Origin of the sequence: Variovorax sp. KBS0712, assembly GCF_006323185.2 — a bacterium.
GTDB classification, from domain to species: Bacteria; Pseudomonadota; Gammaproteobacteria; order Burkholderiales; family Burkholderiaceae_C; genus Variovorax; species Variovorax boronicumulans.
On sequence record NZ_VCCD02000002.1, the window covers coordinates 1,128,785 to 1,184,243 of the forward strand.

The 55,459-nt window shown below is 64.2% G+C and carries 53 protein-coding genes and 3 pseudogenes (1 of these 56 only partly in view); 29 read left to right on the forward strand and 27 right to left on the reverse strand.

Going from position 1 to position 55,459, the window contains the following annotated elements; all coding sequences use genetic code 11:
* Positions 1–830: the 3' portion of a tyrosine-type recombinase/integrase gene (locus FFI97_RS22155; RefSeq protein WP_139701302.1), read on the forward strand. The gene continues 376 nt to the left of window position 1, outside the view; only the last 830 of its 1,206 coding nucleotides appear in the window; its start codon lies beyond the left edge, outside the window; its stop codon occupies positions 828–830.
* Between the two features lie 629 nt (positions 831–1,459).
* Here the strand turns inward: FFI97_RS22155 and FFI97_RS22160 are convergent.
* From FFI97_RS22160 to FFI97_RS22185, 6 genes are all read right to left on the reverse strand, one after another.
* Positions 1,460–2,122 carry a hypothetical protein gene (locus FFI97_RS22160; RefSeq protein ID WP_139701301.1) on the reverse strand — a complete coding sequence of 221 codons (663 nt, stop codon included), beginning with the start codon at positions 2,120–2,122 and terminating at the stop codon, positions 1,460–1,462.
* A gap of 229 nt (positions 2,123–2,351) precedes the next feature.
* Positions 2,352–4,310, reverse strand: coding sequence for an FAD-dependent oxidoreductase (locus tag FFI97_RS22165; protein WP_139701300.1), 1,959 nt, complete (start codon positions 4,308–4,310; stop codon positions 2,352–2,354).
* A 109-nt stretch (positions 4,311–4,419) separates the two neighbouring features.
* A complete protein-coding gene (locus FFI97_RS22170) occupies positions 4,420–5,469 on the reverse strand; it encodes an ABC transporter substrate-binding protein (protein WP_139701299.1) in 1,050 nt (349 codons plus the stop codon).
* 14 nt (positions 5,470–5,483) lie between these two features.
* Positions 5,484–6,554, reverse strand: coding sequence for an ABC transporter ATP-binding protein (locus tag FFI97_RS22175; RefSeq protein ID WP_139701298.1), 1,071 nt, complete (start codon positions 6,552–6,554; stop codon positions 5,484–5,486).
* Positions 6,544–7,347 carry an ABC transporter permease gene (locus tag FFI97_RS22180; RefSeq protein ID WP_139701297.1) on the reverse strand — a complete coding sequence of 268 codons (804 nt, stop codon included), beginning with the start codon at positions 7,345–7,347 and terminating at the stop codon, positions 6,544–6,546. The genes FFI97_RS22175 and FFI97_RS22180 overlap by 11 nt, the downstream gene beginning before the upstream one ends.
* Positions 7,344–8,225, reverse strand: a complete 882-nt coding sequence (locus tag FFI97_RS22185; protein ID WP_139701296.1) for an ABC transporter permease — start codon at positions 8,223–8,225, stop codon at positions 7,344–7,346. Before FFI97_RS22185 ends, FFI97_RS22180 begins: the two co-directional genes overlap by 4 nt.
* Positions 8,226–8,426: 201 nt before the next feature.
* Between FFI97_RS22185 and FFI97_RS22190 the strand changes: the two genes are divergently transcribed.
* Positions 8,427–8,993 carry a helix-turn-helix domain-containing protein gene (locus FFI97_RS22190; protein WP_139701295.1) on the forward strand — a complete coding sequence of 189 codons (567 nt, stop codon included), beginning with the start codon at positions 8,427–8,429 and terminating at the stop codon, positions 8,991–8,993.
* Positions 8,994–9,026: 33 nt separating this feature from the next.
* Here FFI97_RS22190 and purU read toward each other — a convergent pair whose 3' ends face one another.
* Both purU and FFI97_RS22200 read right to left on the reverse strand, forming a co-directional pair.
* The gene (gene purU, locus FFI97_RS22195) at positions 9,027–9,902 is read right to left on the reverse strand and encodes a formyltetrahydrofolate deformylase (protein ID WP_139701294.1); all 876 of its coding nucleotides are present in this window, start codon (positions 9,900–9,902) and stop codon (positions 9,027–9,029) included.
* 33 nt (positions 9,903–9,935) lie between these two features.
* Positions 9,936–12,389, reverse strand: a complete 2,454-nt coding sequence (locus tag FFI97_RS22200; protein WP_139701293.1) for an FAD-dependent oxidoreductase — start codon at positions 12,387–12,389, stop codon at positions 9,936–9,938.
* Positions 12,390–12,499: 110 nt separating this feature from the next.
* On the opposite strand from FFI97_RS22200, the gene FFI97_RS22205 reads away from it, so the two are divergent.
* The 5 genes and pseudogenes from FFI97_RS22205 to FFI97_RS22225 all read left to right on the forward strand — a co-directional run.
* Positions 12,500–13,249 carry an electron transfer flavoprotein subunit beta/FixA family protein gene (locus FFI97_RS22205; protein WP_139701292.1) on the forward strand — a complete coding sequence of 250 codons (750 nt, stop codon included), beginning with the start codon at positions 12,500–12,502 and terminating at the stop codon, positions 13,247–13,249.
* Positions 13,250–13,264: 15 nt separating this feature from the next.
* Positions 13,265–14,203: an electron transfer flavoprotein subunit alpha/FixB family protein gene (locus tag FFI97_RS22210; protein WP_139701291.1), complete on the forward strand. Its 939-nt coding sequence runs from the start codon at positions 13,265–13,267 to the stop codon at positions 14,201–14,203.
* A gap of 5 nt (positions 14,204–14,208) precedes the next feature.
* On the forward strand, positions 14,209–15,126 hold the full coding sequence (gene folD / locus FFI97_RS22215; RefSeq protein WP_139701290.1) for a bifunctional methylenetetrahydrofolate dehydrogenase/methenyltetrahydrofolate cyclohydrolase FolD: 918 nt from the start codon (positions 14,209–14,211) through the stop codon (positions 15,124–15,126).
* 12 nt (positions 15,127–15,138) lie between these two features.
* Positions 15,139–15,501 (forward strand): cupin domain-containing protein, encoded by a 363-nt coding sequence (locus tag FFI97_RS22220; protein ID WP_139701289.1) that lies wholly within the window; start codon positions 15,139–15,141, stop codon positions 15,499–15,501.
* Between the two features lie 226 nt (positions 15,502–15,727).
* Positions 15,728–16,022: pseudogene (locus FFI97_RS22225) on the forward strand (hypothetical protein); the annotation flags it as partial.
* Between the two features lie 252 nt (positions 16,023–16,274).
* On the opposite strand, the gene FFI97_RS33670 reads toward FFI97_RS22225, so the two are convergent.
* From FFI97_RS33670 to FFI97_RS22235, 3 genes are all read right to left on the reverse strand, one after another.
* On the reverse strand, positions 16,275–16,736 hold the full coding sequence (locus FFI97_RS33670; RefSeq protein ID WP_185993714.1) for a PaaI family thioesterase: 462 nt from the start codon (positions 16,734–16,736) through the stop codon (positions 16,275–16,277).
* 130 nt (positions 16,737–16,866) lie between these two features.
* Positions 16,867–17,871 (reverse strand): fumarylacetoacetate hydrolase family protein, encoded by a 1,005-nt coding sequence (locus FFI97_RS22230; RefSeq protein ID WP_139701288.1) that lies wholly within the window; start codon positions 17,869–17,871, stop codon positions 16,867–16,869.
* Between the two features lie 77 nt (positions 17,872–17,948).
* Positions 17,949–18,914: a Bug family tripartite tricarboxylate transporter substrate binding protein gene (locus FFI97_RS22235; RefSeq protein ID WP_139701287.1), complete on the reverse strand. Its 966-nt coding sequence runs from the start codon at positions 18,912–18,914 to the stop codon at positions 17,949–17,951.
* A 220-nt stretch (positions 18,915–19,134) separates the two neighbouring features.
* Between FFI97_RS22235 and FFI97_RS22240 the strand changes: the two genes are divergently transcribed.
* The 4 genes from FFI97_RS22240 to FFI97_RS22255 all read left to right on the forward strand — a co-directional run bounded on the left by FFI97_RS22240 (position 19,135) and on the right by FFI97_RS22255 (position 22,922).
* Positions 19,135–19,698, forward strand: a complete 564-nt coding sequence (locus FFI97_RS22240; protein WP_139701286.1) for a cupin domain-containing protein — start codon at positions 19,135–19,137, stop codon at positions 19,696–19,698.
* A gap of 36 nt (positions 19,699–19,734) precedes the next feature.
* Entirely contained in the window at positions 19,735–20,664 is a 930-nt protein-coding gene (locus FFI97_RS22245; protein ID WP_139701285.1) for a 3-keto-5-aminohexanoate cleavage protein, read from the forward strand.
* Positions 20,651–22,027 carry an NADH:flavin oxidoreductase gene (locus FFI97_RS22250; protein ID WP_139701284.1) on the forward strand — a complete coding sequence of 459 codons (1,377 nt, stop codon included), beginning with the start codon at positions 20,651–20,653 and terminating at the stop codon, positions 22,025–22,027. Before FFI97_RS22245 ends, FFI97_RS22250 begins: the two co-directional genes overlap by 14 nt.
* A 262-nt stretch (positions 22,028–22,289) precedes the next feature.
* Positions 22,290–22,922: a TetR/AcrR family transcriptional regulator gene (locus FFI97_RS22255; protein WP_260685155.1), complete on the forward strand. Its 633-nt coding sequence runs from the start codon at positions 22,290–22,292 to the stop codon at positions 22,920–22,922.
* A 1-nt stretch (position 22,923) separates the two neighbouring features.
* Here FFI97_RS22255 and FFI97_RS22260 read toward each other — a convergent pair whose 3' ends face one another.
* The 5 genes from FFI97_RS22260 to FFI97_RS22280 all read right to left on the reverse strand — a co-directional run bounded on the left by FFI97_RS22260 (position 22,924) and on the right by FFI97_RS22280 (position 27,564).
* Positions 22,924–24,582, reverse strand: coding sequence for a bifunctional 3-(3-hydroxy-phenyl)propionate/3-hydroxycinnamic acid hydroxylase (locus FFI97_RS22260; protein ID WP_139701282.1), 1,659 nt, complete (start codon positions 24,580–24,582; stop codon positions 22,924–22,926).
* 1 nt (position 24,583) lies between these two features.
* A complete protein-coding gene (locus FFI97_RS22265; RefSeq protein ID WP_139701281.1) occupies positions 24,584–25,579 on the reverse strand; it encodes a Bug family tripartite tricarboxylate transporter substrate binding protein in 996 nt (331 codons plus the stop codon).
* A gap of 64 nt (positions 25,580–25,643) precedes the next feature.
* Positions 25,644–26,198, reverse strand: coding sequence for a VOC family protein (locus FFI97_RS22270; protein ID WP_139701280.1), 555 nt, complete (start codon positions 26,196–26,198; stop codon positions 25,644–25,646).
* Positions 26,199–26,241: 43 nt separating this feature from the next.
* Positions 26,242–26,565 (reverse strand): NIPSNAP family protein, encoded by a 324-nt coding sequence (locus tag FFI97_RS22275; RefSeq protein WP_139701279.1) that lies wholly within the window; start codon positions 26,563–26,565, stop codon positions 26,242–26,244.
* An 18-nt stretch (positions 26,566–26,583) separates the two neighbouring features.
* Positions 26,584–27,564, reverse strand: a complete 981-nt coding sequence (locus tag FFI97_RS22280; protein WP_139701278.1) for a fumarylacetoacetate hydrolase family protein — start codon at positions 27,562–27,564, stop codon at positions 26,584–26,586.
* An 81-nt stretch (positions 27,565–27,645) separates the two neighbouring features.
* On the opposite strand from FFI97_RS22280, the gene FFI97_RS22285 reads away from it, so the two are divergent.
* The 13 genes and pseudogenes from FFI97_RS22285 to FFI97_RS22345 form a co-directional block, all read left to right on the forward strand.
* Entirely contained in the window at positions 27,646–28,422 is a 777-nt protein-coding gene (locus tag FFI97_RS22285) for an IclR family transcriptional regulator (protein ID WP_185993679.1), read from the forward strand.
* A 296-nt stretch (positions 28,423–28,718) separates the two neighbouring features.
* Entirely contained in the window at positions 28,719–29,849 is a 1,131-nt protein-coding gene (locus FFI97_RS22290; RefSeq protein ID WP_139701276.1) for an FAD-dependent monooxygenase, read from the forward strand.
* Between the two features lie 15 nt (positions 29,850–29,864).
* Positions 29,865–30,860 carry an ornithine cyclodeaminase family protein gene (locus tag FFI97_RS22295; protein WP_139701275.1) on the forward strand — a complete coding sequence of 332 codons (996 nt, stop codon included), beginning with the start codon at positions 29,865–29,867 and terminating at the stop codon, positions 30,858–30,860.
* A gap of 19 nt (positions 30,861–30,879) precedes the next feature.
* Complete coding sequence (locus tag FFI97_RS22300; protein WP_139701274.1) at positions 30,880–31,890, forward strand: dihydrodipicolinate synthase family protein; 1,011 nt, start codon at positions 30,880–30,882, stop codon at positions 31,888–31,890.
* A gap of 13 nt (positions 31,891–31,903) precedes the next feature.
* Positions 31,904–33,373: an NAD-dependent succinate-semialdehyde dehydrogenase gene (locus FFI97_RS22305; protein ID WP_139701273.1), complete on the forward strand. Its 1,470-nt coding sequence runs from the start codon at positions 31,904–31,906 to the stop codon at positions 33,371–33,373.
* A 41-nt stretch (positions 33,374–33,414) separates the two neighbouring features.
* Positions 33,415–34,359 carry a VOC family protein gene (locus FFI97_RS22310; RefSeq protein WP_139701272.1) on the forward strand — a complete coding sequence of 315 codons (945 nt, stop codon included), beginning with the start codon at positions 33,415–33,417 and terminating at the stop codon, positions 34,357–34,359.
* Positions 34,352–34,723: a Rieske (2Fe-2S) protein gene (locus FFI97_RS22315; RefSeq protein ID WP_185993680.1), complete on the forward strand. Its 372-nt coding sequence runs from the start codon at positions 34,352–34,354 to the stop codon at positions 34,721–34,723. Before FFI97_RS22310 ends, FFI97_RS22315 begins: the two co-directional genes overlap by 8 nt.
* A 60-nt stretch (positions 34,724–34,783) precedes the next feature.
* Complete coding sequence (locus FFI97_RS22320; protein ID WP_260685107.1) at positions 34,784–35,746, forward strand: tripartite tricarboxylate transporter substrate binding protein; 963 nt, start codon at positions 34,784–34,786, stop codon at positions 35,744–35,746.
* 49 nt (positions 35,747–35,795) lie between these two features.
* Positions 35,796–36,809 (forward strand): Bug family tripartite tricarboxylate transporter substrate binding protein, encoded by a 1,014-nt coding sequence (locus FFI97_RS22325; RefSeq protein ID WP_139701271.1) that lies wholly within the window; start codon positions 35,796–35,798, stop codon positions 36,807–36,809.
* 84 nt (positions 36,810–36,893) lie between these two features.
* A complete protein-coding gene (locus tag FFI97_RS22330) occupies positions 36,894–38,051 on the forward strand; it encodes an alpha/beta hydrolase (protein WP_139701270.1) in 1,158 nt (385 codons plus the stop codon).
* Between the two features lie 48 nt (positions 38,052–38,099).
* Positions 38,100–39,308 (forward strand): MFS transporter, encoded by a 1,209-nt coding sequence (locus FFI97_RS22335; RefSeq protein ID WP_139701269.1) that lies wholly within the window; start codon positions 38,100–38,102, stop codon positions 39,306–39,308.
* Complete coding sequence (locus tag FFI97_RS22340; RefSeq protein WP_139701268.1) at positions 39,301–40,182, forward strand: ABC transporter substrate-binding protein; 882 nt, start codon at positions 39,301–39,303, stop codon at positions 40,180–40,182. Before FFI97_RS22335 ends, FFI97_RS22340 begins: the two co-directional genes overlap by 8 nt.
* Positions 40,183–40,207: 25 nt before the next feature.
* Positions 40,208–40,330, forward strand: a pseudogene (locus tag FFI97_RS22345) (transposase); the annotation flags it as partial.
* Positions 40,331–40,336: 6 nt separating this feature from the next.
* Here FFI97_RS22345 and FFI97_RS22350 read toward each other — a convergent pair.
* Together FFI97_RS22350 and FFI97_RS22355 are read right to left on the reverse strand one after the other, a co-directional pair.
* Positions 40,337–42,199: a DUF11 domain-containing protein gene (locus FFI97_RS22350; RefSeq protein ID WP_185993681.1), complete on the reverse strand. Its 1,863-nt coding sequence runs from the start codon at positions 42,197–42,199 to the stop codon at positions 40,337–40,339.
* 92 nt (positions 42,200–42,291) lie between these two features.
* Positions 42,292–42,486: pseudogene (locus FFI97_RS22355) on the reverse strand (tripartite tricarboxylate transporter substrate-binding protein); the annotation flags it as partial.
* A gap of 378 nt (positions 42,487–42,864) precedes the next feature.
* On the opposite strand from FFI97_RS22355, the gene FFI97_RS22360 reads away from it, so the two are divergent.
* The 3 genes from FFI97_RS22360 (at position 42,865) to FFI97_RS22370 (ending at position 45,285) form a co-directional block, all read left to right on the forward strand.
* Positions 42,865–43,827 carry a hypothetical protein gene (locus FFI97_RS22360; RefSeq protein WP_139701266.1) on the forward strand — a complete coding sequence of 321 codons (963 nt, stop codon included), beginning with the start codon at positions 42,865–42,867 and terminating at the stop codon, positions 43,825–43,827.
* Between the two features lie 116 nt (positions 43,828–43,943).
* On the forward strand, positions 43,944–44,462 hold the full coding sequence (locus tag FFI97_RS22365) for a helix-turn-helix transcriptional regulator (RefSeq protein WP_139701265.1): 519 nt from the start codon (positions 43,944–43,946) through the stop codon (positions 44,460–44,462).
* A 112-nt stretch (positions 44,463–44,574) separates the two neighbouring features.
* The gene (locus FFI97_RS22370; protein ID WP_139701264.1) at positions 44,575–45,285 is read left to right on the forward strand and encodes a hypothetical protein; all 711 of its coding nucleotides are present in this window, start codon (positions 44,575–44,577) and stop codon (positions 45,283–45,285) included.
* Between the two features lie 425 nt (positions 45,286–45,710).
* On the opposite strand, the gene FFI97_RS22375 is transcribed toward FFI97_RS22370, so the two are convergent.
* Both FFI97_RS22375 and FFI97_RS22380 read right to left on the reverse strand, forming a co-directional pair.
* Positions 45,711–46,106: a hypothetical protein gene (locus tag FFI97_RS22375; protein WP_139701263.1), complete on the reverse strand. Its 396-nt coding sequence runs from the start codon at positions 46,104–46,106 to the stop codon at positions 45,711–45,713.
* A gap of 247 nt (positions 46,107–46,353) precedes the next feature.
* Complete coding sequence (locus tag FFI97_RS22380; RefSeq protein ID WP_139701262.1) at positions 46,354–47,487, reverse strand: inovirus-type Gp2 protein; 1,134 nt, start codon at positions 47,485–47,487, stop codon at positions 46,354–46,356.
* A gap of 733 nt (positions 47,488–48,220) precedes the next feature.
* Here FFI97_RS22380 and FFI97_RS22385 point away from each other — a divergent pair.
* Complete coding sequence (locus FFI97_RS22385) at positions 48,221–49,678, forward strand: DUF3987 domain-containing protein (RefSeq protein WP_139701261.1); 1,458 nt, start codon at positions 48,221–48,223, stop codon at positions 49,676–49,678.
* A gap of 268 nt (positions 49,679–49,946) precedes the next feature.
* On the opposite strand, the gene FFI97_RS22390 is transcribed toward FFI97_RS22385, so the two are convergent.
* From FFI97_RS22390 to FFI97_RS22415, 6 genes are all read right to left on the reverse strand, one after another.
* Positions 49,947–50,915 carry an HNH endonuclease gene (locus tag FFI97_RS22390; protein WP_139701260.1) on the reverse strand — a complete coding sequence of 323 codons (969 nt, stop codon included), beginning with the start codon at positions 50,913–50,915 and terminating at the stop codon, positions 49,947–49,949.
* A gap of 258 nt (positions 50,916–51,173) precedes the next feature.
* Positions 51,174–51,890, reverse strand: coding sequence for a MobA/MobL family protein (locus FFI97_RS22395; RefSeq protein WP_139701259.1), 717 nt, complete (start codon positions 51,888–51,890; stop codon positions 51,174–51,176).
* Positions 51,891–52,132: 242 nt separating this feature from the next.
* Positions 52,133–53,113 carry a hypothetical protein gene (locus FFI97_RS22400; protein ID WP_139701258.1) on the reverse strand — a complete coding sequence of 327 codons (981 nt, stop codon included), beginning with the start codon at positions 53,111–53,113 and terminating at the stop codon, positions 52,133–52,135.
* Positions 53,114–53,284: 171 nt separating this feature from the next.
* Positions 53,285–53,527, reverse strand: a complete 243-nt coding sequence (locus tag FFI97_RS22405; RefSeq protein WP_139701257.1) for a hypothetical protein — start codon at positions 53,525–53,527, stop codon at positions 53,285–53,287.
* A gap of 73 nt (positions 53,528–53,600) precedes the next feature.
* Positions 53,601–54,011: a hypothetical protein gene (locus tag FFI97_RS22410; protein ID WP_139701256.1), complete on the reverse strand. Its 411-nt coding sequence runs from the start codon at positions 54,009–54,011 to the stop codon at positions 53,601–53,603.
* A 31-nt stretch (positions 54,012–54,042) separates the two neighbouring features.
* On the reverse strand, positions 54,043–54,414 hold the full coding sequence (locus tag FFI97_RS22415) for a hypothetical protein (protein ID WP_139701255.1): 372 nt from the start codon (positions 54,412–54,414) through the stop codon (positions 54,043–54,045).
* 247 nt (positions 54,415–54,661) lie between these two features.
* On the opposite strand from FFI97_RS22415, the gene FFI97_RS22420 reads away from it, so the two are divergent.
* Entirely contained in the window at positions 54,662–55,006 is a 345-nt protein-coding gene (locus FFI97_RS22420; protein WP_095946890.1) for a helix-turn-helix domain-containing protein, read from the forward strand.
* A gap of 216 nt (positions 55,007–55,222) precedes the next feature.
* On the opposite strand, the gene FFI97_RS33675 is transcribed toward FFI97_RS22420, so the two are convergent.
* Complete coding sequence (locus FFI97_RS33675) at positions 55,223–55,360, reverse strand: hypothetical protein (RefSeq protein ID WP_185993682.1); 138 nt, start codon at positions 55,358–55,360, stop codon at positions 55,223–55,225.
* Positions 55,361–55,459 lie beyond the last annotated feature (99 nt).

Sequence of the window (55,459 nt, forward strand, 5' to 3'; positions counted from 1 at the left end):
CCGACGTCTTTCCTACGCTTGGCAAGCTGCCCATGGCAGAGATCACTCCCCGGCAGATTATGGATGCCGTGAAGACTATCGAGAAGCGCGGCGCAGGGGAAATCGCCATGCGCGTTCTGCAACGCATCAAGGCGATCTATCGGTACGCCACAACGCATCAACACGTCGATCGCAATCCCATGGTGGACCTCGTCCCCTCCGAGATCTTGAAGCCCAGACGCGTTCAGCATCGCGCGGCGCTGGGGCCTGCAGACCTACCTGAATTCCTCGCCAAGCTGGATGTATACCAAGGCGACCCGCACACGGTTCACGCCCTGCGACTGCTGATGCTGACCGCCGCAAGACCGGGAGAAATTCGCGGTGCCCGCTGGGATGAATTTGAGTTGGACGCGAAGTTGTGGCGCATCCCTGCTGAGCGCATGAAAATGCGAAGCGAACACGTGGTCCCGCTATCGGCTCAAGCCGTGGCCGTGGTGGAGGCCATGAAACCACTGAGCAGCCATCGAGAACTCGTTTTTCCGAGTCCTTTCTACCCCTCTAAATCCCTCAGCGAGAACACCTTCAACAGCGCGATGGCGCGCATGGGCTACAAGTACTTGGCAACCGCTCATGGCTTTCGAGCGCTTTTTTCGACTGTGGCAAACGAATCAGGATGGAGCGCAGACGCCATAGAACGCCAACTTGCCCATGCGGAGCGCGACCAAGTGCGTGCAGCATACGACCGAGGCGCCCGATTGCCTGAACGAATCAAGATGATGGAGTGGTGGGCCAACTACCTAGACAGCCGACGCAAAGGACAGGTGATCCCCTTTCAGCAACACGTGGCGTAGCCGTCGGTATGGTCGCCGCCGCGCTTCAGACTCCACTCCTCTGTTCGACCGGAGCGATCTTCTTGCACGAACCAGTCTATATCTGGCACGACCACGCGCTTGAGATACTTGACCTTGTCTTGAATACGGTTCGGATCCTGACTCAACATCAGAGTGGCAGCGACGGGCTTCCGCCACCGGTGACGCTCATCTGAGCCACCAATGCCTTAGTCAAAGGTGAACGTTAGGCACCGCCATGGTAAATCTCAACGGAAGTTCGGGTTCAAGAGGTCAATGCCTGCGCCCTTGCACTTGATCCATGGCCCCAATGGATGTTCGCAACCATCCCAGGCCGCAAGTGCAGCTTGCGCGTCTGCTTGATGCTCGTAGCAATATCGACGCTGATAACCAACGTCACTAAGCCCAACGACCACAGCGGTAGTGAAGTTGAACTGCTTGACCGCGCACACCTGGCCTTGGAGAACGCAGATATCTGTATACCCACTGGCCCCTAGTACCTCTACGAGCCTGGAAGTAGCAACGGCTTTGTGCTGCGGCTGAATGTGAGTCGGGGGTGTAGAAGCAGAGGATGGCATCTTTACATTGTGACGGGGCTCAACCAAAGATTCCTGCCTGACCGAATGCCATCCCTAGACGCTTGCAATTCGGCAGCGACGCCAAGTGGCAATAAATTCACGGCTTCCATTGACTGCGCGTGAGTAGAGCCACGACGGCATCAACTTTTCGTGCGGCATTTCCCAAATGGGTTTGTGGGCATGCACACGCTCGTTGCCAATGAAGATGTACTCATCGCACGATTCAATGATTGACGCTTCGTCAACACCAGTTACGCTGCCTCCCGCATATGGTCGATCTGGGTCAAAACGATGCGTGACCCAGCATGCAATGACGACATGCGGTTGGTACTTTGCCACGGCGGCAGCTGCATCCAGCTTCTCGACATTTTCGCCATAGGGGACCGTCGGCTGGCCGATTTGCGCATAGTAGGCTTTGAGCTCCGGGTCCTCTTGTTGACGGTTATCAGTGGCAGGAATGGACAGTTCCTGAGCAAGAATGCCATGCCCTGCGCCGATCTCGATGGCGATCCTGCCCTTAATACGAGATCGCAAGAATTCACAGAGTTCGTCGGTCGGAAAACTGTAGACGCCTTGGCGCACACCAAACAGGAGCCGCTCTTGGGCGGTCGTCCCCTCGAGCATGCGAGCGGAAGAGATACGGAGACGCCCGCGGTCGTCCAGCAGGTGATCGGATATGTCTTGCACCTTTTTCGGGTCGAGAGCGAAAGCGTCCATGGGCAGATTCTCAACCGTTCCGATCAGCCGCTCGCAGTTCCCACTAGTGCGCAGCAACCTCGCCGAGCGCGACGCCTATGAACGGAACTGAAAAGAAAAGTGCATCCACGATCCAGATGGACTCATCGACCGTAGTGGCTCCTTCGCTGCCATGAGGTTCATTCCGGCTCGCCGTCGAAGTCAACGCCCGTTTGGTCTATGTACGAAACAGATGTCGATTCAAAGCCGTCTACAAGCCCCGCCCCGCAAGAAACCCTTCGTAGATCGCTTCTTCAGCTGTGCGAGGGGATACGCAGTCGCCAACCAAGATCGTCTGACCGTCCCAGCCGATCAGCGCGTGCTCGAGGGTTGTGACCGCCGTATGTCCAGTGGCAAGCACCACGGTGTCCACGTCCTCGCACACGATGGCCGCACCGGAAACGATGTGGGTGAGGTAGGTCGTGCTGCCGTCGACGCCAAAGATCCGTGCATAGGGGATCACCTCCACGCCCAGACCGTGCAGGCGCCCGATCCATGAGTCGCGCAGGTACATCTGCAGGTTGAAGCCTGCGTGCGGGCCGTTGACGGCCAGGCGCACATGGTGCCCCTCACGCACCAGCTTCTCGGCCATGCCCATGCCCACCCAGTCGCAGCGCCAGTCGGCCACCAGCACGCGGCCGCGTGCCTGCGCCGTGCCCTGTAGAACGTCCCAGGCCTGCACGATGTGGCTGCTCTCGTCGGCCTCGATCTCGGGTTGGAATGGCACAGCGCCGGTTGCGACGATCACGACATCGACCGACAGCGCCTCCACGAGGGCGCGGTCGACCCGGGTGCCGAGCCGGATCTCGACAGCAAGGCACTTGAGCTCGTGCTCCAGGTTCGTCACGAGCCCGCCGAACTCGGCGCGCTCGGGCAGCGCCTGCGCCAGCAGCGCCTGCCCCCCCAGCCTACGGCTGGCCTCGCAAAGGATCACGCGGTGCCCGCGCGATGCCGCCTCCACCGCGGCCTTCATGCCAGCGGGGCCGCCACCTGCGATCAGCACAGTCCTACGCGTGGCCGCCCTAGGGATTGGCCGCAGCACATGCTCGCGGCCGGAGATCGGATTCTGGATGCAGGAAATCGAGTAGCCCAGATGGAAGTGCCCGATGCAGGCCTGGTTACAGCCGATGCAGGCGCGGATGTCGTCGAGCTGGCCGGCCTGTGCCTTGCGTGGCATGTCCGCGTCGGAGATCATGGCGCGCGTCATGCCGCACATGTCCGCCTGGCCTGCCGCCAGCACTTCCTCTGCGATCTGCGGCTGGTTGATGCGCCCAGCGACGAACAGCGGCAACCCGACGGCCGCACGCAGCGTGGCCGCCTTGGGTGCCACGTAGGCCGTGGCATGGTCCATGGGCGGCACGACATGGATCGATCCGCCCAGGCCCGACATTGAGCCGATCGTCGCATTCACATAGTCGAGTGCTCTTGCGGCCGCGAGCTGCTTGCAGACCGCGATCACTTCCGCGGCGTCCAACCCGTCCTGCTCCACCTCTTCGACCGAGATGCGCATGCCCACCACCAGCTCCGGGCCGACGCTGGCGCGTACCGCGGCTAGGCATTCGGCAAGAAAGCGTATGCGGTTCTCCCGGCTGCCGCCGTAGCGGTCGCTGCGCTGGTTCGTGGCCGGATTGAGGAACTGCGCGAACAGCAGGCCATGGCTGGCCACCAGCTCCACGCCATCAAGCCTGGCCTCGGCGAACCGCCCGGCGGCAGCACCGCACGCGACGACCAGCTCTTGCACCAGGTCCGTCGGCATCTCGCGCGGCATCGTGTGAAACCGGTGGTCCGGCACGGCCGATGGCGCATAGGCAATGTCCCGCAACCCGCCGCGTACGCGCTTGGACACGCGGCCCGCATGCGAGAGTTGTCCGAAGACCTTGCCGCCGTGCCGATGCACCGCGTCGGCGACGCTCCGGTAGCCCGCAATGCAGCGCTCGTCCGTCGCGACCAGGTCCGGTGCATCGGTCAGCGAGGTCTCGTGAAAGCGCGCGGACTCGACGATGATCAGCCCGGCCCCCCCGCGGGCCCGAGCTTCATGGTAGGCCGCCATGCGCTCACCCGGAATGCCGTCTTCGGCCAAGTAGGTCTGGTGGCCGGTCGACAGGATCCGGTTGCGGATCTCAGTGTTGCGCAGGCGCAGGGGTGAGAACAGGTGTTTGAAGTGGCTCATGGTGGAATGGCCGACGTCATCGGCTTCACATGGTTCGGTGAGGTCGAGCTTCCCGTCGCCGGCCAGCAGCGCAGGCGCGACGGAAGTCCGCCTCCCCCTGATGGCTGCTTCAGGAGAGTTGGAACTTCTTCCACTCCTCCTCGAACTTGGTGGCGTACTTCGCCACCTCCTCGTCGTTAATCAGGCAGGTGTCCTTCATGTTTGCGGGATGGGACACAAAGATCTTGGCCTGCGCGGCCGTGGCCTTGGCAGCGGCCGAGTCCAGGACGGGACCGTAGGTCTCCAACGGCAGGAGGGCCGACTGCGCTTCCTCGCTGATGCTGTAGTCCAGGACCCGCATCGCCAGCTCGCGGTTCGGCGCTCCCTTGGGAACGACGAAGCCCTCGCCCCAGGAGATCGCGTCCTGGTAGGTGAAGTTCACCGGCGCGTTCTCCTTCATCACGTCAAGGATGCGCCCGCTCCAGGCCGACGCCATGGCGACCTCGCCGGACGACAGCAGTTGCGCCGGTTGCGCACCGGTGGTCCACCAGACCTTGACGTGCGGCTTGATCTCACGCAGCTTCGCGAACGCAAGCTTGACCTTCTCATCGGTGGCCGGATAGACCTGGTCGCGCGGGACACCAGCGGCCAGCAGGGCGGCCTCGTAGTTGTACCAGATACGGGTATAGAGCGAGCGGGGGCCCGGGAAGTCCTTGACGTTCCAGAAGTCCTTCCAGGACGTCGGCACGCGGTCCTTGGGCATGGCCTTGGTGTTGTAGGCGAAGACGGTGGCGCCGACGAAGGTGTAGATGCCGTAGTCCGTCACCCAGTGCTTGGCCAGTTTGGATGTGTCGATGATAGAGAAGTCGAGCTTTTCCAGCAGGCCCTGGCCGCGGCCCTGGAAGATGAACTGGCCGCCCACGTCGACCAGATCCCATTCGACCGCCTTGGCTTCGACCATGGCCTTGAACTTCGCATAGTTCGTGGGTGCCACATTGGTGATGGGGCGGCCAAACTTCTTGGAGGCCGGGTCCATGAAGGCCGTCTTCAGGGCCGCGCCGGCCGCTCCGCCGAACGAGCAGAACGTGAACGGTCGTTGGCTCTGCGCGCGGGCCAGGCCGGTGGCGCCGAGCGCAGTGGCGGCACCGAGCATTTGCAGTGTGTGGCGTCTGGTGGTCATGTCGGTCCTTGTCTTCAGGTTTGCATGGGAAGGATGCGGACGTCTTCGGTCCGCCATGAAAGCCGCACCTCGTGGCCGGCGTCCGGCACCTGCGTGCCAGAGAATCTTCGGACCCAGAACTCCTGGCCCGTCTCCAGTTGCAGCCGCATCGCCACGATCTCGCCGAGCGGCACGACTTCGATCAGCTGCGCTCGCAAGCCCTCGCCAGCGACAGAGATGGCAATGGCTTCCGGGCGGATGAGGGCGCCGGCGGGCTGGCCTGGCACCACGCCAGCGACCGCTTCGCCGCGCACCTCGCAGGCGAGCCCGTCGATCCGCACTGTGGCGACGCCCCCCTCCAGGCTCTGCACCGTACCGTTGAGGATGTTGGACTCGCCCAGGAACGACGCGACGAAGACGTTGGCGGGGCGCTGGTAGAGATCGTTCGGCCGGCCGATCTGCTCGATGCGCCCGCCGCGCATGACCGCGATGCGGTCGCTCATCGCCAGCGCCTCTTCTTGGTCGTGCGTCACGAACAAGGTGGTACGGCCAAACTCCCGATGCAAGCGGCGAATCTCCAGCTGCACCTGCTTGCGCAGTTGCCGGTCCAGCGCACCGAGCGGCTCGTCCATCAGCAGGACGGGTGGCTCGATGACCAATGCGCGCGCCAGCGCAACGCGTTGCTGCTGCCCGCCCGAGAGCTGCCGGATGGCACGCTCCGCGTATTCGCCGAGGCGCACACCGTCCAGTGCGCGGCGCACTCGCGCCTCGATGTCGGTCGACGCCACGCCGCGCACTCGCAGTCCGTAGGCGATGTTCTCGAACACATTCATGTGCGGGAACAGCGCGTAGTTCTGGAACACCATGCCAATGTTGCGCTTGCGCGCCGGCAGGGCCGTGACGTCCTGCGTGCCGATATGCAGGGAGCCGCCATCCGGCTTCAGAAAGCCCGCGGCGATGTTCAGCAAGGTCGTCTTGCCAGATCCGCTGGGGCCGAGCAGAGTCACGAACTCACCGGCGGCCAACTGCAAGGCGATCGGGTCCAGGGCGCGGGTGCGGCCGAAAAACTTCTCGATGCCCCGGAACTCAAGTGACTCAGCGTGCATGGCCGCCCTCCTGGCCGGTGCGGTTCCGGAGGGCGAACTGCACGAGCACAAACAGCAAGAACGTCACGACCATCAGGATGGTGGAAGCGACAGCGGTGACGGGCGTGTATTCCACGCGAATGATTTCCCACATCTTGACGGACAGTGTTTTGGTGGTGGCACTCGAAAGAAAAATGGAAACCACCACCTCGTCGAAGGAGGTGATGAAGGCAAAGGCTGCGCCACTGGCGAGCCCCGGGGAGATCAAGGGCAGCGTGATGGTCCGGAACGTCGCGAACGGGGAGGCTCCGAGCCCCTCGGCCGCGCGCAGGCAGTTCGGTTCGATGGACCGCAGCGCCACGCCCACGTTGACGACCACGAACGGCAGCGCCAGGACGGTGTGTCCCATCGCCATGCCCAGGGTCGTGCCGTGCAGGCCCAGCGGCCGCATGGTGTAGTACAGCGCGATGGCGGTGATGATCACCGGCACCACCAGCGGGGAGATCAGCACGGCATTCAGCACGGTGCGCCAGCGCGGCGATGCCTTCTGCAGGCCGAGTGCCGCGGTGGTACCCAGGCCCAGTGACAGCAGCGTCGCCACGACGGCGACCTGGATGCTGGTGAACAGGGACTGGTACCACTCGCTGTCGGCCAGGAAGGCCTCGTACCAGCGCAGCGACCATCGGCTGGGCGGCAGCTGGATGAAGCTGGCGTGGTTGAAGGAGGCGGGAATGACGGCCAAGATCGGCAGCATCAGGAACATAACCACGAGCACGCCCGTGCCATAGATCGCTACACGTAGAAGGCTGTTCATCGTGCGGCCACCGTGTCCGTGATGTTGACGAATCGCGCGGCCAGACCCACCAGCACCAGCACCAGGGCCAGCATCCAGAACGCCGCTGCGGCAGCCATGGGCCAGACCAGTTGCTCCTGCACGAAAGTGTCGACCAGCATCGAGATCGTCACGTTCTTGATGCCGCCCAGCAGCGCCGGCGTGATGAAGAAGCCGAGCGCCATCAGGAAGACCAGCAGAAAGCCCGCGGCGACGCCAGGCATGCTCAGTGGCGCATAGACCCGCACAAAGGTTTGCAGCGGTCGCGCGCCCAGCCCCTCACTGGCCTGCAGCAGCCGGGCGTCGATGCCCTTCATCGCGCTGTAGATCGGCAGCAGCGCATATGGCAGCAGCACATGCACCATGCCGATGTAGACGCCGGTGCTGTTGAACAGAAACTGCTGGGGGCTGTCTACCAGCCCCATCCCCACCAACAGTTGGTTGACTGGACCGTTTTGCCCGAGCAGCAGAATCCAGGCGAAGTTTCGGACCAGTACGCTGATCCAGAGCGGGAAGAGCACGCACCAGAAAGCCAGTGCGAGCGCGGAGCCCTGCAGCTTCGTCAGCATGTAGGCAGTGGGATAAGCCAGCAGCACCGAGAAGACCGCGACATTGAAAGCCAGCACGATGGTGTTGACGAACACCTCTCGGTACACGGCCGTGCCAGCGATGGCGGCGTAGGAGGACAGCGGCCCGCCGGTCCCCGTGAGCGACAGCCCCAGCAACTGGGCCAGCGGCACGACGAAGCAGCCCAGCAGGAACAAGGCGACCGGAAGCAGCAAGGAAGTAGCGGGCAACGCGTTTCTCACGCGGCGGCCGAACGGCTGCGGAGGATGGGGGGTAGCGGTCGTGGACTGCATGGGCTGTGAGGGCAAAAACCTCTCGGGGGCGATGGCATCCCGCATCGAGGATATGCATGCGATGGTTGCATTTACCTATGCGCTTGTCAAACAAATATCATCAAAAATTTTCTTTGTAGAAAAATTTTCCTTCAATTATTTCTCTGCAGTGCAAACCCGGGTTGCCTTCGCGAACGTTCCCGGATACCATCCATCCTCGACATGACTGCAACGCCTGACGACAACCGGATCGGCGAAGAGATCCGCAAACTTCGCAAGGCCAGGGGCCGGTCCATCACCGAGGTGGCTGCCGCCATCGACCGATCCATCAGCTTCGTGAGCCAGCTCGAACGAGGGCGGGCTTCACCGTCCATCGCCGACCTGAAGGGGATCGCCAGCCTGCTGGAAGTTCCGCTCGGCTGGTTCTTCTCCCATGAGCAGGTGCCCTCGGATGAGCGGTCGACCGTGGTACGCGGGGCGGACCGGCGTCGACTGGGCACGGTGACCAGCGGCCTGCTCGAAGAACTGCTGTCGCCTGACATCGGTGGCGCCTTCGAGATGTTCCTGAGTACCTTCGAACCAGGCGCACGGCTCAAGACGTTCTCGCAACGGGACACCGAGGAGGAAGGGTACGTGGTGCAGGGAACGCTTGAGCTGTGGATCGGCACGAACACCTTTACGCTCCACGCAGGTGACAGCTTCCGCATCGTGCGCGAACCGTTCAAATGGGCGAACACGAGCAAGCAAGTCACCATCGTCGTCTGGGTCATTTCTCCTCCCAACTACTGAGCCGGCTCCCGGAGAAGCGATCGCCGCGCCTTCTCAGTTGAAGACCACGGTCCTGCTGCCGTGCACGATCAGCCGGTGTTCCGCATGCCACTTGACGGCGCGCGCCAGCACCACGCTTTCAACGTCCCGGCCGAGTGACGTCAGCGCTGCCGGACTCATGGCGTGGCTGGCGCGCTCCACGCCCTGTTCGATGATGGGGCCTTCGTCAAGGTCGGCAGTCACGTAGTGCGCCGTGGCGCCGATCAGCTTAACGCCGCGTGCATGTGCCTGGTAGTAAGGCTTGGCACCCTTGAATCCCGGCAAAAAACTGTGGTGGATGTTGATGGCGTTGCCCTGCAGTTGGCGACACAGGTCGTCGCTGAGGACTTGCATGTAACGTGCGAGCACCACCAGATTGGCCTTCTCCCGTTCCACGATGCGCAGCAGTTCCGCCTCCGCCATCGGCTTCGTCTCGGCAGTCACGGGCACGTGGTGGAAGGGGATGTCGTAGGAGGCCGCCAACTGGTAGAAGTCACGGTGGTTGGAGACGATGCCACGCACGTCGATCGGCAGCAGGCCAGTCTTCCACCGCAGCAACAGGTCGTGCAGGCAATGGCCCAGTTTTGAGACCATGATCACCGTGCGCACGGGCACCTGCAGGTCCACCATCTTCCAGTCCATGGCGAACTCGCGCGCCGTGTCTGCGAACTGGCTGCGCAGGTCGGCCAGATCGATGGCCTGCTCCTGCAGGGAGAAGGCGATGCGCATGAAGAAGCGGGCTGACTCCTGGTCGCCGTACTGCGCCGCTTCCTCGATGTTGCAGCCGCGCTCGGTCAGGAAACGGGACACTGCGCTGACGATGCCACGCCGGTCGGGGCAGGCGAGTGTCAGGGCGTAGTGAGGGGGCTGGTGGGGCAAGCGATTCTCCATCGGGTTGCGGAACAGGTGCGGAACGTGGGCACGTCAGGCCCGGACACGGTCGTGCTTGGGGTCGTAGAAGGCCGCCAGTTGGGCCTGCGCTTCGTAGCGCTCCCAGCCGATCTCGATCTCGAACTTCTGCGCGGCGATCCACTCCGGCGTGATCGGTTCCTGTGCACGCACATAGCCCATGCCCAGCGAGGCGCCGACGCGGTGGCCGTACATGCCTGAGGTGATGCCGCCGGCGCGCTGACCGTTGACCCAGATCGGCTCTTCCTTGTAGAGCAGGCGCTCCGAATCCTTCAGGCGGAACTGCAGCAGACGCTTCTTCGGTACGCCCTGCTCCTTTTGAGCCACCAAGGCCTCCTTGCCAATGAAGGCATGGGGTTTGTCGAATGCCACCGTGAACCCCAGTCCGGCCTCGAGGTTGCTGTCTTCCACGCTGACATCGTCGCCCCAGTGGCGGTAGCCCTTCTCCATGCGGCATGCGTTCATCGCGTGCATGCCGGCCAGACGCAAACCGAAGGTCTCACCGGCCGCCTGGATACGTTCATAGACATGCAGGGCGAACTCCCCAGGGATGTACAGCTCCCAGCCCAATTCCCCAACGTAGGTGATCCGGCTCGCGCGCACCTGCGCATAGCCGATCTCGACCACGCGCGAGGTGCCGAACGGGAAGGCTTCGTTGGAGAAGTCCTGGTGCGGCGCAATCGCCTGCATAAGCGCGCGCGCGTGCGGCCCCATGACGCCGAGCATCGGGATCGCCGCCGTCTGGTCGCTCACGAAGCAGTGGTCCGCCCTCTCGACGAAGCGGCGCAGGTACGAGAGATCTCGGAAGTGCGTGGCTGCGGCCGACACGACCATGAAGCGCTGCTCATCGGTGCGTGTGATCGTGAGGTCGGCCTCGATGCCGGCGCGTTCGTTGAGCCACTGGGTATACACCAGCTTGCCGACCGGCACGTCGATGCGGTTGCAGGACATGGTCTCCAGCACCGACAGCGCGTCACGGCCTTCGACGATGAACTTGGTCATGGTGCTCTGGTCGTACAGCGCCACCGCATCGCGGGTGGCGCGGCATTCTTCGGCGCAATGTTCGAACCAGTTCTGCTTGCCGTAGCTGTACGCGTACTCGCCCCGTGTGCCTTTGGGCGCGAACCAGTTGGGGCGCTCCCAACCGGCCAGTTCACCGTGTACTGCGCCCTCCTCTACCAGGCGGTCGTGAAAATGGGTGCGCCGCGCGCCACGCGCCGTGGTGTACTGGTAGTAGGGCCAGTGCGTCTTGTAGAGCAGGCCGAGCGTCTCGACCGTCCTGTCGTGCAGGTACTGGCGCGTTCCCTGGAACGGGTTCATGCGCTGGACCTCGATGTCGACCAGGTCTATCGGCGGCCGGCGGTCGCGGATCCATTCGGCCAGCACCTTGCCCGCGCCGCCCGAACTCTGGATGCCGATCGAGTTGAATCCGCAGGCGACGAACAGGTTCTTCACCTCGGCGGTCTCGCCCAGTAGGTAGCGGTCGTCCGGCGTGAAGCTCTCCGGGCCGTTGAACCAGGTCTGGATGCCGGTGTTCTCCAGCATTGGCATGCGCGCGGCCGCCTTCTCCAGCACCGGCATGAAGTGGTCCATGTCCTCGGGAAGGCTGTCAAAGCAGAAGTCCCCGCGGATGCCCTGCATGCCCCATGGCTTCGCCTTGGGTTCGAAGCATCCCAGCAGGATCTTGCCTGCATCTTCCTTGTAGTAAGCCCATTCGTCGGGAATGCGAAGCACCGGCAGGTTGCCCGGCAGGTCCCTAATCTGTTCCGTCACCACATAGAAGTGCTCGGCGGCGTGCAGTGGCAGGTTCACGCCGGTCTTGCGACCCAGTTCATGCGACCACATGCCGGCCGCGATCACCACCGTGGAACTGCGGATCTCGCCCTGGTCGGTGACGACACCACAGGCGCGGCCGCCCTCCTGCAAGATGCCCTCGACCTTGACGCCTTCGACGACGCGCGCGCCCCCCATGCGCGCACCTTTGGCGTAGGCCTGGGTGACGTCGACAGGGTTGCACTGGCCGTCCTTGGCCAGGAAGACGCCGCCGACCACACCGTCGAGGCTGAGATAGGGGTAGCGCGCGTGAATGTCGGCGGGCGAGATCACGTCCACCTCCAGGCCAAAGTTCCGGGCCATCGAAGCTTGCCGCTTCAACTCCTCCATGCGCTCGGGATTGAGCGCCACCGAGATGGACCCGTTCTGCTTGAAGCCCGTGGCCTGGCCAGTCTCCTTCTCCAACTGGTGGAGCAGCCCGGTCGTGTACTTGGCCAGCTCGGTCAGGTTGCGTGTCGCACGGAGCTGGCCCACCAATCCCGCGGCATGCCAGGTGGTGCCGGAGGTCAGCTGCTTGCGCTCCAGCAGCACCACGTCGCGGATGCCGAGTTTTGTCAGGTGGTATGCGATCGAGCAGCCGACGACCCCGCCACCGATGATGACCACTTCCGCATGGCTTGGAAGAGCGATTGCCATAGCCAGTTTCCTTTCTTGTGCAGAGAAAATTTGATCTCAATATTACTTCAAGGAAAAAAATTAGATAGAATTTTTTCGCAATGTTGTTTCCATCTAGAGATGAGGTGCGCATGAAAATCTTGGTCGCAGTGAAGCGCGTGGTTGACTACAACGTGAAAGTCCGCGTGAAGTCCGATGGTTCTGGCGTCGACATCGCCAACGTGAAGATGAGCATGAACCCGTTCGACGAGATCGCCATCGAAGAGGCGGTGCGGCTCAGGGAGAGGGGTGTCGCCACCGAAGTGATCGCCGTGTCCTGCGGCGTGCAGCAGTGCCAGGAGACCCTGCGCACGGCCATGGCCATCGGCGCCGACCGCGGCATCCTGGTGCTGAGCGATGCTGAACTGCAGCCCCTGGCCGTGGCCAAGCTGCTCAAGGCTCTGGTCGACAAGGAGCAGCCCGGCCTGATCATCCTAGGCAAGCAGGCCATCGACGATGACTGCAACCAGACCGGCCAGATGCTGGCCGCCCTGGCCGACCTGCCGCAAGCCACCTTCGCCAGCAAAGTCGAAGTGGCGGGCGACAAGGTCAGGGTCACGCGCGAAGTTGACGGCGGCCCGGAAACCCTGGAGCTGTCCACGCCCGCGGTGATCACCACCGACCTGCGGCTGAACGAGCCGCGCTACGTGACGCTGCCCAACATCATGAAGGCCAAGCAGAGGCGGTTGGACACCTTCAAGCCCGAGGACTTGGGCGTGGACGTGGCCAGCAAGCTCAAGACGCTGAAGGTCACGCAGCCGCCCAAGCGCAGCGCCGGCATCAAGGTGCCCGACGTCGCCACGCTGGTCGCTAAGCTCAAGACCGAAGCCAAGGTCATCTAAGGGGGAGAGAAGAACATGACCGTACTCGTCATCGCTGAACACGACAACGCCTCCATCAAGAGCGCGACCCTGAACACCGTCACCGCTGCCGTTGCCTGCGGCGGCGACGTGCATGTGCTGGTGGCTGGCCACAACGCCACGGAAGCAGCCAAGGCTGCAGCCCTAGTCGCGGGCGTCGCCAAGGTGCTGCACGCCGACGAAGCCGGCTTGGCCCACGGCCTTGCCGAGAACGTCGCGGCCCAGGTGCTGGCCATCGCCTCCAGCTACAGCCACATCCTGTTCCCGGCCACCGCCAGCGGCAAGAATGTCGCCCCGCGCGTGGCCGCCAAGCTGGACGTGAGCCAGATCAGCGACATCACCAAGGTGGACAGCTCGGACACCTTCGAGCGCCCGATCTATGCCGGCAACGCGATCGCCACCGTGCAGAGCGCAGACAGCGTGAAGGTGCTCACCGTGCGCGGCACCGGCTTTGACGCTGCTGCGGTCACCGGCGGCTCGGCCGCCGTGGAAACGCTGAGCGCTGTCGCCGCCAGCGGCAAGTCCAGCTTCCTGGGCGCCGAGATCGCCAAGAACGAGCGCCCGGAGCTGACGGCGGCCAAGATCATCGTCTCCGGCGGCCGTGCCCTGGGCAGCGCGGAGAAGTTCACCGAAGTCATGGCGCCGCTGGCTGACAAGCTGGGCGCGGCCATCGGCGCCAGCCGTGCGGCGGTGGACGCGGGCTACGCGCCCAACGACCTGCAGGTCGGCCAGACCGGCAAGATCGTGGCACCGCAGCTGTACATCGCGGCCGGCATCTCGGGCGCGATCCAGCACTTGGCCGGCATGAAGGACAGCAAGGTAATCGTGGCGATCAACAAAGACCCCGAGGCACCGATCTTCTCGGTGGCCGACTACGGGCTGGAGGCAGACCTGTTCGTCGCCGTGCCCGAATTGACAGCGACAATTGCAAGCTGAGCACGATGGCCGCCGCAATCATTGACGGCCGTCGACTAGCCGCCCAGGTGCGTTCAGAGTGCCGGGAACGGGTCCAAGCGCTGGTCAGCGCGCGCATCACGCCGCAGCTCGCGGTGGTGTTGGCTGGTGACGAACCGGCTTCGCGCATCTACGTGCAGAACAAGCTCAAGGCCTGCGAGGAGGTCGGTGTTGCTTCTACTCTGCACGCGCTCCCGCACGACGCGGCTGAAGAGGATGTGTTGTCCTTGATCCGGGCCTTGAACGCCGATCCGCATGTGCACGGCATCCTGGTGCAACTTCCGCTGCCGCCCCAGATCTCGGCGCAGCGGGTGATCTTCACCATTGAGGCCACCAAGGACGTCGATGGATTCCACCTCTACAACGTGGGTGCACTGGCCGCTGGTGAGCCGACCTTTGCGCCCTGTACGCCGCAAGGCGTGATGCGACTGCTGGACGCGGCCGCAATCCCAATCGAGGGGCAGCACGCCGTCGTGGTGGGTGCCAGCAACATCGTAGGAAAGCCCATGGCGATGATGCTGATGAGGCGGCACGCCACAGTGACGGTATGCCATGTCAAAACGCGCGACCTGCGCGCCCACACACTGCAGGCTGACATCCTAGTGGTCGCGGCAGGCCGGCCCGGCCTGATCAAGGCCGACATGGTTCGGCCCGGAGGCACTGTTATCGACGTCGGCATCAACCGTCTGCCAGATGGGAGCATCGTGGGCGATGTTGACTTCGCCGCGGTCGCAACGAAAGCAGGCCACATAACCCCTGTGCCAGGTGGGGTTGGTCCCATGACCATTGCCATGCTCATGCTCAACACGGTGGAAGCCGCTGCTGCGCAAAGCAAATTTCGCCGCACATGGCAATGTTCCGAAGAGTGGCACGCCCAGAATGCTGATCTTCAAAAGGCTCGCTGAAACACCAGACCGATGTACACCATCACCCACATCCGAGAAACCTCGCGGATTCAGCTAGAGCCAGCCTCCGTCATCGCGGCAGCCCTGAACGGAACCCAGCCAGTCACGAGTGCAGTAGTTCAACCAGTTGCAGGAATTCTCGGCGCCGACGCCGGAATCTGGGAATGCACGCCAGGCAGCTGGCGCCGTGCGACTCCGCATGCGGAGGTGATGCACTTCCTGAGCGGTGAATGCACCTTTACTCCTGACGGCGCTGAGCCAATGCACATTCGCACAGGTGATACCGTAATCTTTCCAACCCACACCAAGGGCACTTGGGTTGTGATCTCCACGATTCGAAAGGTGTACGTGACGCTTGCAACAGCTACAGTCTAGTCGAGGAGCCTTGGATGGCACGTTGCTAGCGGCGGCCTGCCTGCGGAAAGCAATACTGTCGAGGCGTGGGGATGTGGTGAGTGCCGCCTCGAGGCGCTGCCCAGGGGTCGCTGGCATCGACGACTGTGGCTATGGGCCAGTGGAGAGTCGCACGAAAGCCTGCGACGGGCGCGCGACGTCCTGTGTCACCCCCATGCGCGAGCACGCCATGACCGGGACCTGTCCAATGAACGCTGGTACTGGATTCCGATGGCCTGATCACCAAGACAGGATTCGAGCGGTCGAGCTGTACATCAAGCTCGGCAAACGCGTCAGGGCGACCATCCGGCAGCTGGGTTACCCAACCAAGAATGCCCTGAAAGGCTGGCACCGCGAATACGAGCAGCACTTCGATTTACCTGTGGGCTCGGGCTGCCAAGTACTCCCTGGCGCAGAAGGAGGCGGCTGTTGAGCACTACCGCACTCACGATCGCCGCATTGCTGAGGCGCTTCCTGAGACCAGGAAGGCCATGGTTGGCAGGCGTCATAGAAGCTCCGGACCAACCGGCGGCTTGTCTCTTCCTTGGCGAGATCGCGCGCGTGAGTGGGATTGCTCCAGGCCGATGCACACGCCGTGCTTACCTGGATCAGCAAGACCAGGGGCCGTTTGCTGCGAAGTAAAAATTTATCAGGGATCTCCAGCGGTTCGTCCGCATTGCCCATATCAAGCTGAGGCCTCGCTCTCGGCGAGGCCGTCGCATACGGACAGAGTGAAGACGGCAAGAAGACACGGCCTACAGCCGCCCGCACATCAGTACGGGCTGGCACACGGTGTGGCGCGCAGGACGCAATCGCATGCCCCTTGGGCACAGAGCTTGTTCTTGACGGCTACCGATGCGCCTGCTTTTCAAACAGGGACCGTGAAGAATTCGTCGATGCCAGCAAGCGCTGCACCTTCGGGTCGAACAGAGCGGCCCGTGCGAACGCCACGTTGCGGCCCAGGCGTTCGACGCTCGACGCTCGACGCTCGCAGTGGCGAGGATGCGCCCCGCCTGAGCTGCCGCCATCATGTTGACGGTCAGGCTGATCGTCGCGCACGTGCGTCCGGGCTGCAGCTGCGACAGCACTGCCATGGCCATGGAGAGGTCGAGCATGCTGGCGAGCGAGTCGCCGGCCACCACGCCGTTGCCTTGGGTGCTGGAGGCCGGCGCCTCAAGGCGCAGCCGCAGTTCGCCCTGCTTGACGCTGACAAGCACGGCCGCGCCGGGTTTGCATCCAGCACCAGCTCGCGCTGGCCTGCGGCCGCTTGCGCAACCCTGGCGGCGATCTGCGCGCGCGTGGGATTGTCCCGCACGCCTGCTTGCGGCCCACCCGGGTCCGCAGCACTCACATGAAGGGCTGGCGTGGAGTCGGCCACCACAGACCTTCCTGCTTTTGACCCATGGTCGTGCGCAGCACGCCGATCCCGCCGGCCTCGAGTTCGACCACATCACCGGGCTGCAATTGGCGATTGAGTTCCAGAGCCGAGCCACCGCCCATGGTGCCGGAGCCGATCACGTCGCCTGGCTCGATGCGCTCGCCCAGCGACACGTAGGCGATCAACTCTGCCGGCGTCCACAACTTGTTGCCGCTGTTGCCGCGCGCCCAGGTCTCGCCGTTCACGCGCACCTCCATGGGAATGGCGTCCAGGTCGGCGAACTCATCCAATGTCGTGACCCACGGGCCGATGGCATGCGCGAAGTCCTTGCTCTTGGTCGCGCCCATGCCGATGGCGAGTTCATTGTGTTGCAGGTCGCGGCCGCTGAAATCGTTGTAGAGCGTGATGCCGAAGATGTACGGCGTCGCCTCTTCCGGGCGAAGGTTGGAACCCTGGCGGCCAATGACATAGCCCAGTTCCAGCTCGTAGTCCATGTGCTGGATGTAGCCTGGCCAGGGCACCGTGGCGCCGTTGCCGATCACCATCACGGGCGAATTCTTCGCGAAGCCCGGAATCTGAAGAATCGCGTCGGGTACTTGCCGCTTCATGCGCTCGTGCCATCCTTTGATGTGGCCGGTGAAAGCGAGACCGTCACGCAGCACCGTCGGGTCGGATGCGGCAAGCCAGCTGACATCTGCAATGGGCAGCGAGGCGTCGTCACCGAACCGTCCCCCGATGACGACAGCGGCCGCCTCGGCCAGGTTGGCACCGGCGCCCAGCGCCTGCGTCAGACTGCCTGGAAAGCGTGCCTGCGCCAACCGTATGGCGCCCGCGTCGGTGGCATGAAAGCTGGCTTTTGCATGCAGCGCGGCGGCGCGCGCCAGATCGATGACGCGGCCCTTCTCGGGCTCAACCACGACTAGCCGGGCCACCGGACCGTCAGGGCTTTCTCTGGAAATACGACCGAACTTCATGGAACAGATCCTTTCTGTGCAATTGGCACATCGGTTGGGAAACAGGAAACACGAAACAGGACGCGACGGAGGCGCCGTCACTGAGCCTTGAAGCCGGTGCGCTGCACCACTGCGCGCCATTGGGCCGACTCCTCCCGCCGGCGCTCGGCCAGCCACACGGCGTCGCGCACATCCAGCGACAAGCCCAGCGGCGTGAGGACGGCCTTGACGTCGTCCCGCCCGACCGCTTGCAACACCGCCCTGCCCAGGGCGGCGACAAGATCGGGAGAAGCGCCCGCAGGGGCGTACAGCGCGAACCACTCCTGGCCCACGACGCCCGGGTAGCCCACTTCGGAAAAGGTCGGAATGTGCGGATAGAAGGGATTGCGTTGAGCGCCGGAAGTGGCGAGCACACGCAAGCGGCCGCTTTTGATCAGCTCGGAAAACAGCGGCACTGACGCCATGCCGGCGCTCAGCGTGCCGCCAATGACCTCCTGTGCGATCTGCGGAGGCGCACGGTAGGGGACGTGCTCCACCTGGATACCAGCGACCGTGCCGAACAGCGTAGCCACAAAGTGCGGCGAGCTGCCACTGCCCGGATTGCCGATGCTGGCCTTGCCAGGGTTGCGCTTGCACCAAGCCACGAACTCCTGCAGCGTCTGCGCCGGATGGTCGGCGGCCACCACCAACGCGAAGTCGATCACGCAGATACTGCAAACCGGCACGAAGTCGCGCTCAGGGTCGTAAGGCAGCCGGGCATAGGTCAGCGGATACAGCGACAACGCAGCCACAGGCGTGATGGCGAGCTGTTGGGCCACGGCGGAATGCTGCTTGAGCGCGGCCAGCGCCAACTGGCCTCCTGCGCCCCCCTTGTTCTCGACGATGGTGGTGCGACCCAGCGCCTGCGTCAGCGGACGGCTGATCACACGCGCAACCAGGTCGGGCACGGAGCCCGCGGCAAAGCCCACCAGCAGGTTCAGCGGCTGCGCCTCGCTGGCGCGCGCAGCTCCCATCGAGGCCAGGCCAGCAGCAGCCAAGGCCTGCAGAGCGGTACGTCTTTCCATGTCTGTCTCCTAATGCCCGATAGGGCTGGTTTTCTTCAAATGCCGATCTATTATCGATACTCATCGTCTCGAATTAATGTTAACGAGACGTGACGACCAATGTCAACAGGACAGTTAGCCTCCAGGGAAATCACCTACCTTACTGACAGGTAGCGACATTGACTCACGCCCCACTTCATGAAACGCTTCGTATCGTTTTACAAATTACCTCATCCAGCACATGTCCACCGCTCATCCCGACGCTCAAAACCCGTTTCGTGCCGTGCGCCGCTTCGTCACCGGCGAAGACGCCGAAGGCCGCTCCTACTTCGCCTTCGATGGTCCCACGCCGAACCAGGTGACCGAGCCTGGAGTGCCCAGCGCGCAAGTGCCCTGGGCCACCGGTGAAGCCATCGCCGCTGGCGCGGACCCGGCGCCTGCGGGCCATCCGTTCGGCTTCCATTCCCCGCGCGGCACGGTTTTCCGGATTGCCGACTTTCCGCCCGACGCACAGTACGACCACGCCCGGCTGGCGCGCTTCATCGATGACAACGGCGTGCATGCCAGCGGCCCGGCCGATCCGTCTCGCCATTTCTGGTTCCACAAGACGCAGACGCTGGACTACGCGATCTGCCTGGAGGGCGAGATCTACGCCATGCTCGACAAAGAGGAGCGACTGATGCGCCCCGGCGACGTGCTGGTGCAGCGCGCCACCAACCACAGCTGGTCCAACCGCTCCGACAAGCCCTGCCGTATGGCCTTCGTGCTGATCGACCTCGCGCTCGAAGGCAAGCACAAGCCCTGAGCGCCCGAGCCCCCACGCCAAAAAGAGAGACAAAGCATGAGCAAGGTCATCATCACTTGCGCCGTCACTGGCGGCGCGCATACGCCCTCGATGTCGGAGCACCTCCCCATCACCCCTCAGGAGATCGCCGCGCAGTCCATCGCCGCCGTCGAGGCGGGTGCGGCCATCATCCACTTGCATGCGCGCGATCCCGCCACTGGCAAGCCCACCGGCAGCCCCGAGGTGTTCCGGCAGTTCGTTGGCGAGATCAAGGCCGCCACCAACGCCGTGATCAACATCTCGACCGGCGGCGGCGGGCCTTCGATGCCGATCGCCGAGCGGGCCGCCGCGGGTCGCGACCTCAAGCCCGAGATGTGCTCGCTCAACATGGGCTCGATCAACCTGGTACTGTCGGAGATGGCAGGGCGCGACCGCGACTGGAAATTCGACTGGGAGAAGCCCTTCCTCGAATCAACCCGGGGCATGATCTTTCGCAACACCTACGAAGACATCGAGTGGATTCTGGAGAACGTGGGCCGCACCGGCGGCACGCGCTTCGAATTCGAGTGCTACGACACCAGCCACCTGTACACGCTGGCCCATTTCCTGGAGCGCGGGCTGGTCAAGCCGCCTCTGTTCGTGCAGAGCGTCTTCGGCCTGCGCGGCGCACAGGGCGCACACCCGGAAGACGTGCTGCACCAGAAGCGCACCGCCGACCGCCTGTTCGGCAGCGATTACCGCTGGTCCCTACTGGCGGCCGGCAAGAACCAGATGCCCCTGGCCACAATGTCGGCCATTCTGGGCGGCAACGTACGCGTGGGCCTGGAAGACAGTCTCTACATCGGTCGCGGCGAGCTCGCCGAGTCCAACGCACAGCAGGTGGCCAAGGCTCGGCGCATCCTGACCGAGCTGGGCCTGGAGATCGCCACGCCCGACGAGGCGCGCCAGCTTCTGGATCTCAAGGGCTCCGGGAATGTCGGGTTCTGAGGCGACCCCGGCGGCTGCAGACGGCGGGCTGGCCGTGGCGCCTCTTCTGCAGCCACTGAAGCTGAATCACCTGATGCTGGCCAATCGCATGGTGATGGGCCCGATGGCGGTGACGGCGCCGGACCGCGAGGGCCGCGTCACGGACCAGACCCTGGCCTTCTTCGAGGCCCGGGCGCGCGGCGGCGTGGGCATGATCATCGTCGGAGGCGCCATCGGAACCCAGCGCGGCTGGGACGAAGCGCCGTTCAGGCCCATCCTGCGCATGGACAGGGACGAGTTCCTGCCTGGGCTGCGCCGACTGGGCGACGCCATGCACGCTCTGGGCGTGCCGCTCATCGCCGAGGTTTCGACGGCCTTCGGCCGCATGGGCGTGCCCACCGCCGATCGACCGTTGATCTCGGCCAGCCCACTGAACGTAGTCATTCCTGAGTCCCGCTTTCCGCGCGGCCTGCACGTGCCGGGTGGCCGCACGACGCCCATGCCCCAGGAGGCCAGCGTGGCCGAAATCAAGGCCTATGAGCGCGAGACCATCGAGTCCTCGCTGCGCATGCAGCGGGCCGGCTGGGACGGCGTCGAACTGCCGGCGCACATGAGCTATTTCCTGGCCTCGTTCCTGGCGCCTCGCACCAATTGGCGTGCTGACGCCTACGGCGGCTCGGTGCCCAATCGCGCCCGCATGCTCGCCAACATGGTGCGGGCGATCCGTGAACGCGCCGGACCGCGTTTCGTCATCGGCCTGCGCCTCGTCTCCAGCGATCAGGTCGAGGGCGGCCAGTCGTCCGAAGGCTATGCGGCCATTGCGCGCGAAGTCGAGGCCGCGGGCCTGGACTATGTCGCGCTCTCACAGGGCTGCTACGAAACCATGAACGTCGGCCTGTCGGTGCGCGACGGAACGATCATCGAGGATGGCGACGCGGCCGCCTTTCGCCAGGCCGTGTCGGTGCCACTACTGCTGCCAGGGCTGCACGACCCCGTCCAGGCCGCCCGCGCGATCGCTCAGGGGCATGGCGACCTTGTCATGCTGGCACGGCCGCTGCTCGCAGACCCCGAGTACCCGCGCAAAGTCGTCCAGGGGCGCGTGGCCGACATCGTGCGCTGCGAACGCGACAACCTCTGCATCCGGCGCCTGATGTTCAACATGCCGGTGCGTTGCTCCGTCAACCCCCGGATGGGGCTTGAAAGCAAAGCGCCTGGCAGCCTCGGCGACCCCAAGCGCCTGTTGGCCGCCCCCCTCGAATACGCGGTGCTCGCTCTCACGGGCTCCAAAACCCTCATGGGCTTGGCAGGCAAGCTGCTGCGGGCCAGGGCAACGCCCCCAGGCCCCGGTCCGCAGGAAGCCGTGCCGCCAAAAAACCGGACATGATCGCCAACAAGGGGCGGGAATCCCGGGCGATGGCCGCAGAGCGCCAACAGCGAAAGGTAACATCGACCTTCAGGCCTTGTTTCCGGGAGATCCATTGACATCGAGAGCCACAGTCCCTTCCCGCGATGGGCGAGAAGCGAGGCCCCGCAAGCTCACCGTCGCAGCTGCGAAGGCCACGCGCACAGTTGCCGCCGCGGAGCCGCCGGAAGACCGTCGGCGCTCGCCCGGACGCACCCGCAGCGACACATCCCGCACCGCCATCCTGCGCAGCACCTTGAAACTGCTAGAAGGCAACACGCTTCAGCAGGTGTCGATCGAAGCGATTGCGCGCGAGGCGGGCGTCGGCAAGGCGACGATCTATCGCTGGTGGACGTCGAAGGCTTCCGTCGTAATCGACGCCTTCATGCAGTACCACGTGGCGCACACGCCCATGCCCAAGAAAATCTCGGCACATGAGGCACTCAATCGGCACTTGCACTCCCTGATCGAAGAGTATGGCGGCCGCTCGGGCCGTCTGGTGGCGCAAATTCTGGCCGAGGGTCAGGGCGACCCGACGGTGCTGCGGGAGTTCCGAGAACGTTTCTTCTACGGCCGGCAGGCCGTGGTGCGAGAAGTCATCGAGCAGGCGTGCCGTACGGGTGAGTTCCGGGCCGACCTGGACGCGGAAACGGCCATGGACATGCTTTATTCGCCCATCTACTTCCGCCTGCTCATTGACCACCTGCCGCTGGACAAGGCCTTCGCCGATGCACATGCGGCCACCATGCTGAACTTGTTGAGCACGCCTACCGCCGAGGTCGTCGGCAAGGGCGCCGTAAAGGCAGCATCCGGTCCGCCTGGAAAAAACACCCAGCCCGAAGCAGGTGCCGCGGCTAAGCGGTATCGGCGTGGCTGACCTAAGTATTCGCCGGGTCCAGCCGGGTGTCACCCTGACCGGCACGGACCTGCTCCACCAAAGCCTGCACCATGCAACGCAGTTCCAGCGCGGAACGCGCCGCGCCGTAGACATACCGGTCCGGCCGCACCACGGCGGCCACGGCGCCGCATCCATTGAGCCAGGCCGCTAGTAGCCCATCGCGCTCCTCGACGACAGCCAGCCCCTCTTCCTCGCACGTACCGGGTGCGGCAATGCGCAACCGGCACCCATCCAGGGCCTGCCAACGCGCATCGAGTTCGTCGCTCCAGGCCGGCCCCTCCTGCGCATCCCCCCCGCCGTTCAGCAAGAGGATCGCCCACCTCGACCCCAGCACGTCGTCAAGGCGCTGCCATGCGCCGCCGCCTTGGCGCACCCAGGGCTGCACGAATAGAGCCCCGGCGCCTGGCGCCGGCGCGCCCGCGGCGTCGCGGGCGATCAGGCCGGCCTCCAGCCCGGGAATGAAGCGCTGGCGCACCGTCTCGGCACGGCCTGACGCAAGTTCCTGCACCATACGCACATCGCGTTCACGCGCCGCTTCGGGATTCAGCTCGCCGATGATCAACCCGAAGGTCTTGGCATGCTCGACCACCGTGCGCACATGGCGCTTGCGTTCGTCGGTGTAACTGTCCAGCAGGTGGTCGGCGGCTTGCCCGCGCATCACCGCGTCCAGCTTCCAGGCGAGGTTGAAGGCATCGCGCACACCCGCACACAGGCCCTGCCCCAGGAAGGGCGGCATCTGGTGCGCTGCATCGCCGGCCAGAAACACACGTCCCTGCCGCCACTGCTCGACCACCAGCGCGTGGAAGCGGTAGACCGCCGTGCGGCAGTGCTCGAGGCCGTTCGTGTCCACGAACTCACTCAGCACGCGCCAGACCGCATCGTGGTCCTGAAAGGTCTGAGGCGTCTCCTGCGGCAGCATCTTGATCTCCCAACGCCGCAGCGCGCCGGGGCCCACCATGTAGGTGCCGGGACGCGAGGGCCGGCAGTACTGCACCGCGCGCGACGGCAGGTCCAGCGGGCCGCGCAGCCAGGCATCGACGATCAGCCACCACTCGTCAAAAGCCAAGTCCTCGACTATCGGCTGCATCTGCTTGCGCACGGTGCTGCTCGCACCATCAGCGGCAACGAGATAGCGCGCCTTTAATGTGAAGGCTGCCTCATCGGCCAAGCGCTGCACGCGAGCCTCGACACCCTGAGCGTCCTGCGCAACATGCGTCACGCGGTGCGCCAGCAGCGTGCGAACCTGGCCGACACGCTCCACCGCTCGGCGCAGCGCGGCTTCCAGCTCGGGCTGCAGGAACATGAAGTTGGGCATCCAGCCCAGCGGGTCTGGCGGCGGCGCCGGATAGAAGCGCTTGATGATCTGGCCGTCCATGCCCAGATAGTCGGTGCCTGGATGGGGAATGGCCTGCGCTGCAACTTCGTCGGCGATGCCGAGCTCCTGGAAGATGCGCAGCACCTCTTGGTCGGCAGTGATCGCGCGCGGCTTGTCGTAGATCGCCGCCGCCTGCTCGACCACCACGACGCGCCAGCCGCGCTTTGCCAGCAAGGCCGCCATCGTCGCGCCGCTGGGACCGTAGCCGGCCACCAGCACATCCGCGTCGAAGGCCTGGTTCTCGTTGCTCGTCGCCTTGCTCATCTCAATCCGCCTTGATGCCACGTGACCTGATCATCGGATCCCAACGGGCCTGTTCGGCGTGTACATGAGCCTGCAGTGTGGGGCCGTCGCTGGGCGTTACTTCCATGCCTAGTTCTTCGAGCTTGCTGCGCACCGGCGCCTGCGACAACGCGGTGCCCAGTTCGCGCGACAGGCGCTGCAACGAGCCTGCTGGCGTCTTCTTCGGCACCACCAGCCCCTGCCAGGCGTAGACACCTTCGCTCACCAGTCCCAGTTCTGCGAGCGTGGGCACCTCCGGCAACTGCGGAAGCCGGCGCTCGGACGTGACCGCCAGCGCCTGCAGCTTCTGGCTGCGCACATAGGGCAGCGACAGTGACGGCGCAAGCACCGCCACCGGCACCATGCCGCCCAACAGGTCTTGCAGCGCAGGCGCATCGCCGCGGTAGGGCACGTGCACCGCGCTCAGTCCGGCCCGGGACAACAGCAGTTCCATCGCCAGGTGGTGCGGTGTGCCGACCCCTGCGGAGGCGTAGCTGGCTTGTCCGCGCCGCGCCGCGGCAGTGAACTGCCCCAGCGCACCGATGCCGCTGTTTGGGTGCGTGGCGATCACCAGGGGAAAGCGCGCCATCAGCCCCACAGGCGCGAAGTCGCGCAGCGGTTCGTAGCGCACCTGCGGATACAACACCCGATTAAAGACCATGATCGCGACGTCGCCTGTTAGCAGGGTGTGGCCGTCCGACGCCGAAGCCGCCACGTGCTCGGCCGCCAGCGTGCCGCCCGCGCCGGTCTTGTTCTCGACATAGACGGTCTGCCCCATCTGCGCCGACAGCTGCGCGCCGACGGTGCGCGCAAGCACATCGGTGCCGCCACCCGCGGGAAAGCCCACGACCCAGCGCAAGGGCTTTTGCGGGTAGTCCTCGGACTTGGCCCAAGTGGCGGGCGTTGCCATGGCTAGGCCCAGGCCCAGGTTGAATTGCCGACGCCGCAAGGGGGGCCGTGGTGAAACGTTCATGCTCATGTCTGCTCCGAGTGGATGCAGCCCCGCCGGTGCGCGACTGCCTCTGGGTGCTATGGGATGGGATTCAGTTCGTCCGTTCGTAGCCGCTCTGCCCGCCAAACAAGCTGGCGCGCTGCGACCAGTCGCGCGTCTCGTTCCACAACGCCAGGACCTGGGCCGCTTCTTTCTCGAACACGCGGTAGCGCGACGGATCGCAAGTGCGTGCGGTCAGCTCCAGCCGGTGACCCGAAGGGTCGAAGAAATAGATCGACGTGATGAAATCATCGTGGTTGGTCGGGCCCACGACCTCCAGCCCTTTGGCCTCCAAGGCTTTCTTCGCCGCCAGCACCGTGTCGGTACCGTCCACCTCGAATGCAAAGTGCTGCACCCATGACGGCGTCGCGAGGTCGCGGCCTGAGGGCTCACCCGCGTCGCGCGGGCACTCGAAGAAGGCGATGTTGCTGCCGTCCTCCATCTCGAAGAAGATGTGGATGTGTGGGCTGTACTTACCTGTGGAGGGTACGTGGTCCTCGCCCATGGCATGCGAAAACTTCAGGCCCAGCACCTCAGTGTAGAACCTGACGGTTTCAGCGGCGTCCTTGCAGCGGTAGGCCGCGTGATGGAGCTTCTTGCAGAGCATGGTGTGATCTCCTGAAGGGTGCACAAGGGGAACGGTGAGCAGGTCATTCCTGCCAGATCGGCGTGAAGAAGGGAGCCGGTGCGAGGATTCGCGATTCCTGGCTGACCAGCATCGGAAGCATCTCGCGGACGTAGGCCTTGAAGCCCTCGTCGGCCAGCAGCACGGCGCGGCGCTGTTCGCGCTCAACGAGATCGGTGTAAGCCCACAAGTGCACCACCTGATTGAGGACGCCGATCTCACTGCGGTAGTAGCCCACCATCCGGCCGAGGATGCGGCGCTGGATGGCAAGCGCCTCGGCTTCGTAAAGGCTCAGATACGCGTTTATCTGACCCGGATGCAGCGTGTACGTGCGTTGTTCGACAAGCATGGCGACCTCGTTGCGGGATCAAGCGGGTTCGATGCATTGGTCGATCGCACCGAAGATGCTGCGGCCTTGGCCATCCAGAATTTCGATACGCACCGCATCGCCAAAGCCCAGCCAAGGTGTGTTGGCCTTGCCGGTGGCCAGCTCCTCGTCGGCGCGCGCCTCGGCGATGCAGGCGTAGCCGGTTTCTGCATCCTGGTTGGAGACGGCACCAGCGCCGATGATCGTGCCGGCCGCCAGGGAGCGTGTGCGCGCCGCGTGCGCAATCAGGCGCGGATAGCTGAAGAACATGTCGCGCCCGGCGTTGGCGCGGCCCATGGGACGGCCGTTGACGAAAGACAGGATCGGCAAGCTCAGCTTGTCGCCGTCCCAGGCACTACCCAGTTCATCGGGCGTCACCGCCACCGGTGAGAAGGCGCTCGTCGGCTTGGCCTGCAGAAAGCCGAAGCCCTTGGGCAGCTCGGTGCGCGTCAGGGTGCGCAGGGTGTAGTCGTTGAGCAGCATCACCAGTTGGATGTGCGAGGCCGCCTGCGCCTCGCTCACGCCCATGGGCACGTCGTCCACCACCACCGCCACCTCGGCTTCGTAGTCCAGGCCAAGGGCCGGATCGGGCACACGCATGGGATCGCGCGGACCGTCAAAGCGGTCCGACAGCCCCTGGTACATCAGCGGATCGGTCTTGTAGTTGGGCGGCATGTCGGCCCCGCGTGCCTTGCGCGCCTTTTTCATGTGGTGCAGGTAGACCGAGCCGTCCAGGAACTGGTAGGCGCGCGGCAGCGGGCTAGCGGCCTGCACCGGGTCGAAATCGAAGGCATCAGCACGTTGCCCAGCCTCCAGCGCCCGAGCCACTTCGGCCAGCCGCGGCGCGACCTCGCGCCAGCGCTCCAGCGCCTGCTGCAACGTGGGAGCGATCTCCGGCACGCGCACGGCATGCGCCAGCGCGCAGTCCACGACGACCAGGGCACCGTCGCGGCTGTCGTTCTTGATGCTTGCAAGTTTCATGAATTTCCTAGGTTGAGGCGGTTGCTCATGGCCGAGAATTCTGTAAGCAGCCCTTCATTCGTTCCCCTACTTTTCCGTTCAATGGAATCCTCTTTGACGCTCGAACATGCCGGCCCGCTCAAGCGCGCCATGGCGCTGCTGCGCGCGCTGGCCACCGCCGGGCCGCGCGGACTGCCGCTGTCGCGCCTGGCATCGGCGTCGGGTTTGGCACCGTCCACCGTGCACCGGTTGCTGAGCCAGTTGGTGGAGGAAGGGGCTGCGCGCCAGATCGAAGCCACTCGCTGTTATGCGCTCGGGCCGGTGGTATTCGAGCTGGGCCTTGCGGCGGCGCAGCAGTTCGACATGCGCGCGGCCTGCAGGCCAGCGGTGGAGCGGCTGGCGCTGGAGGCCGGCGACACGGTCTACGTCGTGATTCGCAGCGGCGATGAGGCGGTGTGCATCGAGCGCCACGAAGGCCCCTCGCCGATCCGCGTGCTGACGCTGCAGATCGGCAGCCGGCGCCCGCTGGGGCTGGGTGCAGGCGGTCTGGCGATCCTGGCCGCACTGCCTGACGAGGAGCGCCATGCGATCCTGGACAAGGTGGCCGGACGCATCGCCGTCGACTATGACTTTCCCGAAAAGGCGCTGCGCGAGTCCATGGCCGCAGCACGGCGGCAGGGCTACGCGCTCATCCGCAACCGCATCACGCCCGGCGTCACGGCCATCGGCATGCCCTTTCGCAACACGCTGGGGCGCGTGGTGGGCACGGTGAGCATCGCAGCCATCAACGCGCGCATGACACCCGCGCGCGTGGCCCTGCTACGCCCGCAGATCGAGCAGGCCATCCGAGGCATCGAGGTCGCGCTCGCGCGTGGCTGAGGCGGGCGGACACCGAGCCGACCCGCGCTACCGAAGCGCGCCACTGAAGCACGCGAACCAGGCACATCGCTGACGCGCGCCCGAAACGCGCGGCTGAACAGGCACGGCCAGACCCCTGCGCAGCGTTGCTTTCGCCCTTGCGCAAGCCGACATCTGCACCACTCGCACCACGGTGCAAACCCTCACATCAAAACGATACGCATCGTATAGATTAAAGGTATGGACGCGCTTGACCCGTTGCACCAGCAGCCAGACGGGCGAGCGAACCCAATTCAGAAGAACCTACAGGAGACTTCATGAGCCACATACATCGGATCGTGATCATTGGCGGCGGCATCGCAGGGATGACGCTGGCGCACGGCCTGGCCCGCGCAGGCCACGCGGTGCGCGTCATCGAGGCCGGCCAACGCACGGAGCAGCTCGGCACTGGCATCATGCTGCTGGGCAACACCCTGCGCGCGCTGGACCAGGTAGGGCTGGCGCAGGATTGCATTGCGCGCGGCTTCGCGTGGGACTCCATCACCAATCGGGACGCCACGGGTCGCACGCTGCACCAGCAAAACGCCGGGCGCGTCTACCGCTCCGACGCACCTGCCGCCATCGGCATCATGCGTCCGGTGCTGGCGAAGGTGCTGACCGAGCACGCCGAAGCCAACGGCGCGCAGCTGGACTTCGGCACCACGGTGGAGGACTTCGAGTCTGACGCCGACGGCGTGAGCTACCGACTGTCCACCGGCGAAACTGGACGCTGCGACTTGCTCGTAGGCGCCGACGGGGTCTATTCCAAGGTGCGCACGCGCGCCTTCGGTAGCCAGTACCAGCCCAAGTTTGCCGGCCAGGGCGTGTGGCGCTACACGGTCGAGCGACCAGCCGGACTGGAAGGCATGGTGTTCTGGCATGGCGAAGGGCACCAGACCGTTGGAACGCTGCCGCTGTCCGAAGAGCTGTGCTATTTCTTCTCACTGGAGAACTCGGCGCAGCACGTGCGCTTTCCGACCGAGCGACTGGGCGAGCTTCTGCGCGAGCGCCTGGCGCCCTTCACGGCACCGGAGATCGCGGAAGTGGCCGCGCGCATTGATGGCACGCGCCACGTCAGCTTCCGGCCGCTCGACATCCTGCTCATGCCCCAGCCCTGGTATCGCGGCCGCGTGGCCCTGGTGGGCGACGCCGCGCATGCCATGACGCCGCAGATGACTTCCGGTGGCGGCATGGCCATCGAGGACGCAGTCGCACTGGCGCAAGAGCTCAGCCAGCATGCCTGCGTGCCTGAAGCGCTGGCCGCCTACTGCGAGCGGCGTGCGCCCAGAGTCAAGCGCCTCTACGAGATCTCGCTGGAGATCTGCGTGAACGAGCAGGCGGGCGGCGACGGCGGACGCGGCATGGAACTGCTCATGGAAGGTCACGCCCTGCTCGCTCAACCGTTTTAAGGACATCTCCGCATCATGACCGCCCCCGTATTCATCTCGAGCAGTGCCGCCCAGCAAGTCTTTCGCTGGAAGGATGCGATCGAAGCGCTTCAGGCGGCCTATGCACGCCCCAATGACGCCGCTGCAACCCCCGCGCGCAGCATTGCCGCCTCCGACAAAGCTTGGCTGCGAACACTGCCGGCCGCGCCAGCGGGCGGCCGCTACTACGGTGCCAAGCTCATGGGCGCTGCCGCAGGCGTGGTGTCGCCGAGTGTCGAGTACGTCATCGTGCTGTTCGATCGGCACACCAGTCGCATCGCAGCCTTCATCGACGGCAACCTCGTCACCGGCTTGCGCACCGCCGCCACATCGGCCGCGGCATTGGACCGGTTGGCGCCTCCGGGTCCGGCCCGTCTGGCGGTGCTCGGCAGCGGCCTGGAGGCGTCGATGCATACGCGTGCGTTCGCCAGCATTCGCCCACTCACCGAAGTTGTGGTCTTCAGCCCCACACCGGAACGCCGTGTCGCCTTCGCGGAGGCGGTGACACGCGATCTTGGCGTAGCCGCACGCGCCGCAGCTACTCCGCAGGAAGCCGTGGAAGGCGCCGAACTCGTGCTGGCGGCAGCACGTTCGCGCGGCGAACAGCCAATTCTGCACGGCGACTGGCTCGCGCCCGGCGCCGCCGTGGTGTCGATTGGCTCAACCGTGCCTCAGCAGCGCGAGCTCGACGCATCGGTGATCGCGCGCAGCGACTTCATCGTCTGCGACATGCTGGAAGAGGTGCTGCACGACACCGGCGACATGATCGCTGCCCGCGCGGCAGGCATCGAGGCCCATGACAAAGCCATCAGCCTGTCAGCACTTCTCAGCGATGCGGCAGCGGATCGCGCTCGCGCCTCACGCGCGCCCCTCTTCAAGTCGGTAGGGAGTGGCTTCCAGGACATCGTCATCGCCGAACTGATTCTGGAGAAAGCCTTGCAGGCCGGGCTGGCGGTCCCACTGCCAATCGAATTCGAATCCAAAGCCATCTGAAGGAAACAAGGAGCACACCATGGCCAGATACCACCGAAGCGAAGCCCGAGAATGGGCACGCGAACATCTCGTTGGCGTTGCCAACGTGACGATCCCGACGATGACGTCGGACTTCACGTGCCTGAACGAGAAAGCCATACGTCACGACGTGAACCTCACCATCGAGCACGGCTTCGTCGGATCGCTTGCCGTCTCCGAAGTGCCGCTGTCGTTTGAGGAGCACGATCAGTTTCAACAGTTGATGGTGGACGAAGCCAAGGGTCGTCTGATCGTGGTCCACCACGCCGTGTTCAACACGCTGGAAGACAACATCGCTGCAGTCAAGCGCGCCGAAGCCAACGGCGCCGAACTCGTGTTGCTCGGGTACCCCCCCCACTTCTATCCGAAGTCCTACGAAGAGGTGTACCAGTACAGCAAGGCCATGTGCGACGCCACCAACCTGGCCGTCATGCTGTTCCCGGTTCCCATCTGGGGCTTCAGCCGACTTCACCCCGCCGACATCCCTGTTCCAGTGCTGCGCCGCCTGGTGGATGACTGCCCCAACGTGGCGGCAATCAAGACCGAAGGCGGCATGCCCTACATCATGTCGGCCATTGAATGCCACCGCGAGTTCCACAAGGAGGTGGTGATCTCATCGCCGCTCGAGTACGAGTACATCCCGCTGGCTCAGGTGATGGACATCCCGTTCTGCGGCACCAACTACAGCGCCTTCTTCGGCCCCTGGATTCCTCGCGCGCACAAGCTGATCCGCGAAGGCAAGTTTAACGAGGCGACCGAGATCTTCTACAAGCTCGATCCAATGCGCAAGGCCGTGGCCACCGTAGGGTTTGGTGGACATGCACTGTCGAACCGGCTGATGTGGAAGTACCAGAGCTGGCTGCAAGGCTACAACGGCGGCCCGATCCGCCACCCGACCGCGCGGGTACACGGACGCGACATGGCCATGCTGCGCAACGCCACGCAAGCAGCCGGGCTGAACCCTACGACCGACCCGGACGAAGCGTTCTTCGTCGGCCGCAACCCGGTCTGAAGAAGAACCCGCCATGAATGACATCACAGTAATGCCTCTGACAGACCCCAGCCTGCTGCGCCAGGCCATGCTGATCGACGGCGAATGGGTGCAGGCCGATAGCGAACAGACGTTGGAGGTGCGAAACCCCGCCACGGGCGAACTCGTAGCACGTGTGCCCAACGGCGGCGCGGCTGAAACGCGTCGCGCCATCGCGGCGGCGGAACGCGCCATGCAGAGCTGGCGCAAGACGCTGCCCAAGGAGCGCTCCAAAGTCCTGCGGACGCTGTACGACCTGATGCTTGCGAACATCGACGACCTCGCAGTCATCATGACCGCCGAGCAGGGCAAGCCTCTGGTCGAAGCGCGCGGCGAGATCCTCTACGCCGCCGGCTTCATAGAGTGGTTCGCTGAAGAGGCCAAGCGTGTCTATGGCGACATCATTCCCCAGAATGTGGATGGCCGCCGGATCCTCGTGCAGAAGGCACCCATCGGGGTATTTGCCGCGATCACGCCCTGGAACTTTCCCTCTGCCATGATCACCCGCAAAGCCGGACCGGCTTGGGCGGTGGGTTGCGCTGGCGTGATCAAGCCCGCCAGCCAAACACCGTTGTCGGCGCTGGCGCTGGCTGTGCTTGCCGAGCGTGCCGGCCTGCCCAAGGGCGTATGCAACGTCGTCACCGGCTCCGCCCGCGCGATCGGCGGTGAACTCACTGCCAGCCCGGTAGTGCGCAAGCTGTCGTTCACGGGCTCCACCGAGGTGGGCGCGCAACTGCTCGCGCAATGCGCGCCGACGATCAAGAAGACCAGCATGGAGCTGGGCGGCAACGCACCGTTCATCGTCTTCGACGATGCCGACGTCGATGCCGCCGTGAGGGGCGCGCTGGCGGCCAAGTACCGAAACACGGGCCAGGCTTGCGTCGCCGCCAACCGGCTGCTGGTGCAGTCGGGCATCTACGACACCTTCGCCAAGAAGCTAGCCAAAGCCACTGCGGAAATGAAGATCGGCAACGGCATGCACGAGGGCGTGGTGCTGGGACCGCTCATCAACGAGGACGCCGTGCAGAAGGTGGAAGAGCACATCGCCGATGCGGTGTCCAAGGGCGCACGCGTCATCACAGGTGGACAGCGGCACGCGCTGGGCGGCTCCTTCTTCGAGGCGACTGTACTGGCAGACGTGCCACGCGATGCACTGATTTTCAGTGACGAGACCTTCGGCCCGGTGGCGCCGCTGTTCCGCTTCGAGACAGAGGAAGAGGCCATCGCAATGGCTAACGACACACCGTTCGGCCTTGCGTCGTATGTGTACGCGCGCGACATCGGTCGAATCTTCCGAGTCATCGAAGGGCTGGAGTTCGGCATGGTCGGCGTCAATGAGGGAATGATCTCCACGGAGGTGGCGCCCTTCGGCGGCGTCAAGACCTCGGGCCTGGGGCGCGAGGGCTCCAAGTACGGCATGGACGACTACCTCGAGATCAAGTACGTGGCGCTGGGCGGCCTCTGAGCCTGAGCCATCTGCCGCCCACACATCTAAGGAGACATCCCATGAAGATCGTAGGCCTAGACACGCTTGTCTTTGGCGTGGACAACGTCACCGCCTGCCGCCAGTACTTGCTCGACTACGGGCTGCACGAGGCCGGCGACGGACGCTTCGAAGCGCTGGACGGGACTGCGGTGGTGATTGCCGCCGCCGACGACCCCGCGCTGCCGCCTGCCAGGGTTCCAAACTGCGCGTTGCGCAAGACCGTCATGGGCGTGCGTGACCCAGCCGAGCTGGAGGCGATTGCCGCCGAACTCGCAAAGGACCGGGAGGTGCGCCGCCTGCCCGACGGCTCCATCGAATCGGTGGACGACGACGGCTTCCTGCTGGGCTTCCAGTTGACGGTGCGCCGGCCCGTCACACTCGCAGCCGAAGTGATCAACGCGACAGGCTCGCCGTTCCAGCGGCCCGCCAATCAGCTTGGCGTGGATGCGGCAATGCCATTGCCGGTGCGGCCACGCACGCTGTCGCACGTGGTGTATTTCGTGCCCGATCCCGCCCGCTCCGAAGCCTTCTATGCACGGCTGGGGTTCAGGGTCGTCGACCGCTTCGTAGGCATGGGGCCTTTTTTGCAGCCGGCAGGCACGCTGGACCACCACACGCACTTCTTCATCACCGCACCGGAGCATGTGAAGGGAGTGGAGCATTTCACCTTCCACTTCGGCGGGCCGACCGAGGTGCTGCTCAACGGCAAGCACTTCGTCGAGAAGGGCTACCAGTCCTTCTGGGGTCCGGGCCGCCATCAGATGGGTAGCAACTGGTTCTGGTACTTCAAGAGCCCCTTCGGTTGCAACATGGAGATGGACGCCGACATGGACCTGCACGACGCGAGCTGGCAGGCGCGCGAATGGCCGATAGCTGCCGACCGCTCACAGGTCTTCCTGTTCGCCTACCGCGAGGCTTGGGCGCCCGGCCCCGACGCGCCACCGACGGATGGCAGCCATGCCTGAAGCATCTCTCCCAGTGCGGCTTTGCGCGTTGGCCGAGCTGCGCGACGGACATGCGCGCGGCTTCGACCCGGCTGGCAGTGGTCAAGACAGCGTATTCGCCGTTCAATCTGGCGGACAGGTGCGCGTGTGGGCCGACCGCTGCCCGCATCTGGGCACGCCGCTGCCCTGGCGCCGGCATGCCTACCTGAACGCCGCGGGCGAGCACATCGTCTGCGCCGCCCATGGCGCCCTGTTCGACCTCGACAGTGGCTTGTGTGTACACGGGCCCTGCCGGGGTGTGCACCTGGAGGCCGTGCCTTTCCGCATCGGCCGCCACGGCGACCTGATGCTGATCGATCCTGCCCAGTTACCGCAGCCGACCTGAGCCCAGCCGCTCGCACCTGCCTCCCCCATCGTCCCAACGCCCCATCGGGAGCCTTCAGCCATGCGATCCCTCCTCTCCCGCGCCCTGGCCACAGCCATGCTGTTGTCATGCAGCGCCGCCTTTGCCTTTGCGCAGCGGCCCATCACGCTGGTCGTTCCCTTTCCCGCCGGCGGCGCCACCGACGTGATCGGGCGCCTGATGGCTCAGGGCCTGGCCACCCGCCTGAAGCAAAGCGTCGTGGTGGACAACCGCGCCGGCGCGGGCGGCACCATCGGTGCGGCCTTCGTGGCCCGCGCCGCACCGGATGGCTACACCCTGCTGATCAGCTCCAACACCACCTTCACCGTCAACCCAGCCCTACGCACGAGCCTTCCATACGACCCCGTGCGCAGCTTCGAGGGTATCGGCTTGATTGGCAGCTCGCCGATGGTGATCCTGGCCCATGCAGGCCTGCCGGCGCGCAACGTCCCGGAGTTGGTGACGCTGGCACGCGAAAAGCCCGGTCAGCTCAGCTACGGCTCCTTCGGCTCCGGAACGGTCTCGCACCTGGCGGGCGAGATGTTCAAGCTGCGCGCCGGCATCGAGCTGCAGCACGTGCCCTACAAGGGCAGCGCGCCAGCCATGACCGAGCTGATTGGCGGCCACATCCCGCTGATGGTGGACACGCCCATCGCGACGCTGCCCCAACTTGCGGGCGGCAAGGTTCGACCGCTGGCCGTCACCGGTGCGCGCCGGGCGGAATCGCTGCCCCAGGTGCCCACCCTGGCCGAGTCCGGCTATCCCGGTTTCGAGTTCGTGACCTGGATGGCCATCGTGGCGCCCCGCGGGTTGCCCGACACGGCGCGCCGCGCGCTGGGCCAGGCCCTGGCCGGCACGCTGGCCGACCCCGCCGTGCGAGCCGAACTGCGGCGCAGCGGCATCGACGTGCAGTCCGAACCCGGCAGCGCCTACGAGACGCGGGTGGCGCGCGAGTTGCCGCTGCTGCGCGCTTCTGTTCACAAGGCAGGCCTTCAGGTGGACTGAGCCCGGTCTCACCCCGCCCCGCCCCTCGAAAGATCTGGAGACCACGAACATGACCCCCAAGACCCGCACTGCTAGCGCCTTGACGCGCCGCTCCTTCGTCTGCCTGACGGCGGCTACGGCTGCATCTGCGTTCGCACCGGCGTACGCCCAGGGCACGGAGGCTTACCCCACGCGCCCGATCCGGCTGGTGGTGCCGGTGCCGGCGGGTGGGCCGGTCGATCGGCCCGCGCGCGTGCTCGCTGAAAGGCTGCAGGCCCGCCTGGGCCAGAGCGTGGTAGTGGACAACCGACCCGGCGCCTCCGGCATGCTGGCCACTTCGCAAGTGCTGCATGCGCCGCCCGACGGCTACACGCTTCTGCTTTCCACGCTGGCCGGCCAGATCACCGCCCCGCTGCTGATGGACAAGCCGTCCTACGACGGTGCGCGCGACTTCGTGCCCATCGGCGGCTTCGGGCGCTTCAATGCCGTGCTGCTCGTCAACGACAAGGTGCCGGTGCGCAACCTGCAGGAACTCATTGCCTATGGGAAGCAGCACCCGGGCAAGCTGAACTACGGCACGCCCGGCATCGGCACCATTCCGCACCTGCAAACCGAACTGCTGAAGATGCGCACCGGCCTGGACGCGGTGCACGTGCCCTACAAGGGCGGCGCCGCCATGGTGCAGGCCCTGGTGGCCGATGAGGTGCAGGTTCTATTTGGCGAAGTGTTCACGGCGCTGCCTTTCGTGCGCTCGGGCCGCCTGCGTCCCCTGGGCGTGGTCACGGCCCGGCGTGTGGCCGTGATGCCGGACGTACCCACCCTAAGCGAGCAGAACGTGCGCGACCTCTCGCTGAGCGGTTCGTGGATGGGCCTCTCCGGCCCGCGCGGGCTGCCGGGTGCCGTCACGCAGCGTCTGGTCCAGGCGCTGGCCGAAGCCGCGCAGGACCCGGAGATCAAGCACTACTTCGCCAACAGCGGCGGCGAAGCCATCTATTCCAGTCCCGACGCTTTCAAGGCCTTGTGGGCTACGGACCAGAAGACCTGGGGCGAGGTGATCAAGGCCAACAACATCCGGCTGGATTGACCGCCCGCCGAGCGTAGGACGGGCCTCGCGACGTTCGAGGTCCCCACTGCGCGCTCAGAGTCCCCCGCTCACGAAAGGCCCCTCATGTTCGAACCCTTTCCCGGCAACTACGTCTGGAACCTGTCCATCAATCTGGCGCTTCTCGCGGGCGGCAACCACGGCGAGCTGGACGCGGTCTGCCGCCCAGTGCGTGAGGCCGCTCTGCGTGGCGAGGAGGCCGACACCGCCTTGCTGTTCGACGCCTGGCTGGGCGTCGCCCGCCAGGTCATCGCCATGGCCCAGCGCGACCTTGCACGCAACCGACGCCTGTCGGCGGGCATCAAGTTCCAGCGCGCGGCGTTGTACCTGCTGGGCGCCGAGCGCATGCAAAGCGCCGGCCACGCGCCGCGCTGGCGCGCCTACCAGGACGGCCTGAAGTACTTTCGCGTAGCGCTCGCGCTGCAGGGCCACGACACGGAGTTCGTGGACATCCCCTACGAAGGACGGCATTTCACAGCCTTGTTCGTGGGCGCCGCGCCGGGCGCGGACGGCCGAGCCGCACCCTGCGTGGTCTGCTGCAACGGCCTGGACTCGATGAAGGAACAGGCCTACGGCATCGGCTTCGCACAGTCCTTCCGGCAACGGGGCGTGTCGACCTTGATCGTCGACCAACCCGGCTCCGGCGAGGCCTTGCGCAGTTTCGGCCTTCCGGGCCGGCACGACGCAGAGGCCTGGGCCACGCCGGCCTGCGACTACCTGCTCACGCGCGCCGACGTCGATCACGCACGCATCGGCATGTTCGGCGGATCGCTGGGCGGCTACTTCGCGCCGCGCGCGGCCGCCATGGAGCCGCGCTTCAAGCTGTGCGCCGTGCTGGGCGCCAACACCAACTGGGGTGAAGTGCAGCGTCGGCGCCTGGCGCGCGAAGGCGACCGCCCGGTGCCGCATTACTGGGAGCACGTGATGTGGGTCTTCGGCAAGCGCTCGCTGGAAGAGTTCATGGCCTGGGCGCCCTGCATGGACCTGAGCGGCGTGCTCGCCGACCTCCGCGTGCCCTTCCTGGTCACGCACCCCGGCGGCGACCGGCAGATCCCCCTGGCCTATGCACAACAAGCCTATGACCTCGCTGTCAACAGCCCCAAGCGGGAGCTGTTCATCACCACCCGCGAGCACATGGAAGTCGAGCACTTCGGCGCCGACAACGGCACCGTCGCGCGCGACTACATCGCGGACTGGCTGAGCGAGACCTTCCAAGACATGTGAGCGCATTCAGGCGCCGATGACCCCCCCAAGAAAAAGGAGACAGAACCCATGCAAGACACCCAACCCCCGGGCCTCGAAGGCCAGCAGCGCGACGGCATCCCGGGCCGCATCGCACTAGTGGCCGGCCACTGCGCCGGACTGATGGACATCGTGTCCCTGCCCGTCTGGGTGGGCATGGTGCTGATCGGCCAGTTGGGCCTGCAGCCCCAGCTCGCCGGCGCCTTGGCCACCCTGTTCCTGGCCGCCGTGGTGCTCAGCAGCCTGTGCTTCGCACCCCGACTCAACCGCCTGCGGCGCGAGCGCATCACGCCGACGGCCTACGCGCTGGCCGGCCTGTGCTTCGCGGGCATGATGTTCAGCCGCGACTACGCCGCCCTCGCGGGGCTGCACGCGGTGGCCGGCCTGGCTGTGGGCTGCGGGCTGTCCATGACGCACGGCACCATGGGCGCCAGCACCAACCCGCATCGCCTGGCCGCCATCGCCTTCACCGCGCTAGCGGTGCTGGCCATCGCCTTCTTCGGTGTGCTACCGCCGCTGGTGCAGCGCCTGGGCGCGAACGCCTTCTTCGCCACCATGGCCGGCGTCATGGGCGTGGCCGCGCTGTGCACGCTGATCGCCTTTCCGGCGCACTGGAAGCTGGCACCGCCGTCGCAGGCCGGTGTGCGCCTGCCTTCGCAGGTGTGGTTCGGCATGGCCGGCGTGAGCCTGATGACGCTGAACCACGCGATGGTCTTCGGCTTCATCGAGCGCATCGGCGGCTGGCATGGCTACACGGCGGCGCAGATCGGCCTGGTGCTGGTCGTGAGCGGCATCGCGAATCTCTTTCCCTCCGCCCTCGCCGGTCTGCTGGACCGGCGCTGGTCTGCAACAGCGGTGGTCTGCATCGGCCCGCTGGTACAGGCCGCCGCCGGCCTACTGGTCACGCAGGGCAACAGCTTTTCCATGTACGTGATCTCGGCCTCCCTGCTGATCAGCGTGCTGGCCTTCACCCACATCTTCGCCTTTGGCCTGCTGGCACGGCAGGACCCGACCGGCCGCGTGGTTGCCTCCAGCCCGGTGATGATCATGACCGGCTCCGCCGGCGGGCCGCTGCTGGGCGGGGTGCTGGCGCAGCATCTGGGCTACGGCAGCCTGGGTTGGGCGGCGCTGGCCATCGGGCTGCTGGCGGCGGTCAGTTTCCGCCTGGGTGCGCGCGACAAGTCCTCCGCGACCCCGGTACACGCGACAGCAACCACCCAAGGCCGAGCGCATGGCTGATGGCATGCAAGTGATGTGGTTCGTGCAACCGGCCGTGGCGGCGGTGGCGCCGGCGCTGGGCCTGGTGGCGGCGGATGCGGTGCAGGGCACGCGCAACCCTTCGTCCGACGCTCAGTTCGAAGCGCTGTGCGCGGGCCGCACCGACATGGTGGTCACGGCCATGGACAACGTGATGGACTGGAACCTTCGGCCCGGCCCGCAGGACTTCTGCATCGTGGCCCAGGTCGAGCGGACCACGCCGCTGCAACTGATCGCCCGCGCCGGCTTGCACACGCTCGAGGAACTCAGGGGCGCGACCGTGCTGGTAGACGCGCCCGCGAACGGCTTCGTGGTCGCCCTGCGCACACTGCTGGCCGACGCGACGCTACATGCCGTCGATTACACACTGCGTCCCGCCGGCGGCGTGCAGGAGCGCTGGGACGCGCTGCTCGCCGGCCGCGGCGACTGCACGCTGCTGGGCCCGCCCTTCGACGCCGTGGCGCTGCGTGCGGGCTTCGCTGCGCTCGCCTGCGTGCAGCAGAGCTACCCGGCCTTTCCCGGGCAGGGCCTAGTGCTGCGCAAAGCCGCCCTCGATGCCCTGCGCCCTCGCCTGGTGCCCTGGCTGCGTGGGCTGCAGGCGGCCAGTGACCGCATGAGTTCCGGGAACCCGGCCGTGTTTCAGGCCCTGGTGGATGCCGGCTATCCCCCCGGCGCAGTGGCGGCCCAGATCGCCCTGCGACCGCCCAGCCTCGTGCCGGATCGCGAGGGCGTCGAGCTTCTGATCGATCAGCGGCGCCGTCTCGGGCTTGAGGGTGCGGTAGCCGGCTACGCGAACCTTGTCGACCTTTCAATGCTGGACGCGCTCGCGGCCCAGGCGCTGCCCGGCGTGCCCTGATGGGCGCTGGAGGACCTGCGCGTGCATCGGGTACACGCTCACACGACTAGGGGCGCTGACACGCTACCGCGATGACAGGTCCATCGAGATCGACAACAACGCCGCCGAGCGCGCCCTGCGCGGCGTAAGTCTTGTCCGCAAGAACTTCAGCTGATCAATCCACCTTCACCTGGAACAGCACGAAGCCCGTGCCGCCCGGCTCGACCGTGCCCGTGAAGCGCCAGTCGATCGCGCCCGTGCCCCCGGCGGGTTGAACCGTGGTGCAGGCCACCGCGCCCGCCGGCGGCGCGTTCGCCGGCGTGGTCTTGACACAGCCCGTGAGCGATGCCGGCGTGGTGCCGGTGGTCGCGCTCACGAAGGTGGTGTAGCCCGGCGTCATGTCGTTCACGACCATGCTGCGGATCGGCGCGTCGCCGTTGTTCGTGTAGGTGATGCGGTACTCGAGCGTCTCGCCCGACTTGGCCTGGTTGTTCACGCCGAAGGTGCCGCTTTGCGTGATGTTGCGCACTTCCTTCTTCAGCTCCAGCGCCACGCCCGACACGGTCGTGAGGTCGTCGAGCGTGAAGCTGCCGCTGAGCGACGGGCTCGCGTTGGTGTAGGTGAAGTCGGCGCGGATCGTCGCCTTGTTGTTCGAGCCCAGCGGGGCCGTGGCGGGAATGAACTCCTGCACGATCACGCAGACCTTGCCCGCGAAGGCCACGGGCGTGGCCGCCGCGCTCGGCGGGTACAGCTGCGCCGCGCCGGCCTGCAGGCTGCCGGTGCAGCCCACATCCGCGAAGACCTTCGTCGTCCAGCCGGTGATGGCGGGCGTGGCCGTCTCGCTCGCCACGCTGAAGCGCACCTGCCCTGCCGTGCCGGCCGTGAAGGTGTGGGCGTAGGTCACGGTGCTGCCCGGCAGGCCGGTCTTGGCACCGTCGGTCGCGAAGGCGCTGTTGTCGACGTCGCCGAAGTTCAGGTTGGCGTGGCCCGTGCCGTTCCAGCTGAAGGCGATGCGGTCGGGCGTGCCGGTGCGCGTGTAGGTGTAGGTGCCACCGGCCGCAGCCACCGCCGAGCCCGAGGGCAGCGCGACGTTGCCCACCGAAGCACCGGTCGACACGCGCGTGCCGGGGTTGGTTTCTTCCACGCACATCGCCGAGCCCGTGGCCGTGCCAGCCGGCACGCTCAGGCTGTAGGCACCCGACGCGTCCGTGAGCGCGCTCGCGTACACGGTGGCGCCGCAGTTGGTCAGCCGCACGCTCGCACCCGACAGCGGGCCCTCGCCGCCGTTGACGAGGCCGTCGTTGGCCGTGCCGCTGCCCACGCCGTTGTCCAGGAACACGCGGCCGCTCACGATGGCCGCGAGCGTGTTGGTGAAGGTACAGACCACCGCCGTGCCGTTCGTCAGCCCGGCCGCGGGCAGCGTGACGGTGCCCGCCACCAGGTCGACGGCCGCCGTCGCCCCACCCGCCAGGCCCGTGCAGGTCGCGCCCGAGAACGCGAAGCCGCCGGGCATCGAGGCCGCGACTTCGGTCAGCACCGTCTGCGTGTTGGCCGTGGTGAGCGTCTTGATGGTGCCCACCACCGTCGAGCCCGACACCGAGACGTTGATGCTGTCCGAGCCGAAGCCGTTGGTGCCGCTGAACGCGAAGGTGCCCGTGCCGCCCAGCGCCTGTTTGCGGATCTGCACCGTCGGCAGGCGGTTGTTGCTGTAGGTACAGACGATGGCCTTGCCGGCGTCGCCCGCGCCGATCACCAGCGTGTTGCTGGCCTGGCCGTTGGTGCCGCTCAGTGTGTTGGCCGTGGCGCCGCCGTCGGCGGTACACGACAGCACGGTCGTGTAGTTGGCCAACGTGCCCGTGGGCATCGTTTCCGCCGGGAACGTGATGGTGTTGCCCACGGCCGCCACCACCGCCGCACCGCTGTTGCCGGCCGTGGGTGCGGTCGCGGTGAACGCGGCCGTGTTGTTGGTCCCGCCCGTGGTCGCGCCGATGCTGGCGACATTGCCCGCTTCGCTGTTCGCGCCCCAGGCCTTGCGCACCTGCAGGGTGACCGTCTTCTTCGCGTTGGTGTAGGTACAGACGATGGCCTTGCCAGCGTCGGCCGCGGCAATCGCCAGCGTGTTGCTCGCCTGCCCGGCGAGGCGTAGTTGTAGCCGTCGGGCTTGGCGCGCAGTAGCGCCACGAGTTCCTTCACGTTCTTCGCGGGCAGCTTGGGGTTGACCATCAGCATCAGCGGCGTTGCGCCCACCACGCTGACCGGCGTGATGTCGGCAATCGCATCGAACGGCATCTTCTTGAACACACTCGGGTTGATGACGTGGTTGTGGCAATGGACATGCCCACAGCGCCGAACCTGTTGAGCCTCATCAATGAGACGGGCCTGGAAGTAGGGTTGCGCGGGGGATACAGCAGCAGGCAGCGCACCACTACCACGATGCGGGGCCCTCTTCCGTTTGAAGGACGGCCAGCAGAGAAAGTCGCGAAACAAGCTGCTTGAGTTTGCATCGCTGCCTATCAGCGCCAGCGTCGATACAGGCTGCTGCAACGCATTCAACACGCTCCATCGCATCGGCACGCACTCCGCTTTTTGCATCGCAGCTAACAGCGAGTGTCTTACCCCAAAATAGAATTTCGGTGCCTTGCCGGCATTCATTGAGTACTCGGCAGTTGCGCAAACCTTCACGACCTATTTCAGGAATCTCCAGTGAGTGAAAAACCTCAAAAATATTTAGGGCAAGAGCTGTGGCAGAAGATGCAGGAACAACAAAAAGAGGTAGACAAGCAACGGCAGCCAGACTACCTACCTCTGCGCCTCGACACCATCGTCAGGCTGGAGCGCGCCGCCGCTGAGTTTGATATTCCCCTGCGCGATCTGCTCGTAGCCGCAGACAACCGAGAGCTGGAACTTCTCTTTGAAAAACCCGGTGGCAGCGTTCGCGTGGTTCTGCGTCCACTCAAGCGAAATGAGCTTCTCTGCGGACAACCGATGTCTGTCCGCACTCCTGACTACTTCGTGCTTCGGCGCGAAAACTGCGAGCAACTTTGGGATCGGCCCCCGGCGAAGATTTACTCCTCGCTCCTCGGCTACCGCACCGGGAAGCACCAGACGGACTTGATTGAGCTGCACGCGAACAAAGCAGACAAGAATCCACTTTTTTCTGTAGAAGTGGATGGCAAGAAGCATGTCTCACCAGACACGAAATTCGGCTTCTGGGGCAGTTGGGAGTTTTGGTCCGATTCTGTTGCGTTTCCGCTTGAGATACGTCCTCAAGACGTCTTCGTCCGAAGAGAGGAGTTCAAGCGCTGGCGCTTCCAGGTTTACTACCCCAGAACAAAGAAGGTACCGACGCTCGAAGGCAAAAGTGATCTCCCTTCCCCGGAACACTCAATGCTGCGTGAAGCAAAGACCCCAGAGGACTACCGATCGCCGCATCTACGGTGGGCATGTGACGCTGCTTACATCTTTTGGACTGACCCCGAGGTTGTTTTCGACAACAAGAAGACTTGGCCATCGGAAACAAAGATCGCGCGCTGGCTTATGGACCAGGCGCCGGCATATTTCCCGAAACTGACGCCAGCTCTGCACGCCGCAAGACTGACCACGCCCGACTGGGACAAGCACTTAAAGGAGCTCGACGAGAAGAAGAGGAAGAAGAAACCCCTCTAGCACCAACCTCCGAATTTGTAAAGGACGGCCAGATTTCGTGCACACGAATCTGGCTCGGATTCATCTTTTTACGACGAGATCGGAGACTGAGCGCTTCTTTGAAAGGAGTGCTCTCTATGTCCAACTCGCCCGGCCAGCCCGGCTTCTACACCACCGGCGTGAGCAACGCCGCACCGCGCGCAGTGCGCGGGCGTCGCGGCGCAGCGTGCTCCAGCGCGTCCTGCACCCCAGGTATCCCAGCGGACCTGCAGCAGGAAGACCTGCCGCCGGAGTTAGGGGATCCTACGGTCGCGCAGACCTTGGGCACGCGTGCAGTCCCGCACGGTCCTATCCGCAGCGGTCACTCGTTGGTCAACGCCAACGTTGCAGCTATCCGCTCGCCCGAGGGCCGGCCCAAGCGCGCGACGCGACTGCTGCGCATGCGCGAACTCGAAAAGCGTATCGGCCTCAAGAAATCGAGTATCTACGCCCGACTCTCCAAAACCAGCAAGTACAGGGACGACACGTTCCCGCGTCCGGTCTCGTTGGCACCGAACAGCGGTCCGACCTGCCGTCGCAAAGCTGCAATCGCATTCTCAGAAGACGAGGTCGAAATCTGGCTCGCCGCCCGCCTGAACGAGCGCACGACGGACTAAGAGTCGCAAAGACCTGCAGCGCAACCCCGCCCGTCCAGTCATCCCGGCACGCCACAGGTGTGTTGTGGACGACCGGCTGGTCCGAATCCCCCCAACAAGCTAAGTTTTCCGAATGCAATCCTTTAATCTTGAACCGTTCTTTCCTGTAGCTGCCCGCCTGCGTCATATCGCAAGTCGCTGGGACGAGCTCGACACCGGCGTTCCCTTTGACTCGTTTGCCGCATACGTACGCAGCCGTCAGCCGGCGCCGTGCAGCTGCAAGCAAAAGCGCATCGTCATCATGGCGCCGCATAAGATCTGCAGCCCGGCCCCCAGGACGAGCAGCCACGAAGAGTACCGCCCGGCCTACGTCTTGCTGAACACTCCCGCGTCCTGGAACCGCTATCAAAAGACCTGCAAGCTCAAGCAACTCGCATTGCTCGAGGTTGCTCTGGCCTACTGCATCGCAGCCACGGTGATGGTGCCGAAGTCGACGCACGAACTCCTTGCCATGGCATACGACAACTGCCTCCTCTTCGATGGCAAGCGTGTGGAGCTAGCCGAGATCGAGCAGAAATGCCGGGATGATCGCGCGAAGGGCGGGAAGCTGCGCCAAGAGCGCCTGAACCCAGCTCGAGAGTACGCCCGCCGCCTGTACGTCAAACTGCGCCCCCCGGAGGGCTGGAAGAACACGACCGCGGCGATCCGCACAATCCAGCCGCGGGTGAGTGCCTTCGTCCAACGTCATCACCTCCCGGTACTTGCCGGCAACGAACAGGACACGGTTCGCACAATTCGCACGTGGCTGACGCGACAGACCGGGTCGGTCGCGGATGCGAGCTGACCGCCGGATCTTTGTCATGAACGAGACGCCCCGCTTCGGCGGGGCTTTTTTCGTCCCCGGCGGGAGGCGCCATTCCACCGCAAGCGCCATAGGCTCCCTGACCATCTCCTGGTCTCCATCAACACGGGATGCCCGGATGCTCATGATGCACAACTGGCTCCGGATGCTAGCGGTGCCGTCGGCGCGCCAGGCGATTGAGAGCCCGATGCCCCCGTGAGAATGCAGTGGCTCATCCTGTTGACACGCTAGAGTCAAGGGACGCTTTTTGTCCATCGTGGCGGACTTGGACGATCTCGAACCAGTCCACACGCCGGGCGCCGGGCTGGCGCTCCTGGAAATCGACCGCTTTCCGGAATTCACCGTCGAGGTTAAAGACAAGAAAACGCCCAGGCGCCGGGCGGGCGCGCCGTGGACATCAGCATCGACTAGCACGACGCACCAGGCCCCGGTCGCGGCACGAGATCAGCGATGGGCCCAGCACCGACATTCGGGCGGACGCCACGCTCGAGAGAGATTTCGATCAGGGTATCGGTCCAGGCGCCGCCTCGAAAGCTCACGATCTCGAGCGGGGCCCATCGAAGCGAGAGCACTTTGCCTGCATCCAACTGCCAGATGTCCAGGCTCGATCGCAAATGCTCAGCATCCGGATGGTCCAGAACGCCGTGCGCCACAACCAATTTGAGGCCGTGGGTAACCAACATCCGATAGCTCGGATGAACGCCTTGGCCGACATACAACTGGCCCTTCTCATCGATCAAAGGCACGAGCGCTTCGATGGCCAACGATGAAATGAACCGGCGATTGTGGTTAGGTTTACTCATTTGATTTAGGGTTTCGATAAAAAATGGCTGGATCGACCTCCGAGCGGAAGAGGTCAGGGCTGACCGCCGATGTCTTGGTCTAGCCCGCAAAGCGCGGCGTCGCCGAAATATCAGCTGTCAGTGTCAACTCGCGGTTCGGCTCGATGGCTCGCCAGATCGCCAGATCGCCAGATCGCCAGCACTCAAAGGCCCAGGTCGTAGAAAGCCGCTCGAACTCTGAATCTGCGTGGGCAAACAGCCACGTGCGTCACGCCACCATATCGGCCTCCACATCTTGGGGAAGCTCCGGGAGCTTGCGCGGGCGGCCCACAGCCAACATCGTCACGCCCTTCTCCTGCTCCGAGGGCATCAAACCCCGGAAGAAGGTTTTGCGCGTGCCTTGGAACTTGAGCCAAAAGTCAGACTTGGTGAGATAGGAGACGACCTTCTTTTGCAGGACCTCGCGCTTGGCCACGTCGTAGTGCCAAATCATGCCGATGCCGTTCTCAGCGTACTTCACCGCGTTGCAGTTGAAGTAGCGCCCGCGCCCTTCGGTGATCTCGTTCTTCCAGACCTCGCCCAGCAAGTAGCCCAGGACCGGGCCGTTCCACTGCTTGTGACCGTCGAAGAACAAGAGCAGGTGGAAGTGGTAACCCGTGAGCGCGCCGTATTCGAAGGTGCCCATATAGCCCGTCAGCGGGAACTTCTCGCGAACGTGCCGGATGAAGCGGTCCAGCTCCTTGCGAGCCTGGCCCACATTCACGGAGCTGGTGATGCCGCGGCGCTCAGGATCTTCTGAACCGCACACGATATCCAGACGCACCGCCAGGTTCTTCGAAGCCCGGTACTGGAAGATCTCGTTGATGTACTTCTTAGCCGAGGCGTCATTCTTCTGGCACTGGCGACGACGGGCGTCCAGCTCGGCAATGAACGGCTTGGAGCGCGCAGCATTGCGCAGCGTCTGAACGAACCCGTTGACGCGGGCAAAGAGCGCGTGCACCTCGATCCCCTGTGCTTGCTCTATCTCCTGGCGCGCATAGATGATGTCCGGGTGTGCCTTCACCGCACGCTTGAGCAACTCGATATACGGGTTGCAGGCATTGGTGGGGAAGTACTCCTCGAACTCCGGCAGGTTCTTGGATACGGCGTCGAGCAAGCGCTCGCCCTCGTAGCTCGTATGGATGACGGGAGTCCACGGATTGGGCAAGGCGGACATCGTTGCCAAGGTGAACAACGCTTCGGATGAGTTCACCACCTTGCGGGTGACCTGGGCGGTTCGACGCACACTCTTGGCCACCCGATCCTCATGCCCACGAATGATCTTCTGGGGTTCGTTGCTGATGACGTAGCGCGGCGATGCCTCGGTCGCCATCAGACTGTCTAACTTTTCTTCAGAGAGCATGCTCTACTCCTGGCTCTGGTCTTTTATGGGTTGCGGGATGGTGAGCGACTTGGCCGCTCGTGCCTGTTGCCATAGGTGTGCCTCTATTGCTTCAATGTCCGGCTGATGGATTGGAGGAATATTGGCCGGATAACATAAGTTCCTAAATGCCTTACCGAACGCGGGGAAGTCCTTCTCAGCGAATGTCATCAAGCAATGCCCGGACTCCTTGTCCTTGGACTTGACAACAGTTCGTCGAGATAAGACTGCCCTTTCGGCAAGGCATTCGGTGATGGTAGGCACAGGGCAGCGGGTTGCAATGACACGAGCTCTCTTGTGCCGAGTACGGACAGCTGGCTGCACTTCTGCCCCGAAAATCAGATCCAAAAAATCGAGAATTTCTCGTCGCGATAGTTCCCGGTACCAACTCGCGGGGCCAACGGGCCCAGACTCTCTTGCCTTTCGGTGCCTTCTTCAGTTTCGTTCGCACCATCTAGCGGCGACAGGATTCCAGATGCGTTCGAACCCAAAGTCTGGGGAACATCGATGCACATGACGAAAACCGCTCGTTGAGATAGGTCCCGGTGCTATCTCGCGCATCCTCTTGCGCTCCAATCACGCTCATGCCCTTGCGGGGGATTCGACACGAGCTGTGCGTATCCGTCCTAAAGTCAGTTGGTGCACTTTCTTGATCGGCGCTTCAAGATCCCAATCGGGGCTCGCCGAGTATTGAAATGAAAGGACGGCGAATCTCATGCAAGCCCACAACTACTACGCACCGACCCCGTGTCATCCGCCTGCCAATGTTCCGAACCCGGCTGGCTATCCGTTGAAGGAACTCGGCACGCTCTTGGCGCCGGCGGTGATCCGTCACCAAGTCAACACCGGCGTGGCCGTCGAGATGATTGCTAGCTATGCACGCTCGATCAGCCATGTCTGCGTGCAGGACCTCTTCGATGTGCAGCGCCCGCGTTGCGCGCCCTCGCCGGTCTGCGCGTATGACCTCGTCAGCGCCGACTCCAGCGAAGGCAAGGACACGGCCTCGCGTCCGTTCATCGGATTCCTGCGCAAGTACGAGGAGGAGCAGACCGAACTGAACGCCGCCGCCCACTTGGACCGTCTTGCGGATACGGCGGCGTGGAAGGCGCAGATGCGCGCACTGAACAAGCGTCTCGATCAGGCTGCAACTGAAGGGGATGATCTCAAGGATCTCAAGATCGAGCACAAGCAACTGATAGCGCGTCGTCCCGACCGCGCCGCAGACCCGAAGCTGATCGTCGACAACGTCACACCGGGTGCGCTGGAGAACATGATCGGCGCCGGATCGAAGTCGCTGTTCATCACCTCGACCGAGGCAGGCGGCTTGCTCAACGGCCGGCTCGGCCGCTCCACCGACCTGCTCAACAACGCCTGGGACGCCACGCCGATCCCGAAGGACCGCGTCGACAAGGAGCGCACGTTCGCCATCGACTACCGCGTCTCAGGCCACCTAGCCCTGCAAGGGCCCGTCTTGCAAAGCATCTTCGCGCGCACCGGCCACCTCGCCCACGGCAGCGGTCTGACCGCGCGCATGCTCCTGACCGTTCCGCATTCGACCCTGGGCAACCGCTTCCTGCGTTCGGATCAGTCAGCCACGTTCGATGAAATCGATGCGTTAGGCGAGCGCGTGACCGCGCTTCTGAAAGAAGGTGCGGCCCGGCGTCAGCGCGCAGAGGCCCGCCGGATCATCGTGTTCTCCGAGCAAGCGGCTCGCTACTTCGACGATACCTACAACCACATCCAGGCCAACCTCGGCCGAGGCCAGATCCTGCACGACGTGGCAGCCCACGCGGGCAAGTCGGCGGAGCAGATCGCTCGCATCGCAGGCATGCTCTACGGCATCGAAGGCCGCGAAGGTCCGCTGCAGGTCGATGTGCTCGAACGCGCACGCATTATTGGCTACTGGCACTTGGATCAGTTCCTCGCCCACTTTGGTTCGGGCCAACCGGGCGATCAACGGGTGATCGACGGGCAGGTGGTCAGGCAGGCCCTGGTGACCATCGCATCGCGCGGCTTGGGTTACATCGCACGCGGGGAAGTTAAGAAATGGTGCACCAAACCCTTGACGACGGTGCGGTTCGACCAGGCCATGCAGCTACTGATCGATCAGGGGTATGTGTTGCTCCATAAGCGCGGCCGCACGCTCTTGGTCGCGGCGAACCTGTGGCGCTAGTACCGTAAGGGCTGATCGCCCCGCCTTCACCAGCACAAGCAGCATTGGCACATCGCCGTGGGTAAGCTCAGATCGATGGCGACAGCGGTGCTGTGGGAGATCGTGGATGCGGCGACCGGATGCCCAGCTGCTGCAGCAAGAGCTGGAAGCTGCGCGGCGCCTGCTGGAGTCGCGCCCGGCGAAGCAGCCCAAGAAGCTCCCGCAATAGCCGGGCGTCCCGGCGTGTCGCCGTTGGGTTCGCGGGCTGCACCCCGCGCCTCCTATCGCTCTACGCATCCGTGGCCGCGTCTAGCCCCGCCTTGTGGACGGCAAGTTCGTAACCGACTTGAACCGAAACGACCTCTCCTTTGACTACCTCACGCCCGGTTAGGTCCAGCACCCGAACCTTGGATGGCCCATACCGTGCCGGGTCTGGCGAACCAGGTGTCGGAAAGGGAAGAATTGAAATTGGCTGACCGTTCAAGGCGCGGTCGTGCTTTTCCGAAGGTAATTGCACTTGGAATACCTCGTTCCCGTAGGCGAGGACCAAGAACATGTAGGGATAGTTCGTGACGTGAGCTTTTCGCCGCAGGACAAATGCCGCGATCAAATCGTTCGGCATTGGCCAAGGCTGAAATGTATGAATGATTGGGCACTGATCCGCAAATCGGCGACTGTGGTCGCTTGACCTCACCCAACTCATCAAATGCTGGAAGTTTCCGACTTCTTCATCGGGGAGCAATGTCAGGCCAATCTTCATAAATGCCTTGAGCACTGCGACCGGCGTATAGGAATCGCGTTTGAGCTGAAAGCTGATCCGCCGGTTCGCTTCGTCTATCTGGTAAATCGGATCATCCTCATACGAGGTAATGTTGAAGCCCTCAGCGCAGTACTCGATTCGCCAGCCTTTCCCGTCACCGCCTTTCTTCAAGGTCGGCACGCCACTTTTCCCACGAATGCGAGCGAAGGTACGTGTTGGCTTCGACCAGTTGCCTAGATCGTTCTCGATGCCGCGTCCAAACCCTTCATTGCAGTCGTCGCACTCATACACGCTCTCTATGCTCTTGTTGCCGAGTGCTTCCGGTATCGCATGAGCGACCTTACGGAAGGTCACCTCGGGCGGCGTCCTACCGCAAAACCTACAAGTGCGATTCTGCTTGTCGCCGAGGACAACCTTCTCTCCTGGGCGCAGGAACCATTGCCGCAGCATGTCGTAGTGCGTTTCGTAGAAATTGATATTGGCTTCGAGAGATGTCATGAAGTTCTCGTTTTGTGAAATGGTTGTTCCGTCTATTTATCAAACTTTAATGGCAATGCATCCCGGTGTTCCGCCGCCAGCCTCGCAGGCGGCATTCCACGCTTCGTGCCGAATCGCGGCCATCCGGCTTTGCGCCCTGACGCCGTCGGCCCTCTTGGGCCTGCGCGCTGCGTTTGCCGAGACGCCGCAACTCTTGCTACGTGGTAGCTGGAATCGCAGCTTCTTCATTTGCGCGCCCCTTCCCCGTGCCCCCGACGTTCACACCTCGTCCGAGCGCGTCGCGCTCAGGGCCTTGGCTTCCTGGGTCAGGTTTCGCACGGCGGCCTGCCCCAGGTGCCTGCCCGGGGCGACTGCCAGCCCCCGCTCCTGGTGACTGCGATGGTCGACACGGGCGGTATGTCCGAACCGCTCGAGGAACTCGTTTTGCTTGCCGGCCCAGTGCTTGCGCCGCAAGCTCGCCTCGGCGCCGAGCACCCCGCGCGGACGACCGCAGTTGTCCTTGCGGCAGCCACCACGCTCGGGATGCGCTGGGTTGTAGCGCCTGAAGTACCGGGCCGGTTCGCGGTTGTACTGGTCTTCAAGGCGCTCGGAAATCATGATGTGCGCATGCGGCTGAGGGACTCCCCCGAGGGCGGCCGTGGGGCAGTGGATGGCGTACTGGTAGGGCTTGCCCTTGAAGCACTCCTCGATGTAGGAATTGACCAGTTCATGGTTCTGCTCGGCCGTCAACTCGATCGGCAATGCCACTTCGTATTCACGATAGGCGGCGGCATTGCTTCGTTCGTATTTGTCCGCAGCACTCCACAGTGCACGAGGCGAGCCATTGGCCCATGATGGAAGATTGCCGTGCCCTGCTGCGATGAGGTCCGCTGATTTATCCTCCCGGGCGTATTGCCCTTCGCGAGCGATATAGCTCGAATGCCGGGCTGCACTACCCTTTTTACCGGTTTTGATGGTGATGTGAAAACTAGCCATGCTTGCTCCTGAGTGGTAGTTGGAGAAACGGTAAGTGCGCGTGCTCACTTACCTCCTCCCACGGTCCCTCGACATGAGAGTCCTATACCATTGGGCAAGCATGTAAAAATAGATTCCACCAAGAGCAATGCCCTTGAGCTGATTCGCCATCACCGCTGAAGCACCTTGCTGGAAGCAAAAAAATATGGAGAGCCAGCTTTGAAAGACCTGCTCTCCATATATGACGCCACGTTCTCGTTTCGTTATTGCTTCAAGGCGCAGCTGCTGACTTGACCACCCCATTCATAGACACATTCGATGGGAAACTCCTTGGCATACCGCTCTGCCGCGTTGAACTGGATCTTTTCCTTGAACGTATCTTTCAAGGCTGTATCCATGTCCTGAGGGTGGCGCAAGAATGCCGGGATGAACGCGTTGGACGCAACCTTCTTGTCATTCAAGAACCATTCCGAGGAATTGACGTTCACACCTTTATCCTCGTGAGCAAGGAAAGTGACCTTCAGCTGGAACTTGTGCGAGCCTGAGAAGTGCTTGTCCAAATCGCTTGCGATCTTTTCCTTCGTGGCTTTGGCTGCCGCCAGATACCGGTCTTTCCACTGGATCATCTCCTCCAGACGCTTTTGCGCGTTGGCAATGGCCTCCTGGTCTTGGGCTTGCTCGACAGAGCGGTCTGACTCGAGCTTGCTTTGCAGCTCCACGTAGTTGGCCTTCATCCTGGCCAGCTCTTGCTCGGCCATCCGCTTCCACGTCGGATTTTTGATGGGGCTGCTGGCCACCTGTGCAGCCTGTGCTTCGTAGACCTGCAGCGCCTGTGCAGCGGATTCGAGCTTTGATTTGCGAGCTTGCTCTGAGCGCTCCAGCAAGCTCTTGGCATTCGCCACCCGCTGCTGGGCGGCTTCGAGCATCTTTGCATACTGCTGCTCTTTCTCCAGCGCGACTTTGTCCAGCTCTTGCAGGCCGTGTTGCTTCGCGGCCTGGACGACGTCGTCGCTTGTCGCCGTCAGGCAGGTGAATTCGACAAGGGTTTGGCCGTAGTCGGCCTTGCTGTGGTCCCAGTCGGTGGACTTGCAACCCTTGGCGCCGTCGAGCACTTCGCCGAACGTGAAGTTGCTCTGGGGCAATGCGCTTTCCTTGACTTGGGTGATGCTGGAGTTCGTGCAGGCGCCCAGTGCGGCGCTGACGAGCAGCAGCGCGGACATTCTTGCGAGTTGAAATGCGTTCATTTTTCTTTGTTCAAGATAGATGTGAGCGTTCACCGCTCCTGATTCATGCATGAGTTGGATACGCCTTGACGCCCGTTGCGCTGGGACGCGAGCAACGGGTATCGAAGCGCTTAGATAAAAGGGGCGCAGCTCAGCCTGAGGGCTGGAGCGTGCTGCTCTGTCGCAGGGCTATCAGGCCGTGGGTGTGACGCCGGACGAAGAGTCCCGGCCAATGGCGCCTTGGCGCTCGAAGGGCAGCTTCATGAAGACCAGCACGGCCAGCAAGACGATGCCGGCCCAGGGGAACACGAAGCTCCAGGCCAACAGGCCCCAGGCGCCGTGGTACCCCAGCTTCTTCGCGAAGCGCCAGCCCAGGACGGGCGGGATGATCAGGCCGACGACGATGAGGAGGTGATAGATATTGAGCGAGCCCATGGTGATTTGCTTTCAGAGGTTGGATAGATAGGGAAACGGGGGTAACGAGGCAGGCAGGCCGTGCGCGATGCCGCTAGCACTTGTGCTTCTTGTTGAGTGGGCGGCGAGGGTCGGTGCCAAGGACAGCGCCCTCCTTGGTCATGCACACGCCGTCGGCGCAGGCATAGCCGGGCGCCTTGAGCACGGCGCGGTCGGCGTCACCGATCTCGCAGCGCAGTTCGTCGAAGTCGTACTCGCGGTACGTCTTCACCCGCTCGGTGGTCGTGTAGTACACGCCGCTGGCGCTGGCCTGCACCTGGATCGGATAGACCGGGTACTTGAGGTCGCGGCTCCAGCCCTGGATCTGGATCTCCATGGCTGAGCGGTCGATCTGGTGGCGCACGGCATCGGGGTTGAGGAGCGGATCGCCGCTTCCTGCGAGCGCCAAAGGGGTCAGGACGATCGCAGTGAGCACCGCGAAGACGGGGCCGAGGATGGTTTGCATGGGAGGTTTTCGAGAGAGTTAGGGGACAGGTTCAGGTCGATGTGGTGCCGCGGGCCTTCGGCGCGATCAGCTGCGGGACATTCCAGTCGGCCGGGAAGTCCGCGACCGGCGCCCAGCCGTTTTTCACGTAGCTGCGCGCCGAGATGCGATTGCCGACGTACCCCACCAGGCTGCACGCGGCGATGACGCCTAGGAAGTGGGCGGGCTCCACATCGAGGTCCAAGACCGTGATCACGATGAAGGCCGTCAGCATGTAGGCCGCGTACATGGCTGCTGCACAGGCGGCGGCCAGCAAGTACTGACTGCGCATCAAGAAGGCGATAGGCCCGAAGCAGAAGATCTGCCAGGAGAAACCGTGCTTGACGAAGCGGGTCTGACCGTTTTTGTGGAAGTGGATATTCATGGTTAGGGAGCTGAAATGAGAGGAGCTTTGGCCATCTCGATGCCGGCGAGGGCAGCGTGCATTTCTCCGCGGTGATCCAGTGGGTGGCGCACTGTCGGAATGCCTTGCTATCGGTGAGGAGGCATATGTCGCGATGTGATGGTCTTCCTCGGCGCATCGTGGGAGGTGTTTTTCATGTAGGACTTGCTCTTCCAAATACTAAGGATTCCTTAGTATAAGAACAAGTCGAAACTCAGACTATCTGAGGATGCCGCGTGCAAGCCATGCTCAGATTGACCCCGCTTTGCCGTTGTTCGCCAGGCGGCTCAAGGCCGCACGCTTGCGTAGCAATTTCTCGCAAGAAGGGCTTGGCGTGGCCGCCGGGGTGGACGAGTTTTCCGCCAGCGCGAGAATCAACCAGTACGAACGCGGCAAGCACACACCAGATGTCTTGATGTCCACGCACTTGGCTCAAGCGCTGGGCGTGCCGTTGTCGTATTTTTGGGCGGTCGATGATGATGAGGCGGAGCTTTTGAGGCTCTATCACACCCTCGGAGTGCGGATGCGCAAGCAGGCGTTGCGCTCGATTCAGGATTTGGCTGCCCCAAAGTAGAGTGCGTCTATTGCTTTAGCGCAGTTGTGCTACAGGCCGGCCCGAGAGGACACTGGCCGGACCAGTTCTTTGAGGATGAGGGCTTGAACTCTTGTCTTACCCACCCCTTCAATCCGCAGGGGGGCCGCCATGCCCCTCCCCTTGCGGAAATGGGGCGAAGCCGTCGAATTGACCGACTCGGTGGCTATGTGTTGATTTCTCAGGAGCCCACCTGCCTTAGTCAAAGCCGTGCGGAGAAATCCTGCGCAGGTACCCGCAGAAACTCCACCCCAGCGCGAAGCCGCAGAAGATTCCCGCCGCAAGCACGAGGGCGAAGGCCGTCAAGTAATCGAGCGGCCCGTAGCAGATGTTCATGGCGATGTCCTTTGTCTTTCCTTGTGAGTGGTGGGGCCGATCTCCTGCACTCCAGAAGGACCAAACCCCGGCCCCTTGAAGGGGGCCGGGGTCTGTGAC

Coding starts and splice junctions, on each gene's coding strand:
- FFI97_RS22160 (WP_139701301.1), bottom strand. CDS start 2,122: ATGGACGCTTTCGCTCTCGACCCGAAAAAGGTGCAAGACATATCCGAT.
- FFI97_RS22165 (WP_139701300.1), bottom strand. CDS start 4,310: ATGAGCCACTTCAAACACCTGTTCTCACCCCTGCGCCTGCGCAACACT.
- FFI97_RS22170 (WP_139701299.1), bottom strand. CDS start 5,469: ATGACCACCAGACGCCACACACTGCAAATGCTCGGTGCCGCCACTGCG.
- FFI97_RS22175 (WP_139701298.1), bottom strand. CDS start 6,554: ATGCACGCTGAGTCACTTGAGTTCCGGGGCATCGAGAAGTTTTTCGGC.
- FFI97_RS22180 (WP_139701297.1), bottom strand. CDS start 7,347: ATGAACAGCCTTCTACGTGTAGCGATCTATGGCACGGGCGTGCTCGTG.
- FFI97_RS22185 (WP_139701296.1), bottom strand. CDS start 8,225: ATGCAGTCCACGACCGCTACCCCCCATCCTCCGCAGCCGTTCGGCCGC.
- FFI97_RS22190 (WP_139701295.1), top strand. CDS start 8,427: ATGACTGCAACGCCTGACGACAACCGGATCGGCGAAGAGATCCGCAAA.
- purU (WP_139701294.1), bottom strand. CDS start 9,902: ATGGAGAATCGCTTGCCCCACCAGCCCCCTCACTACGCCCTGACACTC.
- FFI97_RS22200 (WP_139701293.1), bottom strand. CDS start 12,389: ATGGCAATCGCTCTTCCAAGCCATGCGGAAGTGGTCATCATCGGTGGC.
- FFI97_RS22205 (WP_139701292.1), top strand. CDS start 12,500: ATGAAAATCTTGGTCGCAGTGAAGCGCGTGGTTGACTACAACGTGAAA.
- FFI97_RS22210 (WP_139701291.1), top strand. CDS start 13,265: ATGACCGTACTCGTCATCGCTGAACACGACAACGCCTCCATCAAGAGC.
- folD (WP_139701290.1), top strand. CDS start 14,209: ATGGCCGCCGCAATCATTGACGGCCGTCGACTAGCCGCCCAGGTGCGT.
- FFI97_RS22220 (WP_139701289.1), top strand. CDS start 15,139: ATGTACACCATCACCCACATCCGAGAAACCTCGCGGATTCAGCTAGAG.
- FFI97_RS22230 (WP_139701288.1), bottom strand. CDS start 17,871: ATGAAGTTCGGTCGTATTTCCAGAGAAAGCCCTGACGGTCCGGTGGCC.
- FFI97_RS22235 (WP_139701287.1), bottom strand. CDS start 18,914: ATGGAAAGACGTACCGCTCTGCAGGCCTTGGCTGCTGCTGGCCTGGCC.
- FFI97_RS22240 (WP_139701286.1), top strand. CDS start 19,135: ATGTCCACCGCTCATCCCGACGCTCAAAACCCGTTTCGTGCCGTGCGC.
- FFI97_RS22245 (WP_139701285.1), top strand. CDS start 19,735: ATGAGCAAGGTCATCATCACTTGCGCCGTCACTGGCGGCGCGCATACG.
- FFI97_RS22250 (WP_139701284.1), top strand. CDS start 20,651: ATGTCGGGTTCTGAGGCGACCCCGGCGGCTGCAGACGGCGGGCTGGCC.
- FFI97_RS22260 (WP_139701282.1), bottom strand. CDS start 24,582: ATGAGCAAGGCGACGAGCAACGAGAACCAGGCCTTCGACGCGGATGTG.
- FFI97_RS22265 (WP_139701281.1), bottom strand. CDS start 25,579: ATGAGCATGAACGTTTCACCACGGCCCCCCTTGCGGCGTCGGCAATTC.
- FFI97_RS22270 (WP_139701280.1), bottom strand. CDS start 26,198: ATGCTCTGCAAGAAGCTCCATCACGCGGCCTACCGCTGCAAGGACGCC.
- FFI97_RS22275 (WP_139701279.1), bottom strand. CDS start 26,565: ATGCTTGTCGAACAACGCACGTACACGCTGCATCCGGGTCAGATAAAC.
- FFI97_RS22280 (WP_139701278.1), bottom strand. CDS start 27,564: ATGAAACTTGCAAGCATCAAGAACGACAGCCGCGACGGTGCCCTGGTC.
- FFI97_RS22285 (WP_185993679.1), top strand. CDS start 27,646: ATGGAATCCTCTTTGACGCTCGAACATGCCGGCCCGCTCAAGCGCGCC.
- FFI97_RS22290 (WP_139701276.1), top strand. CDS start 28,719: ATGAGCCACATACATCGGATCGTGATCATTGGCGGCGGCATCGCAGGG.
- FFI97_RS22295 (WP_139701275.1), top strand. CDS start 29,865: ATGACCGCCCCCGTATTCATCTCGAGCAGTGCCGCCCAGCAAGTCTTT.
- FFI97_RS22300 (WP_139701274.1), top strand. CDS start 30,880: ATGGCCAGATACCACCGAAGCGAAGCCCGAGAATGGGCACGCGAACAT.
- FFI97_RS22305 (WP_139701273.1), top strand. CDS start 31,904: ATGAATGACATCACAGTAATGCCTCTGACAGACCCCAGCCTGCTGCGC.
- FFI97_RS22310 (WP_139701272.1), top strand. CDS start 33,415: ATGAAGATCGTAGGCCTAGACACGCTTGTCTTTGGCGTGGACAACGTC.
- FFI97_RS22315 (WP_185993680.1), top strand. CDS start 34,352: ATGCCTGAAGCATCTCTCCCAGTGCGGCTTTGCGCGTTGGCCGAGCTG.
- FFI97_RS22320 (WP_260685107.1), top strand. CDS start 34,784: ATGCGATCCCTCCTCTCCCGCGCCCTGGCCACAGCCATGCTGTTGTCA.
- FFI97_RS22325 (WP_139701271.1), top strand. CDS start 35,796: ATGACCCCCAAGACCCGCACTGCTAGCGCCTTGACGCGCCGCTCCTTC.
- FFI97_RS22330 (WP_139701270.1), top strand. CDS start 36,894: ATGTTCGAACCCTTTCCCGGCAACTACGTCTGGAACCTGTCCATCAAT.
- FFI97_RS22335 (WP_139701269.1), top strand. CDS start 38,100: ATGCAAGACACCCAACCCCCGGGCCTCGAAGGCCAGCAGCGCGACGGC.
- FFI97_RS22340 (WP_139701268.1), top strand. CDS start 39,301: ATGGCTGATGGCATGCAAGTGATGTGGTTCGTGCAACCGGCCGTGGCG.
- FFI97_RS22365 (WP_139701265.1), top strand. CDS start 43,944: ATGTCCAACTCGCCCGGCCAGCCCGGCTTCTACACCACCGGCGTGAGC.
- FFI97_RS22370 (WP_139701264.1), top strand. CDS start 44,575: ATGCAATCCTTTAATCTTGAACCGTTCTTTCCTGTAGCTGCCCGCCTG.
- FFI97_RS22375 (WP_139701263.1), bottom strand. CDS start 46,106: ATGAGTAAACCTAACCACAATCGCCGGTTCATTTCATCGTTGGCCATC.
- FFI97_RS22380 (WP_139701262.1), bottom strand. CDS start 47,487: ATGCTCTCTGAAGAAAAGTTAGACAGTCTGATGGCGACCGAGGCATCG.
- FFI97_RS22385 (WP_139701261.1), top strand. CDS start 48,221: ATGCAAGCCCACAACTACTACGCACCGACCCCGTGTCATCCGCCTGCC.
- FFI97_RS22390 (WP_139701260.1), bottom strand. CDS start 50,915: ATGACATCTCTCGAAGCCAATATCAATTTCTACGAAACGCACTACGAC.
- FFI97_RS22395 (WP_139701259.1), bottom strand. CDS start 51,890: ATGGCTAGTTTTCACATCACCATCAAAACCGGTAAAAAGGGTAGTGCA.
- FFI97_RS22400 (WP_139701258.1), bottom strand. CDS start 53,113: ATGAACGCATTTCAACTCGCAAGAATGTCCGCGCTGCTGCTCGTCAGC.
- FFI97_RS22405 (WP_139701257.1), bottom strand. CDS start 53,527: ATGGGCTCGCTCAATATCTATCACCTCCTCATCGTCGTCGGCCTGATC.
- FFI97_RS22410 (WP_139701256.1), bottom strand. CDS start 54,011: ATGCAAACCATCCTCGGCCCCGTCTTCGCGGTGCTCACTGCGATCGTC.
- FFI97_RS22415 (WP_139701255.1), bottom strand. CDS start 54,414: ATGAATATCCACTTCCACAAAAACGGTCAGACCCGCTTCGTCAAGCAC.
- FFI97_RS22420 (WP_095946890.1), top strand. CDS start 54,662: ATGCCGCGTGCAAGCCATGCTCAGATTGACCCCGCTTTGCCGTTGTTC.
- FFI97_RS33675 (WP_185993682.1), bottom strand. CDS start 55,360: ATGAACATCTGCTACGGGCCGCTCGATTACTTGACGGCCTTCGCCCTC.